This is a genomic window from Bacillus aerolatus (assembly GCF_009183655.1).
GTDB lineage: Bacteria > Bacillota > Bacilli > Bacillales > Domibacillaceae > Pseudobacillus > Pseudobacillus aerolatus.
The window spans coordinates 1-46704 of sequence record NZ_WEIO01000017.1; the positions used below are offsets into that span (position 1 = coordinate 1).

Below are 46704 nucleotides of genomic sequence, written 5' to 3' on the forward strand. Positions count from 1 at the left end.
GCCGGATAACTCACTCTTGTCCCCATAGAAAAAACACCTCCAAGTTGGTTTTAGGTATTCCATACCCGTTTTTCAACTTAAAGGTGTTTTTATTTGTCTCACTCTATGGGGTCAGTCCCCCCTGTGCTTAAAAGGCTTTTTTCTGTTTGTACTCAATGGTTAGTTGTTCATGAAACTGCCGCTTTTGTTCACGGAAGCCGACGGTTGATCATCGAAACGCCGTTTTTATTCACGAGCTAGTCAGTGCCGCCCCATACTTTGTTATGTAAAAAGCTACTGTAAAATAACGTTATTGTTATAGTGAAAAAGAACTAATTTATATTAAAAGCCTTTAAGTAAGCGATTTCTTTAAAAAAGAGCTTGTTTTTTAATTTTTCAGAATATAGAATGTTAATTAAATTATTTGATATATTCATCGAGGGGGAACTGACATGGTAACGTTTTTTGCTGCTTTGTTTTTGCTTGTAGCAGGATACGCGGTTTATTCAAAAGTAGTTGAGCGTGTATTTGTAATAGATGATCATCAAAAGACGCCGGCTTATACGCAGCATGACGGCATGGATTTTGTGCCGATGAGCTGGTGGAAAGGGTCGTTGATCCAATTATTGAATATTGCCGGTCTTGGGCCGATTTTCGGTGCGGTAGCGGGAGCTCTGTACGGGCCGGTCGCTTTCATTTGGATTGTTATCGGATGTATTTTTGCAGGAGCGGTGCATGATTACTTTTCAGGCATGTTGTCTTTAAGGCACGGCGGGGCCCAATATCCGACGCTCGTCGGACGCTATCTTGGCAAAGGAGTCAAAGGAGCTATTAACGTGATTTCCATCGTTTTAATGATTTTAGTTGCAGCTGCTTTCACGGCGGGGCCGGCGCAGCTGATTGCTCAAATTACACCGCTTAGCTTTATGGCGGCTTTAGTCCTTGTGTTTGTTTATTTTCTATTAGCGGCAATTTTGCCGGTGAATAAAGTGATCGGTAAAATTTATCCGATTTTCGGCGCGATTTTAATTTTTATGGCGGCAGCGATTGGAGCGGCTTTGCTGTTTGGGGACAAGCCAATCCCGAATTTGACATTTGAAAACCTTCACCCAGGAGAATTGCCGATCTGGCCGTTGTTGATGGTGACGATTTCCTGCGGAGCAATTTCAGGCTTCCATTGCACGCAAAGCCCAATCGTCGCCCGCACGATGAAAAAAGAATCAGAAGGACGCAAAATTTTCTACGGCGCCATGGTTGCAGAAGGAGTCATTGCTTTAATCTGGGCAGCAGCAGGGATGACATTTTTCGGCGGAACAGAAGGGCTGCAAGGAGCGCTTGCTGCTGGCGGACCGGCCGGTGTCGTAAATGAAATTTCCACATCGCTGCTCGGAACTCTTGGAGGCATACTTGCAGTGCTCGGCGTTATTATCTTGCCGATCACGACTGGCGATACGGCTCTTCGTTCTTCCCGAATGATGCTGACGGAAATGGCATCAAAATGGGTTAATCCCGAAAAGAAAGGTGTAGCCTTGGCGTTTACACTGGTGGTCGCGGCCCCGATGTTTTTCTTATCCACGATCGATTACACGTTTTTATGGCGATATGTTGGCTGGACGAATCAAGTCGTAGCTACAGTTATGTTGTGGACAGCTGTTTCTTATATGCTGAAAGAAGGAAAAGCACATTTGATCGCAGGCGTGCCGGCACTTTTCATGACCGGTGTCGTATGTACTTATATTTTCTATGCACCAGAAGGATTTGCAATGGATTACACAATATCAATGGCAATCGGTTCCGTGTTAACGGCCGCCGTTGCAGGTATTTACGTATGGCAAATCATTCGTCATAAACGGTCTGAAGTGAATGAAGTAACCGTTCGTTCTGCATAGAATACTCTTAAAAAGCTGCCGGTTGTCCGCCTGTAAAGGACAACCGGCAGCTTTTTCTGCGGAAAGAGGGCGAAATATGGCTTGCGGGAACGCTTAAATTCTGCCAACCTATTTATATAAGAGGTTTTTATGGAGGCCGTTGATGGACGAGAAGATAAAAGGAAAAATAACACTGCAGGCGCTGATCGTCATGCTCGTTGTGCTCGTCGTAGTTTCGTCGCTTGGTGTGACGAATATGCTGATTGCTAGTAAAGTTGCCGAGTCCACCCGAAGGTCATTGGCGGAAAAAGTGACAATCACTTCCCGTCTCGTTGCGGAATCAGCGGTTGTGCGTGACGGATTGTCGGGAAAAGGGCCGGAAAAAGCGATTCAGCCGTTCACAGAAAAGATCCGCAAGCAATCAGGTACCCATTATTATATTACTGTGTTTGATATGAAAGGAATTCGTAAGTCTCACCCTAATCCCGCTTTAATTGGAAAGCCGTTCCAGGGTGGAGATGAAGGACCCGTTTTAGCTGGAGAAGAGCACTTGTCAACAGCGGAAGGGTCATTAGGGGTGTCGATTCGCTACTTTACACCGGTGTTTGATGAAGAAGGACGCCAAACGGGGGCAGCAGCTGTGGGGATCACGCTTAAACAAGTAGAGACCGCTGTCGATCAAAGCCGGAGCATCATTTACGCAGGGCTCGCAGCCGGGCTCGTCATAGGCCTGTCCGGTGCACTTTACCTTGGCCGCAGAGTCCGGCGGGTTATGTTCGGTCTTGAACCGCATGAAATGGCCCGGCTGCTTGAAGAACGAAGCATCATGATTGAATCCACACATGAAGGAATGGTCGCCGTTGACCGGGCCGGGCGCATCACACTTATTAACGAAGCGGCCGCTCGCCTGCTTGAAAAGGCAGGCATCCACGGACCATTTACAGGGAAAGAGGCGGAATCGGTCATCCCGCGCTTTCATTTGCCGGCCATTTTAGAAAAGGGAGAGGCGGTTGTTGACGAAGAAGTGGATGTGAATGGCTTTGTCTTTTATGTGAACAGCTCGCCGCTGAAAGTGGAAGGACGCGTCATCGGGGCAATTTCCACCTTCCGCGATAAAACAGAGGTGAAAAAGCTGGCGGAGCGTTTAAGCGGCACAGAAATGTACGCCGAAGCACTAAGAGCGCAGACGCATGAATTTATGAACCGGCTCCACGTCATTTTAGGCATGGTACACATGAAAAATTACGATGCACTGGCTGCTTATATTGAAGAAATCAATATCCGCTATCAAGACAGCATCGGTTATTTATCGCGTCGCATTAAAGATCCGGTGATCGCCGGCTTTTTGCTGGCAAAAATGAGTTATTCCGTCGAACAAGGAAAAGAAGTCGTTTTGTCAGAAGACTCGTACTTGCCCGATAAAAAAGACAGCCGCTTTACTCATGAACTCATTACGATTCTTGGCAATTTAATCGATAATGCACTGGAAGCGACACCGATCGACGGCCGGCCGGTGACGGTGTTGATCGAATCGGAAGAAACGGGTCTTACGATTGAAGTGAAAGACCACGGCAAAGGTATGGACAGCCCAGATGAGGCATTTACGAAAGGTGTCTCTGAAAAAGGAAAAGGCCGTGGTTTTGGTCTGCACCTTGTTAATGAAAGTGTGGGGCTGCTCGGTGGTACTATTCAAGTGCTGACCGAAAAAGGGAAAGGGACGATTATTGAGGTGGTCATTCCGCTTCATGGAAAGGGGGAAAACAAATGATTACTGTACTGATTGCTGAAGATGATCCAATGGTGGCCGAGTTGAACAAGCAATACGTAGAAGCAGTGCCAGGGTTTCAGACGGCCGCTGCAGCGGCCACGCCGGAAGAAGTGCTGGCAGCGATTCAACAGACAAAGCCGGATTTATTGCTGCTCGATATTTATATGCCAGGTATGACCGGCCTTGAGCTGCTGGAAAAAATGCGGGCAGCAGGATCGGAAACAGATGTGATTGTCATTAGTGCAGCGAATGATACAGCGAGCATCCAAAAAGCGCTCCGATACGGGGCTGTCGATTATTTAATGAAGCCGTTTAATTTTGAGCGATTTCAAAAAGCCCTTTTATCTTACAGAGAACGGCGGCAGTTTTTCTTAGGGGCGGGCGAAGTGAAGCAGACGGAGATAGACGGAATGCTTTATCAAAGCGGAAAACAAGCCGCGCTGGTAGATTTGCCGAAAGGGTTGACGAAAGAAACGCTGGCGACTGTGTGGGAGTCGGTGGAAGGGGGCGGGGAAGCTGACTTTTCAGCGGAAGACATTGCTTTCAGCTCGGGGGTATCGCGCGTATCTGTGCGCAAGTATTTAACTTTTTTACAGGAAGCCGGCATTTTAACAGTTGCGGTTTCATACGGCTCCATTGGCCGCCCGCAAACCCGCTACCGAATAAATGCAGCAAATCGCGAACGAATCAAGCGGTTTTTTTGATGAAAGCGTTTGCTTTCTTTACTTTCAAAAAGATTTTTTTTGTTTTTTAATCACTTTTCTTTCATTTAATGAATTATCTTTATAAAAAGACAATTAAGATAAATTGAAGGAGGGGTATTATGCAGCAATTAGCAGTAAATATATGGGATGAATGCTGGAAAGCTCACGATAAAATTAAACAACTGTTGTTTTTCTCGGCGGCGAAGACGGCGAAAGCTGCAGCGGCCGGACAAAAAAACGGAGGAGCGGCAGCGGGCAGTCCGAATGACCCGGAAAAGAAACGTTATATGACGCCGGCACAATGGGTTGGCTTTTTCCTTGGACCTTTGCTCTTTTTTGCTATTTTATTCTTTTTCTCCCCTTCAGGATTGAATCCTGAAGCAAAGGCGGTATTGGCGGTAACAGTATGGGTGGCTGTCTGGTGGATTACAGAAGCGATTCCAATACCGGTTACGTCACTACTGCCGCTTATTTTAATGCCGATGACCGGCTCGCTTGACGGCGACGCAACAGCGGCGGCGTACGGCGATCCGATTATCTTCTTATTCCTCGGCGGGTTTATGATTGCAATGGCGATGGAAAGATGGGACTTGCACCGGCGGATTGCGATGAATATTGTTGCTTTCATGGGGACAGGCTCCAAGCGGATCGTGCTCGGTTTTATGATTGCGACCGGCTTTTTGTCCATGTGGGTGTCCAATACGGCAGCGGTTATGATGATGGTGCCGATCGGGACAGCGATTACGTTCCAGGCGGCTCAAATTGTGAAGCAGGCTGGCGATAAGACGATCGACATTCACGGGTTTGAAAAAGCGGTCATTTTCGGAATCGGCTTTGCCGGAACAATCGGCGGGCTCGGCACGCTGATCGGAACACCGCCGAATATTATTATGGCGGCCGCGGTGAAAAACTTGTATGGCGTGACAATCTCGTTTGCCGACTGGATGTTCTTGGCGGCACCGATTGTGTTTATTATGCTAATCGTATCTTGGCTTTATCTTGTTAATGTTGCGTTTCCGATTAAATTTAAAGAATTGCCGGGCGGAATGGAATTAATTCGTTCGGAAAAGCAAAAGCTAGGCAGAATGAGCTCAGAGGAAAAGCTAGTAATGGCTGTGTTTGTGTTCGCTGCTTTTATGTGGATTACGCGCACATTCCTTTGGCAGGACCGCATTCCCGGCATCAGTGACGCGATGATCGCGATGATTGCAGCTGTCTTGCTCTTTATTCTTCCTTCCCGCCAAAAAGGCGGTGCGCTTTTAGATTGGACAGTGTCGCGCGATTTGCCTTGGGGAGTACTGCTTCTATTCGGAGGCGGGCTTGCGATTGCGTCAGGCTTCGGAGAAACGGGACTTGCTATATGGATTGGCGAACAGCTTACCGTGCTTGAAGGTATGTCGCTTCTGCTTGTCGTTGTCTTCGTCACTGGGTTTGTCTTGTTCCTGACAGAAATTACATCGAATACAGCAACGGCCACGATGATCATGCCGGTGCTTGCCTCACTCGCGCTTGCGTTGAACGTTCACCCGTTCGTTTTAATGATGCCGGCAGCGATGGCTGCTAACTGTGCGTTCATGCTTCCGGTCGGCACACCGCCAAATGCGATCATTTTCGCAACCGGTAAAATCAAGATCAGCGAAATGGTGCGTGCTGGATTTTGGATCAATATGATTGCCATCATGCTAATTGTCGGAGCGATGTATATTATCATGCCGATGATCTTCGGTGTGGATATCACTTCGTTCCCTGAAAATTTTAAATAACCATGAGATTGAAAAACGTTCCGGCTTTCGGGACGTTTTTTCTCTCTTTAGGAAACTATAAAATAATAGTAATGTGTTTAACTTTACTTATGGAGCAGGGCTGCGTCCAGCACCTAGCCCCTCGAGGTCAAATAACCTCTCACAATGAAGTCAAAAGCGAACATTTTTGCCTAAGGCTGACCAAGGTGCTTGCGTATTTGTTACTCTTGACGAGAATTGTCAGAAACGTTAAACTACTTATAACTTCATCATGTTAGCACATTAGCGAACTAAAGCGTGTTGCATGAAATTTTTATATGATCGGGTGATAAATCATGTCGAAGCTGTTAATGTTTGAAAAACCTGTCGGGATGCGTGACACGCTGCCGCATATTTATGAAACGAAACGGAAGCTGAAAGAAGCCGCAGAAATGGAAATGAGAAGCTGGGGGTACCGCTTTATTGAAACGCCGGCACTTGAATATTATGAAACGGTCGGAGAAGCCTCAGCCATTTTAGATCAGCAGCTTTTTAAATTACTTGATCAGCAGGGGAACACACTCGTGCTTCGTCCAGACATGACAGCACCGATTGCGCGCGTAGCGGCGGCAAAACTGCTGAAAGAACGAGTACCGCTGCGGCTGGCTTACTCGGCGAGCGTGTACCGCGCCCAGCAGCGCGAAGGCGGACGGGCCGCGGAGTTTGAACAAATCGGCGTGGAAATGATCGGCGACCAGACGATCAGTGCCGATGCCGAACTCATCGCACTGCTCGTTTCCGTTTTGAAAAAAGCAGGACTGGAACGTTTTCAAGTGTCTCTCGGGCACATTCGCTTTACGGACGAACTGTTCCGGCAAATTCTCGGTACAGAAGAGCGGGCCGAGCATTTACGCCGCTTTTTATATGAAAAAAATTACGTCGGCTACCGTGAGCACGTGAAAAGTCTGCCGCTTTCTTCTATCGACAAGCAGCGGCTGCTCCGCTTTTTAGACTTATCCGGCGGACCTGATTGCCTGGAAGGGGCCGCGGACTTGATTGAAGATGGGGCGGGCAGTGAAGCGGTGGCAGAACTTCGTAATGTATATGAACGGCTGCAAGAGTATGGTGTGGCAGAAGCGGTAAAATTCGATTTGCCGCTCGTCAGCCATATGAGTTACTATACCGGCCTATTATTTGAAGTATATGTAGACGGAGTGGGGGCGCCTGTAGGCAATGGCGGCCGTTACGACCATTTACTTGAAAAATTTGGACGGCCGGCAAGCGCGACCGGCTTCGGCCTTCGTGTTGATGTTCTTATTGGGGCGCTCGAACAGCTAGTTGAAGAAGAAAAGACGCACTGCATTTTATTCAGCAACGAACGGCGCATCGAGGCCATTCAAGAAGCAGGAAGACGGCGGGAGGCAGGAGAAGCCGTGCTTTTACAGGACGTGGCCGGGGTGGAAGATGTGGACCGGTTTACGGAATCGTGTAAAAGTGTGTCATTTTTCGTCGGAAAAGCAGCGAGCGGGAGGGATTTTTAATGTCGATGTTAACGATTGCGATGCCGAAAGGGCGTATTTTTGAAGAAGCGGCTGCTCTGCTTCGTGAAGCAGGCTATCAACTGCCGCCCGAGCTTGATGAATCGCGCAAGCTCATTATTGAAGTGCCGGAAGAGAACATGCGCTTCTTTTTAGCTAAACCGATGGATGTTGCCACTTATGTAGAATATGGAGTAGCCGACCTCGGAATTGCAGGAAAAGACGTGCTGCTTGAAGAAGAAAGAGATGTATATGAATTAATTGATTTAAAAATTAGCCCGTGCTATCTGGCTGTTGCCGGCTTGCCGGATACATCTATAGATGAAGTGGCGCCGAAAATTGCGACGAAATATCCGAATGTGGCGTCAACGTATTTTCGCAGCCAAGGTGAGCAAGTGGAAATCGTTAAATTGAACGGTTCGATTGAGCTTGCTCCATTAATCGGTCTCGCTGACCGGATTGTAGATATTGTTTCAAGCGGACGGACGTTAAAAGAAAACGGTCTTGTCGAATATGAAACGATTGTCGGCATCACTTCCCGGTTAATTGTCAATCCGGTCAGCTACCGCATGAAAGACAAGGAAATCGGGCAGCTTGTCAGCCGGCTGTCAGATATTATCGCAGAAAAGGCAGTGTGAAATAGGATGAAAATTCAAAGCGTCACAAAAGAATTATCATTAAAGCGGTCTGTCGACAGCGGAACTGATGAGCAGCGTATCGTTGTTCAGCATATTATCCAGACCGTCCAGTCACAAGGAGACGACGCACTGCGAACGTATACGAAGCAATTTGACGGAGCGGAGCTGGAAAGTTTGCAAGTGACGCAAGAAGAAATAGATGAGGCATACAGTGAGTTTCCAGAGCAGATGATAAAAGTAATCAAAGAAGCAAGGGATAACATTTTTACTTTTCATCAAAAACAATTGCGGGAAACGTGGACGTATACGGACAGTAACGGTTCGGTTCTCGGCCAGAAAATGACGCCGCTCGATTCAGCAGGCGTGTATGTGCCGGGGGGAACGGCCGCGTATCCGTCTTCTGTCCTGATGAATGTCATGCCGGCTAAAGTGGCTGGCGTAGAACGCATCGTCATGGTGTCGCCTCCAGGGCCGGATGGCCGCTTGCCTGCCGGCGTGCTTGTAGCCGCTGAAATTGCTGGCGTCCAGGAAATCTACAAAGTCGGCGGTGCCCAGGCGATCGCTGCCCTCGCTTACGGAACTGAATCTATCAAGCCGGTAGATAAAATTACCGGACCAGGCAACATATATGTAGCGCTCGCGAAACGTGAAGTGTTTGGTGATGTCGATATCGATATGATTGCCGGACCGAGTGAAATTGCCGTACTGGCTGACGAGAGCGCTCGTCCGGCAGAAATTGCCGCTGATTTGCTCTCGCAGGCAGAGCATGACACGCGAGCGAGCAGTGTGCTCGTCACTCCTTCGCGAACGCTTGCAGAAGAAACAGCGGCAGAAGTAGAAAAACAGCTGGCCGGCTTGCCCAGGGAAGCGATTGCCCGCCAGGCGATTGACAGCTATGGTGCCATTTATGTCACGAAAAATATGAAAGAAGCCGTAGGCGTGATTAATCAGCTGGCACCGGAACATTTAGAAGTAATGACGGAAAACGCGATGGATATTGTCGAAGATATTCGCCATGCGGGCGCGATTTTTGTCGGTCGTTTCAGTTCAGAGCCGATCGGCGATTATTTTGCCGGGCCGAATCATGTGCTGCCGACGAACGGGACAGCACGCTTTTCCTCACCGCTGAATGTCGATGATTTTATGAAAAAATCGAGTTTAATCATGTACAGTGAACAAGCTTTTCGTGAAAATGCTGAAAAGGTAGCAGCCTTTGCCCGGCTGGAAGGATTGGAAGCTCACGCACGGGCTGTGGAAATAAGAAAAGAAAATGATCAATAACACATAATTAAATCAGCAAAAGAAGAAGGGGATGTCGAATTTGAGCAATCGGATGTCAGAGTTAAACCGCAACACGAATGAAACGAAAATACAGCTTGCATTTTCCATCGATGGTGAAGGAAAAGCAGACATTCAGACAGGTGTACCGTTCATGGATCATATGCTTGATGCATTCACAAAGCACGGTCACTTTGATTTAACTGTAAAAGCAGACGGTGATGTGGAAATAGATGACCACCACACGACAGAAGATATTGGCATTTGCCTTGGACTCGCGCTAAAAGAGGCCCTTGGCGATAAAAAAGGTATTAAACGCTATGGCAATTCATTCGTGCCAATGGATGAAACGCTGGCTCAAGTAGTCGTTGATTTAAGCAACCGGCCCCACTTTGAAATGCGCGGAGAGTTTCCGGCACAAAAAGTCGGCACGTTTGATACAGAACTCGTCCAGGAATTTTTATGGAAATTCGCTTTGGAAGCGCGGATGAATTTGCACGTTATCGTTCACTACGGAAGCAATACACACCATATGATCGAAGCGGTCTTTAAAGCACTGGCGCGGGCGCTTGACGAAGCGACAATCGTTGATCCACGTGTTAAAGGCGTGCCGTCAACGAAAGGTATGCTGTAATGATCGGCATCGTCGATTACGGAATGGGCAACTTGTTCAGCGTCAGCAAAGCGCTTGAACGGATCGGCATTCCGTATGTCATCAGTGAATCTCCAGAAGAACTCAGTCAAACGAAAGGGTTAATTTTGCCTGGTGTCGGTTCTTTTAAAGACGCCATGGCTTTATTGAAAGAAAAGAAGCTGGACGAATTCTTATATGACTATGTAGACAGCGGTCGGCCGCTTCTCGGGATTTGTCTCGGCATGCAGCTGCTGTTTCAGGAAAGCGAAGAAAATGGGCTGACGGAAGGGCTTAGTTTGCTAAAGGGGCGTGTGAAACGCATCCCGGCTGATGGCGGCGATAAAGTGAAAGTGCCGCATATGGGCTGGAATAATCTTGCATTCCACCAAGAATCACCTGTCCTGTACGGCACAGAAGAAGGATTCGTTTATTTTGTCCATTCTTATTATGTGGCGGAAATGGATAAAGAGGCTTTGCTCGCCAGCACTGTATACAGCGTCGAAATTCCCGCTGTCGTCGGCAGAGGAAATATATTCGGTATGCAGTTCCACCCAGAAAAAAGCGGCAGAGTAGGTATGCAGCTATTAACGAATTTTACAAAAGCAATGGAGCAATCGGAGGCGATTTGATGAGTTTTACTATTTATCCGGCGATTGACATGCTTGGAGGCAAGTGTGTCCGTTTGAAACAAGGCGATTATAATCAAGAAACTGTATACGGCGACTCTCCTTTCGAAATGGCGAAATCATTTGCTGATGAAGGAGCGGATTGGATTCACATGGTCGATTTAGACGGCGCGAAAGACGGGAAGCGAATTAATGACCGGTTCGTTATTGAAGCGGCGCAAAAGCTTGGGGCGAAAGTACAGATCGGCGGCGGCATCCGCACAGAAGAAGATGTCCGCCACTATTTGGATAACGGCGTTGACCGTGTCATTATCGGGAGCCTCGCTGTTTCAGAAACAGAGCTTGTGAAAGAGTGGCTCGGAAAATTTGGCAGCAAAATCGCAATTGGCCTAGATGCGAAAGATGGCTTTGTTGCCACGCACGGCTGGATTGAAACGTCTTCTTTAAAAGCTGTTGACCTTGGCCGGGAACTCGCAGCTGCTGGTGCGGAAACATTTATTTTTACCGATATCGCCACAGACGGTATGTTGTCCGGCCCGAACATCGAGGCGGTGGCAGAACTTGCCCGGGCGACAGGAAAAAGTGTGATTGCTTCCGGAGGCGTCAGCTCGCTCGCTGATTTAAAGGACGTTAAGCGCTATGAAGAAGAAGGAGTCAGCGGAGCAATCGTTGGCAAAGCCATTTATACCGGGCAGTTTACCGTCCGTGAAGCATTAGAAGAGGTGAGAAACCAATGATTACAAAGCGAATTATTCCGTGTCTTGACGTGAAAGACGGGCGTGTCGTCAAAGGCATTCAGTTTGTTGAATTACGCGATGCCGGCGACCCAGTTGAGCTGGCAAAAGTGTATGATGAGCAGGGAGCGGACGAACTCGTTTTCCTCGATATTTCAGCCTCACATGAAGGCCGGAAAACAATGGTGGAAGTAGTCCAGGATGTTGCATCTCAACTCGCTATTCCATTCACTGTTGGCGGCGGCATTAACTCACTTGAAGACATGAAGCGTATTTTACGCGCAGGCGCGGATAAAGTATCGTTAAATACCGCAGCGATCGTTAACCCGGAGTTGATTACAAAAGGCGCTGACTATTTCGGCACCCAATGCATCGTGATCGCGATCGATGCCAAGTGGGATGAAACACTCGGCTCATGGCGGGTGTACACACACGGCGGACGCCAAGCGACAGACTGGGAAGTCATTGAATGGGCACAGGAAGTAGTCAAGCGGGGAGCAGGAGAAATCTTGCTGACGAGCATGGATAGAGACGGAGAAAAGCGAGGCTTTGACCTTTCACTGACAAAAGCGGTCAGTGAAGCTGTAACCGTTCCGGTCATCGCTTCCGGCGGAGCGGGAGAGGCGAAGCACTTTTTTGAAGCGTTTGTAGAAGGGAAAGCGGATGCGGCACTGGCAGCGTCGATCTTTCATTATAAAGAAACGAGCGTCAGCGAAGTGAAGAATTCATTAAAAGCTCAGGGAGTGAATATGAGATGAGCGTAACAATAGAAGATATACAGTTTGACGAAAAAGGGCTTGTGCCTGCCGTCGTGCAAGATGCGGCTACATATGAAGTGCTTACGCTTGCTTACATGAATAAAGAGTCATTGCAGCGAACGATCGACAGCGGGGAAACATGGTTTTTCAGCCGGTCGCGCCAAGAACTTTGGCATAAAGGGGAAACGAGCGGCAATACGCAAAAAGTCATTAACATCAAATATGACTGCGACCAAGATGCTCTCGTTGTGCTCGTAAAGCCACAAGGAGCTGCCTGCCACCTTGGCACAACGAGCTGCTTTGAGAATAATTTGTACGGTGAACAGGCGGAAACATTGCCTTATACGATTCTTCACAAGCTGGAGGAAGTCATTGCTGACAGAGAACAGACCCGGCCTGAAGGCGCTTATACGACTTATTTATTTGAAAAAGGTATTGATAAAATTTTGAAAAAGGTCGGCGAGGAAGCCGCTGAAGTCATTATTGCGGCAAAAAACCGCGATAAAGATGAATTGCAGTGGGAAGCCGCCGATTTGCTTTACCATTTGCTCGTTCTGTTGCGCGAACAAAAAGTGGAGCTCGCTGACGTTCTCAGCGTGCTTGCCAAGCGCCACGAAGAAAAAGAAAAATAAGAAGAAGGAGCTGTCTCAAAAGTCGTTGAACAATCGGCTTTTAGACGGCTCCTTTTCTAATTCAATAATAGAAGGGTACCGCGATGTGTCCGGGCTTTTGAAGTCTATACAACCGTTTGGAAATCGTGAACAAAGCAGCCGAAACGATGAACAACGCCTAGAAATCGTAAACAACGCCTAGAATTGCCCGCTCCTAATATATAAAAAACTTTTGAGCCTGCGCTTTTTCGTTTACCTCTATTAACGAGCGTTGTCACCTGTGGTATACTCAATAAGTTAATTAACAATGCTCGGAGGACTTTCATGACAAAAAACTCAAAGCTACGGAAAGAAAAAGGGAATGTCGTCTCTTTTTTGCCGACAGGTGAGTATTACTATACAAAAGGATTAAAAGCACTGCGAAAAAGAGAACTGCAAAAAGCGAAAAAGTATTTGTCGCGTGCAATGGATTTAGAGCCGCTTGAAGCGATGATCGCCTGTCAGCTGGCAGTAGTCGAAACAGAGCTCGGCAATTTTGAACAGTCAAATGGCCTGCTGCATTTCGTGCTGGATGATTTAGATCCGCTCATCAGTGAATGCCATTATTTTTTAGCGAACAATTATGCCCATTTAGGCATGTTCAAAGAAGCGTTTAAGCATGCGCAAGAATATTTAGAGCAAGATGAAACAGGGGAGTTTAGAGAAGATGCGGAAGACTTGCTTGATTTAATTACGCTTGACAGCGAAGAAGATTTTGACGAGCTGTATGAACAAGATGAATTAATTATGATGCAAGAAGAAGCACGTTATTTACTTGAAGGCGGCAGCTTTGAAAAAGCGATTGAACGCCTCGAGGAAGTAATTGGAAAGCATCCGGAGTACTGGTCCGCCCATAACAATTTGGCGCTTGCTCATTTTTATCTCGGTCATGTCGAAGAAGCACACAAAGTACTAGAAAATGTATTGGAAAAGAGTCCTGGGAACTTGCATGCGCTGTGCAATTTGGCTGTTTTCTTGTTTTACGAAAAACAGTACGGCTTGCTGAAGGAATTAGTGGATTTGCTGCGTAAGATGTACCCGCTTTTGCCTGAACAGCAATTCAAGCTCGGTGCGACATTTGCTTTAATCGGTCAACATGAAGAGGCGTACCGTTGGCTGAAAAAACTGCATAAAAGCGGCTTTGAAGGCGAACCGTCCTTTTATTATTGGCTTTCTTATTCTGCTTATTTTTCCGGCCGCACAGAAGCAGCAGAAAATGCCTGGAAATATGTGCTGAGAATCAGCCCGGAGAAAGCCGGCCAGGAACCGTGGAGCAATGGGAAAGCGGAGCAGCTCGGACACGAGCACCAGCCTGCTTCCATTGTAAGACGGATGAACAGTCAATATGAAGAAGAGCGCCTATTCGGCATTTTTATTCTTTCAGTGACAGAAGACCATAAAAAAGTAATGAGCCACCCGGACTTTTGTGACATTGAATCACTCGCTTTCCGGGAAAAAATTTATTTGGCGGACGTGCTCGGCATGCCAGTGGATGAGAAGCTGAAAGAAGAAGCCTGCATTCGTCTCGCGCATGAAACGGCTTTTGCGCTTTACAAGGAGTTTCAGCCGATTGGCACAGAAGAAGCAGGTTTATTCATGCTCTGGTTTGCTGTTTTCAGTGAACTGGCCGAGGAACAAGTGCGCTTAAAAAACAGCAAGGCGTTTGCAGCAGCGACAGAATATGTTTGGCGGAAATTGCGTGGAGAAAAAGAATCACAAGCAAGCCTGGCAGAAAAATACGGCCTTTCGCTTTCCACGCTGCAAAAGTACATTAAGTACGTGCGCGAACGGCTCTAGTGAGCATAAAGATAGACGAAAAGTTCCCAATTGATTAGGATATGGTTAGAGAATAAAACATACGTTTTAGGGTATTTATATAACGACTTAAGAAAAAGGAGTGGCTTGCTGTGGCAGCAGAAGAAAAAATTTACGATGTCATTATTATCGGTGCAGGACCGGCCGGGATGACTGCGGCTGTTTATACATCACGCGCCAATCTTTCTACGTTAATGATTGAGCGCGGTGTGCCAGGTGGACAAATGGCAAACACGGAAGAAGTGGAGAACTACCCGGGCTATGATCATATCCTCGGCCCTGAATTATCAACAAAAATGTTTGATCATGCGAAGAAATTTGGAGCCGAGTATGCGTACGGCGACATTAAAGAAATTGTCGACGGCAAAGAATATAAAATCATTAAAGCAGGCGCAAAAGACTTTAAAGCCCGTTCCATTATTATCACAACAGGAGCAGAATGGAAAAAGCTTGGCGTGCCAGGAGAAAAAGAATTAACTGGCCGCGGCGTATCATATTGTGCAGTTTGTGACGGAGCTTTCTTTAAAGAAAGAGATCTAGTCGTTATCGGCGGCGGCGACTCGGCTGTTGAAGAGGGAACGTACTTAACCCGCTTCGCGAAAAACGTTACCGTTGTTCACCGCCGCGACGAGCTGCGCGCCCAAAAAATTCTGCAGGAGCGCGCGTTCAAAAATGAAAAAGTTGATTTTATCTGGAATTCTACGGTAAAGGAAATCAATGAAAAAGACGGAAAAGTCGGCAGTGTGACGCTCGTATCGACAGAAAATGGCGAAGAGCGAGAATTCCCGGCAGACGGTGTGTTCATTTATGTGGGCATGCTGCCACTGACAAAGCCGTTTTTAAATCTTGGCATTACGAATGACGCCGGCTACATCGTTACGAACGATCAAATGGAAACAAACGTCCCCGGCATTTTTGCAGCAGGTGACGTCCGTGAAAAAACACTTCGCCAAATTGTTACAGCGACAGGGGACGGAAGCATTGCTGCGCAGTCGGCTCAAGGCTTTGTCGAAGAATTAAAAGAAGAATTAGGGGTTAAAGCATAAGTTTAACAGACTGTTAATCGGCACGTAACGAAGCTGAAATAAAGTTGTGTTACATTTATATAGCAATCTGATACACCCCCTATGTTTAACTTATATCCCTTTTGACGAGGTTGTTCCGATGACCGGCACTGACTTCTGCGGCTAAAACGAGCCGTACGAATGACGGCCGCAGGAACAGCCTCTTTTTTTGTGCAGTTTCAGCACCTGTTCCCTCGAGGTCACAAGACACTCCTCCCAGCACCAGCAAGGCTAAGAGCACCTTTTCGCGGGGAGCGCCTTATGCTTGTCGGGGCTGAACAAGGCGCTTTCGCTTTTCTAATTGTCTAGCTCCAGCGCCTAGCCCCTCGAGGTCAAATAACCCTTCCCAAATGAAGTCAAAGAGCGACTTCTTTTGGGAAAGAACATTTGCTTGTCGGGGCTGATCAAGGCGCTTTTGCTTTTCTAATTGTCTAGCTCCAGCGCCTAGCCCCTCGAGGTCAAATAACCTTTCTCAAATGAAGTCAAAGAGCGACTTCTTTATAGAAAAGCGGAGCCGACTGCTCTGGGGCGACAAGCATATGACAGACTGATGAAATGGCGTTTTTCAGCCATGCAGTCAGACTGGCATATGACCTCGAGCCCCAAAGAGGCGCAGCTAGACATTGGGAAAGAACATTTGCTTGTCGGGGCTGAACAAGGCGCTTTTGCTTTTCTTAGTTAAACACGGCATTGAGATCAGTGGAAAGAACATAGTATAATAATAAGAATGAAAGAAAAAGGCGACACTCCGGTTTCTTTGAAAGATAGGAAAGTGTAAATTTTTCGAGTTAGATAACTGTCTAGCTGCAGGTGCTGGCGCGTATGGCGGTTTCAGAATTTCTGCCGCAGTCAAAGAGCGACTCCATCAGAAACCTTCCAACCTCTTATCGCGCTGAACGAGCGCCTTCCGCTTTCGCTTTTCTTAATGCCGGAATCTGCCCGGAGGTGAAAAATTATGCAGCGTGTAACAAACTGTTTATTGTTAAAAGACGATGAAGTTCTGCTTCTGCAAAAGCCCCGGCGCAATTGGTGGGTCGCTCCGGGTGGGAAAATGGAGCCGGGAGAATCGATCCGCGATGCAGTCATCCGCGAATACCGGGAGGAAACTGGCATCTATTTGCGCCGTCCTGCTGTTAAAGGCATTTTCACATTCATTATTAAAGACGGGGATGACATTATTTCTGAGTGGATGATGTTCACTTTTTTCGCTAAGGAAAGTGATGGTGTGTCCATCAAAGAATGCGAAGAAGGCCAGCTGGAATGGCATCCTGTCGAAAAAATAAAAGAACTGCCGATGGCGGAAGGTGACCGCCACATTTTAGAATACATGGTGCATGGAACAGGTGTGATTTATGGTGCTTTTACGTATACACCTGATTTTAAGCTGCTTTCCTATCGGCTTGACCCGAATTAACAAAAAGTACTTGTTCAAAAAGGGGGACATGGACTTTTTGAACAATCGCAGATAGAGAAAGGGGAATGGGAATGAGCAACAACACGGGGAATGATATGCAGCTAGTCATTATCACTGGCATGTCTGGAGCTGGAAAAACGGTGGCGATTCAAAGTTTTGAAGATCTTGGTTTTTATTGTGTCGATAATTTGCCGCCGACTTTGCTTCCGAAGTTTTTAGAGCTGATGAAGGATTCTGGCAATCAAATGAACAAAGTGGCGGTCGTGATGGATATGCGTGGCCGTGAATTTTTTGATCATCTGTTTAAGTCGCTTGACGAAGCAGCTGAAATGTCTGCTGTCACACCTAAATTATTATTTTTGGATGCGGAAGACTCTGTGCTCGTCCGCCGCTACAAAGAAACGCGGCGTTCCCATCCGCTTTCGCCGACAGGGCTTCCGCTTGACGGCATTCAGCAGGAAAGAGAATTGTTAGAAGATTTAAAAGGACGCGCCCACATCATTTACAATACATCCGCAATGAAGCCAAAAAACTTGCGCGAGAAAATTTTAAGTGAGTTTTCTTTAAATAAAAAAGCGGTATTCACAGTCAATGTGATGTCTTTTGGCTTTAAACACGGTTTGCCGATTGATGCGGATCTCGTGTTCGATGTCCGCTTTTTGCCTAACCCTCATTATATCGATCATTTGCGGCCGCGCACTGGGCTTGAGGATGATGTATCAAGCTACGTGTTAAAGTGGAATGACACGCAAAAATTCCTTGAAAAGGTGACTGATTTGCTTTCATTTATGCTGCCGCACTATAAAATGGAAGGTAAGTCACAGCTTGTTATCGCCATCGGCTGTACCGGGGGCCAGCATCGATCTGTCGCTTTGGCAGAATATATCGGTAATTATTATGCCGGCGATTATCAAACGCGCATAACACACAGAGATATTACCAAAAGAAAGGTCCAGGCGACATGACGGAAAGACGAGAGCAGAAAGTCGTCATTATTGGCGGTGGTACCGGGCTGTCGGTCCTTCTACGTGGATTAAAAAAGCATCCGATCGACTTAACGGCCATTGTCACTGTTGCTGATGATGGCGGCAGCTCGGGACGTTTGCGGGATGAATTAAATATTCCTCCACCGGGGGATATCCGCAATGTGCTGGCCGCCCTGTCAGATGTTGAGCCGCTTGTAGAAACGTTGTTTCAACATCGGTTCAGCACGAAGAACGAACTCTCCGGCCATTCGCTCGGCAACTTAATGATCGCCGCTTTAACGTCTATTACCGGAGATTTCGTTCATGCCGTCCAGGAAATGAGCAAAGTGTTAAATGTGCGCGGAAAAGTTTTGCCGGCAGCCAATCAAAGTGTTGTACTCCATGCGGAAATGGAAGACGGCACGATTGTGTCAGGTGAATCGAAAATACCTTATTCCGGCAAGCGGATTAAGCGGGTGTTTTTATCCCCTGACAAAATTCAGCCTCTTCCGGAAACAATTCGGGCGATCCGGGAAGCTGACTTAATTATCGTTGGTCCTGGCAGCTTGTACACGAGTATTTTACCTAATTTACTCGTCCCGCAAATCGGAGAAGAAGTGTGCTTGTCAAATGCGAAGAAAGTATATATTTGCAATTTAATGACGCAAGCCGGTGAAACGCTCGATTTCACAGCGAGCGATCACGTGAAAGCCATCTATGATCATATGTCGTGCGCGTTTATGGATACGATTTTAGTGAACAATGAACCGATTCCGGAACATATTCAAGAAAAGTACAAAGAAGAAATGGCCAAGCCGGTCTTTTACGATGTCGATTTACTGAAGTCACTCGGGCTGAACGTGATTTTTGATGAAATCGTCATTCGAGAAGATGGCGTGGTCCGTCACGATACGAATAAAGTGGCTGATATCCTTTTTCAGCTCATTCAAGATAAAAAATAAATGGAAGAAGGTGGCATGATTGTCATTTGCTTCTGAAACAAAAAAAGAATTGACGACGCTCGAGGTGAAAGATTGCTGCGCTAAAGCTGAACTTTCAGCGCTCATTCGTATGAATGGCTCTCTTTCTTTTTCCAATCGACTTCTCGTCGTCAACATTCAGACAGAAAATGCAGCTATTGCGAGAAGAATATATGTGCTGCTGAAGAAGAATTACCAGGTAGAAGTGGAACTGCTCGTCCGCAAGAAAATGAGATTGAAAAAGAATAATGTGTATATCGTTCGCTTAAAAGAAAAAGCGCGCGATATCCTAGAGGACTTGGCTATTATTGAAACCTCTTTTTCTTTTGTTCATAATATATCGCCAGGGCTGATCGAGAAAAAGTGCTGCCGCCGTTCGTATTTGCGTGGAGCTTTTCTGGCGGGAGGATCTGTTAATAACCCGGAAACTTCTTCTTATCACTTGGAGATTTTTTCGCTTTATAAAGAGCACAACGACGCTTTATGCGAATTAATGAACCTTTTTGATTTGAACAGCAAAACGCTGGAGCGGAAAAAAGGGTTTATTACGTACTTAAAGGAAGCGGAAAAAATTACTGAGTTTTTAAATATCGTCGGAGCGCACAATGCCTTGCTTCGCTTTGAAGATATCCGCATTGTCCGGGATATGCGCAATTCTGTTAACCGGCTCGTCAATTGTGAAACAGCTAACTTAAACAAAACAATCGGCGCTGCCCTGCGCCAAGTGGAAAATATTCGCTTTATTGAATCGTCCGTCGGCTTGGAAGTACTGCCCGGAAAATTACGGGAAATTGCCGAGCTGCGCGTTGCTCACCAAGATGTCACGCTGAAAGAGCTCGGGGAAATGGTTTCGGGCGCAACCATTAGCAAATCTGGTATTAATCACCGCCTTCGCAAAATCGATGAAATTGCTGAAAAAATTAGAGCAAATGAACCGATTAATAAATAAGGAAAGAGGAGAGTCACATGATTGAAAAAACAACAGAAGTACAATTAAAGACGGGGTTGCAAGCACGCCCCGCTGCGTTGTTTGTCCAGGAGGCAAATCGCTTTGCTTCAGACATTCACCTTGAAAAAGAAGGGAAAAGAGTCAATGCCAAAAGCATCATGGGCATTATGAGCCTGGCAATTAACCGTGGATGCACGGTGACGTTATCTACAGAAGGCCGCGATGAAGAAGAAGCAATGCAGGCGCTCGTGGATTTTATCGAAAAAGAAGAAAATTACTAAAAAAGACACCTGATTGACGGGGATTTCAACCGTTATCAGGTGTTTTTTTGTTTAAAATAGTGACATATTGTTCCCGCGGTCATCATTATTTGGTGTATCGTTCTTGCCGTCAAAACCGGACAAGGGGGCAGCCGCATTAAAGTGGAGGAGGGAAAAACGGCAGAATGGATCGACCAGGAAGATGACCAGCACTGAAAGCTCGGACAAATCTATTTTAACCCGAAAGATCCGGCGCTTTTCATTGAAAAGCGGTTCGGCATCGGCTGGACGGTGAACTTCGCACGGCCAATGGCTTGGCTCGCCGTCTTACTTCCTTTAGTTGCAGCAGGGATCATCATTTGGGCCACGAAAGGATAAATAAAGAGAGACTGATAAATAGTTAACCCGGCTCAATCATCAACGATAAAAAAAGCAGCCCGGGAGTTCTGGGCTGCTTTCATTACCGCTCTTATTTTTCAGGCAGTTCGTTGCGTGTCAAAATTTTATCGATTAAGCCGTATTCGAGAGCACGTTCAGCTGTCATGAAGTTATCGCGATCTGTATCTTTAGAGATGATTTCAAGCGATTGACCTGTGCGATCGGCTAAGATTTGGTTTAATTTCTCGCGCAAGAAAAGGATACGCTTGGCGGCAATTTCAATTTCCGTTGCCTGGCCTTGTGCTCCTCCGAGCGGCTGGTGAATCATTACTTCACTGTTTGGCAGGGCATAGCGCTTGCCTTTCTTTCCAGCGGCAAGCAGGAAAGCTCCCATAGATGCCGCCATACCGATACAAATCGTTTGCACGTCCGGCTTAATAAATTGAATAGTATCATAGATGGCCATTCCGGCTGTGATGCTGCCGCCTGGGCTGTTAATATAAATGGAAATATCTTTTTCAGGATTTTCCGCTTCCAGGAATAACAACTGGGACACGATTGAGTTCGCCACGTTGTCATCAATTCCGCTTCCAAGCATAATGATGCGGTCTTTTAATAAACGGGAATAAATATCGTATGCACGTTCTCCGCGGTTTGTCTGTTCAATAACTGTAGGAATTAAATTCATTTTCTTTCCTCCTTAAAAAATGAAATAGTTGCTAATGCAGAAAATCTTATGTAATAGTATCATACAGTGATGGTCAATGAAGGTCAAACAATACGGCTTAGCTGGAAAATGATTCTTCTACATAGTTTTCTATTATACCCACAAGAATTCCTGCTAAACAAAAAAAGAAAAGCAGAACAAATTTGTTTTTATTTATAATATTTGAAAATAGTGATTGCATTTTAGCTGCTCTTCCGCTATAATTTTGTATTGTACTGATTAAGCCCTCGTGGTGCAACGGATAGCACGTGAGATTCCGGTTCTTAAGATGTGGGTTCGATTCCTGCCGAGGGCGTACAAAGATGTCATACTTCAATGTATGGCATCTTTTTTGTTTTTAATGTTGTGGATTAGACTATTTAAACAAGGAAAGACAGCCGCTTTTCTTTTCTATTTGCTTGTTATATGAAATAGCAGAGGAAAAATTCTAAATTTTCATTCTCAATTTTCTTTCCTGTTGTATAATAGAATAGGAAGGGGGAGGGGAATTTGAATATGCATTTGAAGCCTGGTCTTTGGCAACAGCAGACGATGAAGCTTGCGATGACGCAGGAATTGACGCAGGCGATTGCTTTGCTGCAGTACTCTGCCCAGGAGTTAACGGAGTTTTTGGAAGCGAAAACGATGGAAAACCCGTTTATTCAATTAGAAGTGCCTGAAATGAAAGCGCTTCATAGAAAGGAAAAGGCGGGAACACGCAAAGGGGTATCTGAAAAGAAAGACGACAAAAACTGGGTCGAGCACCTGGCCGATCAATCTCAGACGTTGATGGATTATTTAAGAATGCAGCTGTCGCTTATTCCACTGGACCTTAAACAAAGACGAATACTTGATTTTTTATTATATAATATGGATGGGAACGGCTATATGTCGATCACTGTGCAAGAAACAGCCGAAATGTGCCGCTGCCAAGAGGAAGAAGCAGAAAGAGTGCTCGGTATGATCCGCGATTTGGAGCCAGCTGGAGTTGGTGCTATGCATTTACAGGATTGCCTGTTGCTGCAACTCCACCGGATGGAAGGCGTGCCGCCGCTCGTTCTGGGCATTATTCAAGACCACTTCGTTGAATTTGCCGAGAAAAACTGGCGTCCGCTTGCCAAAAGGCTAAATATTGATGTAAAAGAAATTCAGGAAGCGGCTGACTTTATCCAAAAGCTGAATCCGAAGCCTGGTGCGCGTTTTCATTATGAACAGCCGACGTATGTCCGCCCGGATTTGACGGTCGTCTTAAAAAATGATTCGATTGAAGTGCACTTGCTGGAAGATGAAATGCCGAAAATTGTGTTTCAAAAAGAATATTTTAACGAGCTGGCAGACCACAAAGATGAGCATTTAAAAGAGTTCATGAAAGATAAACAAAAAGATTATCTTTGGCTGTTGAAAAGCCTCGAGCAGCGAAAAAGAACGATTCAGCGTGTCGGCTTGAAGATCGTAGAAAAACAAAAAGACTTTTTCTTCTGCGGGCCGAGCCGCCTGCAGCCGCTCACAATGAAGGAAATCGCCGATGAACTGGACATTCACGAGTCAACTGTCAGCCGGGCCGTGCGGGGGAAATATATGCAGACACCATACGGCACGTATGAATTGAAAACATTTTTCCCGGCTGGCCTGTCTGGAGGGACAGAAGAAACTGCCTCCGCCGCACAAGTGAAATCGAAAATGACCGAGCTGGTTACCGGAGAAGATAAGAAAAAGCCGCTTTCCGACCAGGAAATCAGCAACCGGTTGAAAGAAGAAGGCTGGCAAGTGTCAAGAAGAACCGTTGCCAAATATCGTGACCAGCTTTCGATTCCTTCTTCATCGAAAAGAAAAAGATACGACTGAAAGAAGAGGACTATACATGAAAGAAGTTTACTTTTATACACGGGCGCAATGTCCGCTTTGCGTAGAGGCGAAAACGGTTTTAGGACTTGTCCAGGAAGACGTGCCGTTTCAACTCCATGAAATAAATATTGACGAAAGCGATGAACTGACCGAAAAGTACGGGCTGATGATTCCCGTCATTGAATGCAATGGCGAAGTCATCCAGTTCGGAAATGTAGACTATCCAACCGTTAAATTAAAGTTAGAGTCTTAGGCTCGTTGAAACATTCAGTCAAATAAAAATCATATTCATTGCTTTCTGTTTTCCTCCCTGTTAAAATAATCATTGAAGCAGGGATTATTTTTTTTGGATAGAGTGGGACGCTGATTTTATAATAGGGACAATTTTTGACCCGATAAAGTGAGGAGCGGTTTATGCAAACAATCATTGATATTCAAAAAAAAATCGTACCGGACTTGCTGGATATTTTACAAAAAAGATATGAAATTTTGCAGTCGATCCGCTTGTCTCAGCCGGTAGGCAGAAGATTGCTGGCGCAGTCTCTCGGGTTCACGGAACGAACACTCCGGACAGAAGTAGAATTTTTAAAAAAACAGCATTTAATCGACTATCTTACATCCGGCATGGTGCTGACAGAAGACGGCGTCTCGGTTCTTGAAGAACTAGAGGAGTTGATCAGCAGCATTAAGGGTATACACAAGGTGGAAGAAAAACTGAAACAGCAGTTCGGGCTGGATGAAGTAAAAATCGTTCACGGGGACAGCGATCAGTCTTCCTGGGTGAAAAAAGAACTTGGCAAAGCTTGCGCAGGCAGTATAAAAAAACGTCTGTTAGAGAAGAATATCATCGCGGTGACAGGCGGGACAACGATGCTCGAGGCAGCAGAAGCGATGACAACTGATTTCGCCGGCGGGAAAGACATTATGTTTGTACCGGCCAGAGGAGGACTCGGGGAAGATATTTTAAACCAGGCGAACTCCATCGTGGCAAAAATGGCGGCGAACACTGGCAGCAAACATAAGTTGTTATACGCACCTGACCAGATCAGCCGTGAAACCCATGAGTCGATTTTGAAAGAACCGGCGATTAAAGAAGTGCTTCAGCTTATTAAGTCATCTGCGATTGTCCTTCACGGAATTGGAGAAGCTATGACAATGGCGAAGCGCCGGAATACCCCGGAAAAAGAGTTTCGCAAAATAGAAGCCGGGCACGCGACGGCCGAAGCGTTCGGCTATTACTTTAATGAAGAAGGGCACGTTGTTCATAAAGTGTCCACGATCGGCTTGCAGCTCGATGATCTGTCCGCAGCTCATGACGTCATTGCTGTTGCTGGAGGAGCATCGAAAGGCAAAGCGATCCGTTCTTATTTGCGAGGAGCACCAAAGGCTACTGTATTGATTACAGATGAAGCAGCCGCCGAGCAATTGTTAAACAAAGCTTGATTATACTTAGAATGAATTAGTAGCTGATGATTGTTTTGTCAGCTGTTAACTATAAAATATCCTTAAATTTTGAAGGAGGAATTATTCATATGGCAGTAAAAGTTGGAATTAACGGATTTGGGCGTATTGGACGTGTTGTGTTCCGTGCAGCTCTGAAAAACCCTAACATAGAAGTAGTGGCAGTAAATGATTTAACAGATGCGAATATGCTCGCTCATCTTTTAAAATATGATACTGTACACGGCACATTAGAAGAAGAAGTGACAGTGGACGGCGAATACATTGTCGTTAACGACAAAAAAATAAAAGTAGTAGCAGAACGTGACCCGGCACTTCTTCCATGGGGCGAACTCGGCGTGGAAGTCGTTGTTGAATCAACAGGCCGCTTCACTAAGCGCGAAGATGCAGCGAAGCACTTGGAAGCAGGAGCGAAAAAAGTGGTCATCTCTGCTCCGGCTAAAGATGAAGACATTACCGTCGTTATGGGTGTGAACCATGACAAATATGATCCAGCGAACCATCACGTCATTTCTAATGCTTCTTGTACAACAAACTGCCTGGCGCCGTTTGCGAAAGTATTGAATGATAAATTCGGCATTGTACGCGGCATGATGACGACTGTTCACTCTTACACGAACGACCAGCAAATTCTAGACTTGCCTCATAAAGATTACCGCCGTGCCCGTGCTGCGGCAGAAAACATGATCCCAACAACGACGGGGGCCGCGAAAGCTGTTTCACTCGTATTGCCTGAACTGGCGGGCAAATTAAACGGCATGGCGATGCGCGTGCCTACGCCAAACGTATCTGTCGTTGATTTAGTTGCTGAATTGAAAACGAACACGACTGCTGAAGAAATAAATGCAGTGTTAAAAGAAGCGGCTGAAGGTGACTTGAAAGGTATTCTCGCTTACACAGAAGAACCGCTCGTCTCAAGCGACTACAACGGCAGCACCGTTTCTTCCACGATCGATGCGTTGTCAACAATGGTTCTTGAAGACAACATGGTAAAAGTATTGTCCTGGTACGATAACGAATCCGGCTACTCTAACCGTGTCGTGGATCTCGTTGATTACATCGCTCAAAAAGGTTTTTAATTGTAAATAGTGTGATACTAATATGAAAATGTGTTATATTTTTTAACATCTTTGTTGGAAAATAATAACCCACCATCTATAATGTAAATGGGATGAAAGGGGAGCGGGGAAAGAAGATCCCCCTCCCTTTTGTTTATTTTTCTTTTTAATGAGGGAGGCCTTTTTTAAATGAACAAAAAGACGATTAAAGACTTGGATGTGAAAGGGAAGCGCGTGTTTTGCCGCGTTGACTTCAACGTCCCGATGAAAGATGGCAAAGTAACGGATGACACACGCATCCGGGCCGCGCTCCCGACCATTCAATATTTATCTGATCAAGGGGCGAAGGTGATTTTAGCGAGCCACCTTGGCCGTCCGAAAGGCGAAGTGAAAGAAGAGCTTCGCTTAACACCTGTAGCAGCCCGTCTGTCCGAGCTTTTCGGCAAAGAAGTGAAAAAAACGGATGAAGCATTCGGTGAAAAGGTTCAGACAGAAGTGGCCGCCATGAATAACGGCGATGTGCTTCTGCTTGAGAATGTTCGTTTTTATCCTGGTGAAGAAAAAAATGACGAAGAGCTGGCCAAGCAATTTGCTGCGCTTGCAGATACTTACGTCAACGATGCGTTCGGTGCTGCTCATCGTGCTCATGCATCCACTGAAGGCATTGCCCACTTTTTGCCGGCGGCAGCTGGTTTCTTAATGGAAAAAGAGCTGGATGTGCTCGGCAAAGCACTGTCTGATCCGGAGCGGCCATTTACAGCTATTATTGGCGGCGCGAAAGTAAAAGATAAAATCGGCGTCATTGACCACTTGCTTGATAAAGTGGACAATTTGATCATTGGCGGCGGGCTCGCGTATACGTTCATTAAAGCAAAAGGCTATGAAATTGGGCAGTCGCTGCTCGAAGAAGACAAAATCGACTTAGCGAAGCAATTTATGAAAAAAGCGGAAGAAAAAGGCGTCAACTTTTTAATGCCGGTCGATGGAGTTATTGCGAATGAGTTTTCCGAAGATGCCGAAGCGAAAATTGTCGACATTGATGACATTCCAGCTGACTGGCAGGCACTTGATATCGGGCCGAAAACGAGCGAGCTGTATAAAGAAACGATTCAAAATTCAAAGCTTGTAATTTGGAACGGACCGATGGGTGTGTTTGAGATGGATAAGTTCGCCGAAGGAACGAAAGCAGTTGCTGCAGCGCTTGCTGAAGCAGAAGGTACATATTCTGTCATTGGCGGTGGTGATTCCGCGGCGGCAGTGGAGAAATTCCAGCTGGCAGATAAAATGAGCCATATCTCAACAGGCGGCGGCGCTTCTCTTGAATTTATGGAAGGCAAACAGCTTCCAGGCGTTGTCGCGTTGAGTGATAAGTAAAAACAATTAAAACGTGGGAAAGGATGAAGCAATATGCGTAAGCCTATTATCGCGGGCAACTGGAAAATGCACAAAACATTGGTGGAGGCAAAAAGCTTCGCTGAAGAAGTGAAAAATCTTGTGCCTGATGCCGGAATAGTGGACAGTGTCATTTGTTCACCTGCTTTATTTTTAGAGCAGCTCGTTCAAACGGTAAAGGAGTCCGATGTGAAAATCGGAGCACAAACGATGCACTTTGAAGAAAGCGGAGCGTTTACCGGTGAAATCAGTCCGAAAGCATTGCAGGACATCGGGGCTGAATACGTTATTATCGGCCACTCTGAACGGCGCGAAATGTTTAATGAAAAGGATGAAACGGTGAATAAAAAAGCGCTCGCTGCTTTTAAATACGGCTTAACACCGATCGTGTGCTGCGGAGAAACGCTTGAACAGCGCGAAAATGGCGAGACGAACAGCTTCGTCGCCGGCCAGATTGAACAGGCACTCGCAGGTATGACAGAAGAACAGGCAGGACAAACAGTGATTGCCTATGAACCGATTTGGGCGATCGGCACAGGAAAATCTTCTACAGCCGCAGATGCGAATGAAGTGTGCGCTCATATTCGTCAAATTGTTGCGAAGCAATTTTCACAGGAAACAGCTGACAATGTGCGCATCCAATATGGCGGCAGCGTCAAGCCGAACAACATCGGTGAATATATGTCCCAGCCTGACATTGACGGGGCGCTTGTCGGCGGTGCCAGCCTTGAGCCCGCTTCTTTCCTGCAGTTATTGGAGGCAGTAAATAATGGCTAAAGCACCTGTTGCACTGATTATTCTGGACGGCTTTGCCTGCCGTGCCGAACAAGAAGGCAATGCAGTGGCGCAGGCGAAGAAGCCTCATTTTGACCGTTATTGGGAACAGTTTCCCCACTCGACTTTAATCGCAAGCGGAGAAGCAGTCGGCCTGCCGGAAGGCCAAATGGGAAACTCTGAAGTCGGTCACTTAAACATCGGTGCCGGCCGGATTGTGTACCAAAACTTAACGCGGATCAATATAGCTATTCGCGAAGGAGAATTTTTCAAAAATGAAGCGTTCCTGAAAGCCATTCATCATGCCAAGCAGAAAAGGACCGCTCTTCATTTATTCGGCCTGTTGTCAGATGGCGGTGTCCATAGCCACATTGAGCATTTGTTCGCACTTTTAAAGCTCGCTGCACAGGAAGGGCTTGAAAAAGTATATGTTCATGCTTTTTTGGATGGCCGTGACGTCGGACCGCAAACAGCAAAAGGCTACATTGAAGAAACGCTCGAGAAAATGAAAGAGTACGGTGTCGGCCAATTTGCGACGATTTCTGGCCGCTATTATGCGATGGACAGAGATAACCGATGGGAGCGTGTTGAAAAAACGTACCGCGCGATGGTTTGCAACGAAGCACCGTTTTTTGAAGACCCGCTTGAAGTCGTCGATGAATCATACGCAAACGGCATTAACGATGAATTTGTCGTGCCGGCCGTAATGACGGACGACTCTGGCCAGCCGGTGGCGAAAGTGAAAGATGAAGACGCGATCATTTTCTTCAATTTCCGTCCGGACCGGGCCATTCAGCTGTCGAATGTGTTTACAAACGTAGAATTTGAAGGATTCGACCGCAGTGACCAGCTGCCGAAACATATTCACTTTGTCTGCATGACTCCCTACAGCGTGACAGTAAAGGGGGATATTGCTTATCATAAAGTGGATTTGAGCAATACTGTAGGAGAAGTTTTATCGACTCACGGTTTAAATCAGCTGCGAATCGCAGAAACGGAAAAGTATCCTCACGTTACTTTTTTTATGAGCGGCGGGCGAGAAAGAGAGTTTCCGGGTGAAAAAAGAATTTTAATTAATTCTCCGAAAGTAGCGACATATGATTTGCAGCCGGAAATGAGCGCCTATGAAGTAACAGACGCGCTGATTGATGAAATTACTAACGACAGGCAGGACGCGATTATTTTAAACTTTGCGAATCCTGATATGGTCGGGCATTCAGGCCTTCTGCAGCCGACGATCAAAGCGGTGGAGACGGTGGATGAATGCCTTGGACGAATTGTGGATTTAATCGTTTCGAAAGGCGGGACGGCGATCATTACTGCGGACCATGGAAACGCCGATGAAGTCGTCACGCCAGAAGGTAATCCGATGACGGCCCATACGACGAACCCGGTGCCTGTGATCGTGACAAAACCCGGTGTCCAATTGCGTGAAGGCGGCATTCTTGGCGACTTAGCGCCGACGATGCTGGATTTGCTTCAAGTAGATAGGCCGGCAGAAATGACCGGAACAACTTTGATTAAAAAATAATTTTTTCAGGAAAAAGGAGAGATTTTACATGCCAATTATTACTGATATTTATGCACGCGAAGTACTAGATTCCCGCGGTAACCCAACTGTTGAAGTAGAAGTTTACACACAATCCGGCGCATTTGGACGGGCACTCGTGCCATCAGGTGCATCTACAGGGGAATATGAAGCAGTGGAGCTTCGCGATGGCGACAAAAGCCGTTATCTTGGTAAAGGTGTTCTAAAAGCGGTGGAAAACGTAAACGATGTGATTGCTCCTGAACTTGTCGGCAGCTTTGAAGTGCTCGATCAAATCGGCATCGACCGTGCGATGATTGAGCTTGATGGAACAGAGAATAAAGGCAAGCTCGGTGCAAACGCGATTCTCGGTGTTTCCATGGCCGCTGCCCACGCAGCCGCTGACTTCCACGGCATTCATTTGTATGAATACCTTGGCGGCATCAACTCGAAACAACTGCCTGTGCCGATGATGAACATCGTCAATGGCGGAGAGCATGCTGATAATAACGTCGATATTCAAGAATTCATGATCATGCCGGTCGGCGCGGAAAACTTCAAAGAAGCGCTTCGTATGGGAACGGAAATTTTCCACAGCTTGAAAGCAGTATTGAAAGAAAAAGGATTGAATACAGCAGTCGGAGATGAAGGCGGATTTGCTCCGAATTTGAAATCAAACGAAGAAGCATTGCAAACAATTATTGAAGCGATTGAAAAAGCAGGTTATACACCTGGCGACCAAATTAAATTGGCGATGGATGCCGCTTCTTCCGAATTCTACAACAAAGAAGATGGCAAATATCATTTAAGCGGTGAAGGCGTCGTGAAAACGGCTGCGGAAATGGTGGATTGGTATGAAGAGCTTGTCTCTAAATATCCGATCATCTCGATTGAAGACGGCTTAGATGAAAACGACTGGGAAGGCCATAAATTGCTCACTGAGCGCATCGGCAAAAAAGTACAGCTCGTTGGTGACGACTTGTTCGTAACGAATACAGCGAAGCTTGCCGAAGGAATCGAGCAAGGTGTCGGCAACTCGATCTTAATTAAAGTGAACCAAATCGGTACACTGACAGAGACGTTCGACGCGATTGAAATGGCGAAACGCGCAGGCTACACAGCTGTCATCTCCCACCGTTCCGGTGAAACAGAAGATGCAACAATCGCTGACATCGCTGTCGCAACAAACGCCGGCCAAATCAAAACAGGCGCACCGTCAAGAACAGACCGCGTCGCTAAATACAACCAGCTCCTTCGCATCGAAGACCAGCTCGGCGAACTCGCCCAATACCTTGGCGACAACACATTCTACAACCTGAAAAAATAACTTTAGCACTTTAAAGTGCCGGGGGTCAGTCCCCCATCGCGTTAACGCGATGAAGGGACTGACCCCTTTTTCATTGTTTAGTAAAATGTAATTTTTTTCTACTTAGTTTTGTTGTCTAGCACAAGCCGACTACCCTCTGGAGGTCACAAGCCAACCCACTCAGAAAGGTAAAGAATACCTTTCTGTGAGGTTCGTCTTGTGCTTGTCGGGGGTGAACAAGGCGCTTGTGCTTTTCTTCAATTGTTCACTTTTTTGCTTTTTTATGTTAAACTGGTTTCATTCTTACGTTCGTTTGTGGAGGTAGCGTTATGCATACTTTGTTAGTGACATTACTCGTAATTGTATCGATTGCGCTGATCGTTGTTGTGTTGCTGCAGTCAGGAAAGAGTGCCGGTTTGTCCGGAGCGATTTCCGGCGGAGCGGAACAGCTTTTTGGCAAGCAGAAAGCGCGCGGTATTGATTTAGTGCTGCACCGTTTGACTGTTGTATTAGCTGTGTTATTTTTTGTTTTGACGATTGCTGTATCATACTTTCAGCTATAATGAAAGAGGGCGTCTCAAAAGCCGAGCTTTTGAGACGCCCTCTTTTTTCAATATGCGGAAACAGTGAACAAAGCCATCGAAACGACGAACACCGCGCGGAAGTGGTGAACAAAGTCATCGGAGTGTCGAACAAAGCTCTTCTCCATTTCTCTAGATCAAGGCGGCTGTTCCCTAGATGCCTCACTCTTTACTTTTGAGACAGCTCCTTTTGCTAAAAACAATTCCACTGCCGGGACCTTCTGCTAGTTTCGGAAGGGAATTTTTCGTAAAATGATGATGAGAGTTTATTGAACGGTTCATACTAAGAAAAAGGAGTATTAAGCATTATGAGATTAAGTTTGCCAAAACCATTTACGTTTGAAGCTGGAAAGCGGGCGGTGCTGCTGCTTCACGGCTTCACTGGAAATTCAGCGGACGTCCGGATGCTCGGCCGCTTCCTTGAGAAGAAGGGGTATACATCCCATGCACCGCACTATAAAGGCCATGGCGTACCTCCGGAAGAGCTCGTCCATACGGGTCCTGAAGACTGGTGGCAAGATGTCATGGGTGGTTATGAGCATTTGAAAAGCCTCGGATATGATGAAATTGCTGTAGCCGGCTTGTCCCTTGGCGGGGTATTTTCCTTAAAGCTTGGCTATACTGTACCTGTAAAAGGTATTGTGACAATGTGTGCCCCGATGTACATTAAAAGTGAAGAAGTAATGTACAACGGCATCGTTGATTATGCCCGCGAATTTAAAAAGTTTGAAGGGAAATCAAATGAGGTAATTGAAGAAGAAATAGAAGAGTTTAAAAAAACGCCTATGAATACGTTAAAATCACTGCAAGGATTAATTTCTGATGTCCGCAGCAACGTAGATATGATTTATGCACCAACTTTTGTTGTTCAGGCACGTCATGACGCCATGATCAATCCGGAGAGTGCCAATATTATTTATGATGAAATTGAATCAACGATGAAAGAAATAAAATGGTATGAAAAGTCCGGCCATGTGATTACTCTTGATAAAGAAAAAGAGCAGTTGCATGAAGATATTTACGCCTTTTTAGAGCGGCTGGACTGGTCGGATTAAACTGCGTCTCCTCGGGCTCGAGATCAGATGCCAAATAGTTGCGGCGGCTGAGAAACTGCCCCTCGCTATTCGTCATATGCTTGTCGCGGCTGATCAGGCGCTTCCGCTTTTAAAGATATCCAGCTGCAGCGCCTAGCCGTCCGAGGTCATAAGTCGATTCGGCTGCATGGCTGAAAAGCGCCATTTCGCCAACTCGCCTTATGCTTGTCGCGGCTGATCGGGCGCTTCCGCTTTTAATAATATCCAGCTGCAGGCGCTAGCGCGTACGCTGATTTCGCTCCCTCTGTCGGAGTCACAGAACGCCTCCTTGTCGAGAGCTATAAATCCGCTGTCGCGCCGAACGGGCGCCTTCCGCTTTTAAAGAGAGATAGGAGGGATTAGTATGGACCAGCAATCAAACGATCTAGTTGATCGGCTGTTGACCTACATGAAAGAAGAATCTTACAAGCCGCTCACGGTAAAAGAGTTGGAAGAAACACTTCAAATTGAAGATTCCGCTGAATTTAAAGATTTTGTTAAAGCGCTTGTATATATGGAAGAAAAAGGGTTTGTTGTTCGCACGCGAGCGAATCGCTACGGCCTTCCGGAAAAAATGAATTTAATTCGCGGCAAAATTTCCGGTCATTCAAAAGGCTTTGCTTTTTTAATGCCGGAAGAGCAAGGAATGGACGATATTTTTATTCCGCCCCACGAAACGAATGGCGCCTTGAACGGTGACATTGCTCTTGTTCGGGTAACGACAGAAACGAGCGGGTCGCGCCGTGAAGGGACAGTCGTGCGCATCCTTGAGCGCGGAAAAACAGAAATTGTCGGCACGTACACAGACAGCAGGCATTTCGGGTTTGTTATACCTGATGACAAGAAGTTTGCCAGCGATATTTTTATTCCGAAAGAAGCGGCCCATGGTGCGATCGAAGGCCATAAAGTAGTTGTGAAAATTACTTCATATCCGGACGGACGCAAAAATGCCGAAGGAGAAGTTATTCAAATTCTCGGCCATAAAAACGATCCGGGTGTCGACATTATCTCGATCATTTATAAGCACGGTCTGCCGCAGGAATTTCCGGAAGAAGTGATGGCGCAGGCTAATGCAACGCCGGAAACGATCAGCGAAAAAGACAGAGAAGGCCGCCGGGATTTGCGCGATGAAACCATTGTGACGATTGACGGCGCAGATGCGAAAGATCTCGATGATGCTGTCACTGTTACGAAGCTCGACAACGGAAATTACAAGCTCGGTGTTCATATTGCTGATGTCAGTTATTACGTGACAGAAGGCTCAGCTATTGACAGTGAAGCGTATGAACGTGGAACGAGTGTCTACTTAGTTGATCGGGTCATCCCGATGATTCCGCACCGCCTCTCCAACGGCATTTGCTCGCTCAATCCACAAGTGGATCGGCTAGTACTGTCGTGTGAAATGGAAATCAATGCGTCCGGCGAAGTCGTCAAACAGGAAATCTTCCAAAGTGTGATAAAGACGACGGAGCGGATGACATACAGCGACGTTAACAGCATTCTCGTTGATAAAGATGAAGAGCTGCGGGCAAAATATGAGCCGCTCGTGCCATTATTTGAAAGCATGGAACAGCTGGCGGCTATTTTACGAAAAAAACGGCAAAAACGCGGCGCGATTGATTTTGACTTTAAAGAATCAAAAGTGATCGTTGATGAAGATGGAAAGCCGGTTGACGTTGTGCTGCGCGAACGTTCGGTCGCAGAACGGTTAATCGAAGAATTTATGCTTGTAGCCAATGAAACGGTGGCAGAACATTTCCATTGGATGGATGTACCGTTCATCTACCGGATTCACGAAGATCCAAAAGAAGATAAGCTGCAGCGGTTTTTTGAGTTTATCACGAATTTTGGACTGAACGTGAAAGGAACAGCGAATGCCGTTCATCCGCGCGCACTTCAGGAAGTGATTGAAGCCATCCAAGGTAAGCCGGAGGAAGTCGTTATCTCTACAGTAATGCTTCGCTCGATGCAGCAGGCAAAATACCATGAGGAAAGCTTAGGCCACTTCGGGTTGTCGACAGAGTTTTATACTCATTTCACTTCGCCGATCCGCCGCTACCCGGATTTAATCGTACACCGGCTCATCCGCACGTATTTAATTGAAGGGCGCATTGATCCGGCGACTCAGGCGAAATGGGATGCGCGTCTTGGAGAAATCGCTGAACATACGTCGAACATGGAGCGCCGGGCAGTAGATGCCGAGCGTGACACGGATGAACTGAAAAAAGCGGAATTCATGCTCGATAAAATTGGCGAAGAGTTTGATGGGATCATTAGTTCAGTCACGAACTTCGGCATGTTTGTGGAATTGGAAAATACGATCGAAGGTCTCGTTCATGTCTCTTACATGACGGATGACTATTATCGCTATGATGAACGCCACTTTGCTATGATCGGCGAACGAACAGGGAACGTCTTCCGAATCGGCGATGAAATTACCGTCCGGGTGACGAATGTGAACAAAGAAGAACAATCGATCGACTTTGAAATTGTTGGCATGAAGAAAACGAATAAGCGTCCTCAGGAACAGGCGAAAGTCATTAAAATGAACCAGTCGGATCGGAAAGAGCGCGGCCAGAAAGGCAACAATGAGAAAGAAGCGGGCGGTGAATGGTCCAATCAATCGCCGAACAAAAAGAAAAAACGCGGCAAATATTATGAAGGTGTGCCGAAAAAACAAGCAAAGAAAAGACGTCAGAATAAAGGCTGACACGAAGCCTGGCAGTCCCGAGACTGCCGGGCTTGACTGAAGAACGGAAGGTGAGAGGGAATGCCAAAGGGAGAAGGAAAAGTGCTGGCGCAAAATAAAAAAGCGCGCCACGATTTTTTTATTGAAGAAACATTTGAAGCGGGGATCGTGCTGCAAGGAACAGAAATAAAATCGATTCGCGCCGGCCGAGTAAATTTGAAAGATGCGTTTGCCCGCATTCAAAAAGGGGAACTATTTTTGTATAATATGCACGTCAGCCCTTATGAACAGGGAAACCGTTATAACCATGATCCACTTAGAACGAGAAAGCTGCTTTTGCACCGCAAGCAAATCGACAAGCTGATCGGGGAAACGAAAGAAGCGGGGTACTCGATCGTGCCGCTGAAAATGTATTTGAAAAACGGCTATGCTAAAGTGCTGATTGGTCTTGCCAAAGGGAAAAAGAAATACGACAAGCGGGAAGATCTTAAACAAAAAGAAGCGAAGCGCGACATCGAAAGAGCATTTAGAGATCGCCAAAAAATGTAAAAATTCAGCACCCCTATTGATTTTTACCGAACGTGTGTTATAATAACTTATGTAACATACGAAGTGCTCAAACATTCCGAGTACCCGTAATGATAACCCTAAGATGGGATATCCTTTTATCATGGGGACGCTACGGATTCGACAGGGATAGTTCGAGCTCAGGCTGCGAGTCGAGGGGATCGGCCTCGTAAAAACGTCAAAGCCAATAATAACTGGCAAACAAAACAACAACCTCGCTTTCGCTGCTTAATAACAGTCGATAGCGGTTCCTCCCTCCATCGCCCATGTGGTAGGGTAAGGGACTCACTCTTAGTGGGCTACGCCGGAAGTCCTCCGCCTGAGGATCAAGGAAGAGATTAACCAGGCTAGCGCTTCGGATGCCTGTTGATAGGCGGAAGAAGACGCGAAATACGAATATATCGACTACGCTCGTAGACGCTTGAGTGCCGTTATCTTTGGACGTGGGTTCGATTAGTAAATAGTCGCCTTGTATGGCAACATGCAAGTGAAAATTCGGCTTTATCGGTGAAACCTAAGTCGCGTTAACCGCGATAAGGCAATGCCGAGCGGTATGTGGAGCAATCTAACAGCCGTGTATCGACTTATAGGCTGCCACCGAGTGGTAGTACTAGGATGCGGAAAACTGCCTGATAAGTTCAGGTAAATCTACTTTTCGTATAATACGCCGAAGGACCTGTGTAGTACAGGTTCAAGATATAGTCAGTGCCATGACGAAAGCATGGAAAAGCACGTCCCACCGTCTCCACCAAATACATATTTGGTGGTTTTTTATTTGCCCTTTTTATATTTGAAAAAATGATTCCTCAAACAACAACTTCATTTTTAGCATCTCAGGAGTGTACTTTCCGTTTCGTGGTGTAACCCTTTCGTAATTTTCCAGTATCCATTTGGCGCGGTTTCTTTTTTTATTTATTCTTAGATAAGGGGAAATTTGCTGTAAAATTATTAAAACACTTTCTTTTTTCTAGGATCAAGGATAGATTAATCGCCCATCGCCATACGATTTTCCTGTCTTAAAAAATAAGAAAAAATAGATAAAAAACCATTGACACGTTAATTTTGGTTATGATATATTATAATATTTGCTTAAAATGAAAAGGTGTGATACGATAGAATATGTAAGTAAATTCGGAGGTGGATGTTTTGTTTCAAATAGGTGATAAAGTGTTTTATCCGATGTATGGGGCAGGTATTATTGAAGCCATCGAAGAAAAAGAAATTCTCGGGAAAAAACAGGAGTATTGTGTCATCACCATTCCGCTCAGTAAAATGGACGTGATGATCCCGACGAAGGCAGTAAAAAAATCACGGGTTCGACTCATTGTCGACAGAAAAGAAGCGACTGATATATTATTTGATTTTCACAACAATGAAGAGTCAGTTTGCTCACTCCCGTGGAAAGAAAGACTCAACAAGAACACGGAGAAAATGAAGACAGGCGAAATGCACGATACGGCTGAGGTCGTCCGTGATCTTCTCCATCATAAAAAAGTAAAGGCGCTTAATTCAAGTGAAAAACAAATGCTGGACCATGCTATGAAGTTTTTAATCAGTGAATTAATTTTGATCAAAGACATTACCGAAAATGAAGCAGCCGATTTGTTGAAACTATCCAGCTAAGTGAATCAAGTGCTGATGCCCTTCTCTTTTTATCCATCCAAAAAGAGAAAGGCGACGGCTATGATTTTTATTTCAATAAAACGTTAGCACTTATTAAGCAGTTGAAGCGCGGAATTCAAAGAAGGTGTAATTTCTTTATGTCCCGTTGCCTCAACAAGTCTGAAAATAGGCATATTTCCGTCTGCGTATTCGCACTCCCCTTAAGTTTCATGATAAATCTCCATAGCCCTACAATTCTTTTCGTTTCCTTTTCGTCTCTACACACCATACTAGTCATCCGTTTTAATCCAATGTAATGAGCCAAAACTGGGCATCTGCTTAGTCTAATAAGTTTCGTTCATCACTATTGAGAAGAAAGAAAATAATGAATGTTAAAAAGTAATTTAAATAATCAATTTCTCTTGTTAAAATTAGGGAGTAAGCCAATAGCTTTGAACTTTTTTACGGAGAGGGAGATTACATGTTTAAAAAGATTGCGTCTGATGCGCTCGGTTTATCTGATATTGGGACGATTATTTCGCCTGCTGATTATGATAAAACGGATGCGGACGATTATGTCATGCATGAAGATGATGAGAAAATTTATTTCCTAATTAAAACAAAAGCGGATGAGTATTGCTTTACGAATTTGGCGGTTATTCATGTGGACGGAGAAAGTGCCATTTCTTCTAAGAGAACATTGAAGCGCTACCCGTATTCCCAGCATAAAATTTCCGGAGTTGTGCTTGAAACGGCTGGGAAAATCGACATGGATGTGGAAATTAAATTTCAATTAGGCGGCCAGAAGTTTGATATCGACGTCAGAAAAGACCAAATCGAACAGCTGAAAGACTTGTATAAATCATTGCTGCGCATTTCTGAAATTACCCATGAAAACAATATTTACATCGATATGGCTTCACAAAGCCTTGATAAAGCCGTAAATATTTTGCAAAACTCCCGAACAGACGATCAAAAATTGGGCGATACATACCGGGAGCTCACAGACTTCGGATTTACGTGGATGACATCTGTCCGTGAGCAGTACCATGTAAAAGATTTTGGCGAAGTATTTGAGAAGTATATTAATAATTAATTGCTGCGTAAATGAACTCATCTGACAGATGGGTTCATTTTTTTTGAATTGGCTGTTAAAAAATTAATCGTAAGTTGCACAAAATCGGCGATGTGAGCATGAAAACTGCTGGAACATGAACGCCGCCCGCTAGTAAAAGAAATCATAAAAAAATATTTGAAACAATTCTGAAATTTTTGTTGACGTTTTATATGAAAGGCAATAGAATAAGGATTAGCAAAATGATAATAATTCTCATTATCAAATAATAAATGAAAAGGCAGGAATACATAATGAATGTGAAAAAATTATTCAAGCCAATGCTTGCAAGTGCAGTGCTTGCGATTGGCCTAGCCGGCTGTGGAGCCAATGAGAAAGAAGCGGAACCGGAAAAAGCAACACCGGCACCGGAGAAAAAAGAAGAGCAAGTAGTCAATGTTTACACAGCGAGACATTATGAAGCAGATGATGAAGTATTTAAGAAGTTCACAGAGGAAACAGATATTAAAGTAAATGTCGTAAAAGGAGAAGCGGAAGAGCTGATCGAGCGCTTGAAGCGTGAAGGAAAAAGCACAGAAGCTGACTTATTCATCACAGTGGATGGCGGAGTTCTCGCCAATGCGAAGAATAATGATATTCTGCAGCCGGTAAAATCAGAAACAATTGACAAAAATGTCCCTGAGAAATTCCGTGATAAGGATAACAACTGGATCGGCATGTCCACAAGAGCACGCGTTATTGTGTATGCGAAGGATAGAGTAAAGCCGGAAGATTTATCTACTTATGAAGACTTAACTAGCGACAAGTGGAAAGGGAAAGTATTAGCCCGTTCGTCCACGAATATGTACAACCAGTCACTGCTTGCTTCTTTCATTGAGTTAAATGGAGAAAAGGAAGCGGAGAAATGGTCTGAAGGCATCGTGAAAAACTTTGCGCGCCAGCCGGATGGCGGCGACCGTGATCAGGCGAAAGCTATTGCAGCCGGCACAGGTGATGTAGCAATTATGAACACGTATTATGTAGGGTTGATGGCGAATTCGGCAGAACCCGAAGAGGTAAAAGTAGCGGAAGGGCTCGGCGTTTTCTTCCCGAACCAAGAAACGAACGGAACGCACGTGAACATTAGTGGAATTGGTTTAACGAAGCACAGCAAACATCCTCAAAACGCAACAAAGTTGATTGAATACATTACTGGCAAAGAAGCACAAGAATTTTTATCAGCGAACAACTACGAGTTCCCAGTGAACGCGGAAGCGGAAATGCCTGAATTGCTTAAGTCATGGGGCGAATTTAAAATGCAGGAGTTAAACTTTGATACGTTAGGCGAGCACAATCAAAAAGCAATTGAAATCTTTAATAAAACAGGCTGGAAGTAAAATTGAAGAAAAAACTGATAAGACGTTCGATTCGAAAAGAATTTAACGGCTGGTGGGCAATCAGTCTAATTGGGGCGACAGTGATACTGTTGCCCATTCTCTTTGTTTTCTCATCTTTGTTTTTTAAGCCTAATGAAAACTGGTTTCACATTCGCGAATATTTGTTGGGGACGTATGTAAAAGAAACGCTGCTGCTTGTCTTTTCGACAGGGGTGTTGACAGCCGTTTTAGGAGTGACGCTCGCGTGGCTTGTGACAGCGTACGACTTTCCACTTAAACGTTTTTTTCGCTGGGGTTTGATTTTGCCACTGGCGATCCCGCCTTATATTGCTGCATATACATACCGGACGATGCTCAGTTACACGGGGATTGTGCAGGCAACGCTGCGGAATGAATTTGATTACCAAATGAATCCCGAATGGTTAAATATTTCATCGCTGCGCGGCGCCATATTTATTTTCACATTATTTTTGTATCCGTATGTTTTTCTGATTACGAGAGCGTTTTTGGAGCACCAAAGTGCATCATTTTTTGAAAATGCGAGGCTGCTCGGAAGAAAGCCGTTTTCTATCTTTATAAAAGTTGTGCTTCCACTCTCGCGGCCTGCTATTGTGGGCGGCGTTGTACTCGTTATATACGAAGTGCTGAGTGACTACGGGGTAACGAGTTATTTCGGTATTCATACGATTACAACGGCTATTTTTCAAACATGGTTTGGCATGTATGACGTCAATACAGCGATGCGGCTTGCCGCCTGGCTCATGCTCATCGTTGTCGGCATGTTTATTATTGAAAGACTGCTCAGAAGCCGGCAGCGGTATCATTTGCCGGCTAAGTCAAGGCCGCTGGCGGCAATGAAGCTGAAACGCTTTAGCGCAGCAGCTGCCTTTACTTATTGCTTTGCTGTGTTTTCAGTTGGCTTTCTTATCCCGTTCGTTCAGCTGATCGCCTGGACAGCCTTAACGTTTGATGAGGTGTGGAACGACACCTTTTTCACGTTAGTTTATCAAACACTTTATGTGGCTTTCATCTCTACTTTGCTCATCATGATTCTGGCGGTGATCGTGGCGAATGTATGCCGGAAGCAATCGGCTTTTTCCTATTTTTTAGCGAAATGGGTGACGACGGGCTATTCGATCCCGGGCGCCATCGTTGCGATCGGCGTGCTTGCGCTATTTATTGGGCTGGATGAACGGCTCGCACCGCTGTATGCGATGATGGGGATGGAAGATGCCCCGCTCATTTTAAGTTTATCCATTGTCATGTTAATTGTCGGTTACGTCATTCGTTTTATGGCAACTGGATATAATGCCATTGAAGTCGGATTTGAGAAAATCGGAACGAAATATACAGAAGCGTCGCGAGTGCTTGGACAGGGCGTAACGAAAACGTTTTTTAAAGTGGATCTGCCATTGGTTAAAGGAGCGATCTTCAGCGGTTTTATTTTAACGTTCGTTGAAATATGTAAAGAGCTGCCGCTTGCTCTATTGCTGCGGCCGTTTAACTTTGAAACGTTATCGACAAAAACGTACCAATTTGCGAAAGATGAACGAATTCATGAAGCATCTGTTTCATCGCTCATCATTATTGCTATTAGTATGCTGTCTATTATCGTTCTGCAAATGATCAATAAGAAGGTGAAGGAATGAAAATTGTAGACATTCAAAATCTTGTTTTTTCGTTTTCTTCTACAAGTGAACCAGTCATTAACGGCGTTTCGTTATCCATTATGAAAGATGAAATCGTTGGGATTCTCGGACCGAGCGGCAGCGGAAAAAGCACCTTGCTCCGCTTAATCGCCGGATTGGAAATGCCGTGGCAAGGCTCGATCCACGTTGCAGAAAAACCTGTCGTGAGCGAAAAACTGTTTATCCAGCCGGAAGACAGGGGAGTGGGCATGGTGTTTCAAGATTACGCACTTTTCCCGCACATGACGGTGAATGAGAATATTATGTTCGGTTTATCACGTTTGCCAAGAAAAGAGCGCAAACCGCGGGTGATGGAAATGTTAGAACTTGTGAAAATGGAAGAGTTTTCCGAACGCTATCCCCACGAGTTGAGCGGCGGCCAGCAGCAACGGGTGTCTTTAGCTAGAGCGCTTGCGCCAAAACCAAACGTCTTGTTAATGGACGAGCCGTTCAGCAACTTGGACGCTGATTTAAAAGCAGAAATTAGAGAAGACTTGCGCGTCATTTTGAAAAAGGCGAATATTACTTGCATCATCGTCACGCACGATCGTCAAGACGTAGAGTCTATTTGTGACCGCAGCATTGTTTTTGGCCAGAGAGAAGAAGTTATGAACTAAGAAAGAAAAAAGCTGTCCCGAAGCTGATGAATACCAGCTTTTGAGACAGCTTTTTTTGTATTTAGCGAAGCGGCGCTGCATTGTGCACCGTTTTTCGATATTTATACGCGGACCGCCGGGCATTGTGCGCAGCTAACCATCGTTTATGCGCGAAAATAATCGAAATGTGCGCGCCGCTTCATAATATTATTTCTCGACTTCTATTTGATGTTCCTCATGTTCATGCAGCCCATCCTTATTTTCAACATGAATTTGCACGTTGAATGTACCGGCTTCTGTGAATGTATAGGCAGCCGTATATTCTCCAGGGCTGGATTCTTCCGCATCGATCCATTCGTGCTTGTCAGAAATATCATCGTTCCAAATTTCATAGCGGACTTGTGCTTTCTCTAAAGGTGCCTCATCCATTTGTAACTGTACGGTCATCGTAGTGTCTGTTCCGGCCTTCGCATTGTCTGGTTTCACGAAATGCATGCCAAACCCTTGAGCATGTTCTCCGTGGCCATGATCGTGATGCTCTTCTCCGTGTTCATGCTCCGTTTCTTTTTGAGCAGCACCTGCTCCAACAGTCACTGACTTTTTCGGCATAGTGTGCAGTCCTCTGGCTGTTACATGTACTTGCACAGTAAAAACGCCATCATGGTCAAAGGTGGTTTCCGCTTCGTACGTGCCATCTTTATTATTTTTCGCTTTAATCATTTTGCTTTCAGCTTCTTTTCCTTCTTCCCACACTTCAAATTCCACTTTATCCGCATCTGCCACATTTTCGTCGCCTTGTGTAACAGTCGCTTTCATTTCTACTTTTCCATTCACGTCAGCCGTTTCGGGAACCTCAAGCTGTGCTTCAAGCATCTGAGGCACTTTTGGCTCTTCTACTTTCTTTTCCGCTTTCTCCGTTTCTCCATTGCACGCAGACAACGCAGCAAACAAGAAGACGAATAGAACCATCCACCCTATTTTTTTCATATGTATTCCTCCACTCTCATTTATATTTATGAATCCACACATTCTATTAATTTGAGGCTAACTGCTTCACATCTTTAATGATTTCGTCGTTATGAGCTCCAAGAGTGAAACTATATTCCTTCACAATTTCTCCATTCTGATTAATTAAATAAAAATTAGTGCTGTGGATGACTTGATCCGAAGAGGTTGGTTTTTGAATAAGCGTTTGGAATTCTTCTCTCGCAAACACCTCGATTTCTTCCTGAGAATAACCTGTGAGCATATTCCAGTTTGATTCATCTTCAGTGAATTTCCCGATGTACGCTTTTAACTTTTCAGGAGTATCCACAGTGGGATCGACGCTGATCGATACAAGCTCGATGTGAATGTCCTCTTCTTTAAATTTTCTCTGCAGTGCAGCCATATTCGCTGTCATCGGGGGACAGACGGTATCACAGCTCGTGAAGATAAAATCAGCCATCCATACTTTTCCTTTGAGGTTTTCGATCTCAAACGCCTTGCCATTTTGGTTAGTAAACGTGAACGATGCCATTTCATATGGTTTTGTTTCGTTTAAACTGCAAGCCGAAAGAATGGCAAATGAAACAGAAAGTAAAAGCAGCCATATTTTTTTCACCTTGCACCTCTTTTCTATATTACTTTCGCCATCGGGAGAAAAAGAATGTGTACTACAAGAATAACCGACGAATGTGAAGTTTCTGTGAGTAATCTTTAGCAACTTTTAAACAAAAAAGCTGGTTTGTCAAACGAGAAGAGGCAATTGAATGGTGACTGTGGTACCTTCAACCGCACGGCTCTTTAAAGAGAACGTTCCGCCATGCAGCCTGACAATTTCTTTTACGATGGATAAGCCTAGACCCGTCCCGCCTGTCGACCGGCTTCTCGCTTTGTCTGTTCGAAAAAAACGCTCCCCGATGCGGTAAATATCTTCTTCACTTATTCCGATGCCTTTGTTCGTCACTTGCAAGAGCAGGTTTTTGTTATCTTGCATTAAGTTGATATTAATCACGCTATTAGCAGAAGAATACTTAATGGCATTATCTAACACGTTGTAAATGACTTGCTGAATCCGCTTCGGATCGCCATTAACAATCAAGTCTTCTTGAAAATTCAAGTCAGTTGTTACCTTTTTTTCGCTTAAATGAATGTGAAAAAGATCGAGTGTATCTAGCAGCAGCTGGGCGATAGCGATCGGTTCTTTATCGAGTACGTACAATTCTGTTTGAAGGTGATCCAGGTCGACTAAATCGTGGATGAGTTTTTTCATGCGCTCCGTTTCATTTTCAATGGTCTGCAAGTAATGCTGCGCTTCTTCTGGAGACGTATACAGTTGTTGTTTCAAGGCTTGCGTATAGCCGCCAATATACGTCAGAGGTGTTCTTAGCTCATGGACAACATTCGATAAAAATTCTTTTTTCCGAATATCTTGTTTCTCTAGCGATGAACTCATCGAATTAAATGCTTGGGCCAAATGACCAATCTCATCGTTCGTCTGGAGCTGTAAGCGGTTCGAATAATTGCCTTTAGACACCTCTTTAGAAAATTGCTCAATATGTGTAAGCGGCTGAAACATGGAACGTCGGATTCGATTGACGACAAGAAAGAGAATAAGAAAAAACAGTGTACCCGTCACAATTAAGATCGGAAAACTTCCTTGGAACACTTCTTGAAGAGCCGCTAGAGGCACGTAAATGTAAATAAATCCGATGAGTCCTGTTTCACTCATAATAGGGAAGACGGCACCAACAATTTCTCGATTAAATTCCTTTACATAGCCGTCTTTCATTACATAATTTCCTTTTTCTAATTGTTTGCGGTCATGTTCATTCACTAGAGCTTCATAATTAATTTCATATGGAAAGTATGTGGACAGTTCTTCTAAATTATCGACAACAATAATTTCATATTCAGAAACGACATTATACCAATGAATTTTTTCAATGATCTCATCACTCAACGAGCCGTAATGGTAATGAGAAGCTGTTCTTTCTCCTTGATAAATGACTGATTCTCTAATGCTGTTCAAATATAAATCTTTATATAAAAAGTGAAGAAAAAAGAAAGCGAAAGCAATAGTAAATACGATGCTGATTAAAATAAGAAACAACACTTTTTGACTTAACGTAAGGTTCTTCTTTTTCAATATTACACCTCAAATTTGTATCCGATTCCCCAAACGGTTTTGATGAGCGGGGCATGCTCCTTTAATTTTAACCTTAACGTTTTAATATGTGTGTCAACCGTTCTTTCACTGCCGTTATAATCTTCTCCCCAAACGGATTGCAGGAGCTGTTCTCTGGAAAAAACCTTTCCTGTATTTCGGGCCAGCAGAGAAAGCAGCTCGTACTCTTTTAATGTTAATGAGAGAGAGACTCCGTCCACCACAGCTTTATAAGAATGAATATCGAGAGTAAGCGGGCCGATCGTATAGCGCTCTGCCCGCTGTGAAACATGATTCGCCCTCCTTAAGACCGATTCAATTCTCGCTAATAATTCACCTGGATGAAAAGGTTTAACAATATAATCATCGCCCCCAAGCTTCAACCCGTGAATCTTATCCCATTCTTCTCCTTTCGCTGATAAAAATATGAGAGGAAGATCATATTTGCTTTTCACCTTTTTCGTAAACGAAAATCCATCCATATACGGCATCATCACATCAACAATTAAAAGGTCGGGCACCTTTTTATCAATCATGAAAAGAGCATCCATTCCGTTAGAAGCTTCGACGACAGTATACCCTTCTTTCTCTAAAAATGTTTTCACTAATTCCCGCATCGTTTTCTCATCATCAATGACCATCACTGTTAATCCATTCATAATTAACCCTCACTTTAGCAGAAGTTCCTTAGTAAAGTATAATTCTTATTTTAGCCATCATTTGTGAAGTTTTTGTGAGCTTAGCATCACAGGACGCCCTCCTTTTTTTGAAAAGATCAGCCGAGAAAAGGAAGGGTTTTATATTTCCAAGACTACGCGGAGTATGAATAATGGGTTTTGAAACCCAATATACTGTGTGAAAATAATTATAAAAAGGCTGCCGAGACTTTTTTTGCTTTTCTTATCAAGCAGGTGAACCCTACCCTCAATCAAATTGACCGACTGCCCTGTATAGAAAACTATCTGTTGTTTAAAGAGTCGCACGACAGAGAAATTTGTGAAAGGAGAGAATTTATTGTAGGAACCTAAACGAAGAAATATATGAATGGGATGGATAATCATAATGAAGTAGCGAGTTCACCTGTCTTGCAGGCTGTTTTTTTGTAGAAAAATCACAAAAAGTAATAATGAATCCAAATAAAAGGGCGTTTCAATTTTGGTGAATAATTTTCTTTTGAAATTTTGTTGACTTTATATTTTAGAACATGTTATATTGTTATTCGGCCGTTAAAACAGCGGTTTTGAAAAAAAGATATTAAAAAGTTATTGACTTTTTATCTTTTTAAATGTTATTATTGATTCCTGTCATTAAAGATGACGGATGCAATTGATCTTTGAAAACTGAACAAAATACATGCCAGTAAGTTAATTCTTATTTTTAAACATGAGCTATGCAAACAATCTTTTTGGAGAGTTTGATCCTGGCTCAGGACGAACGCTGGCGGCGTGCCTAATACATGCAAGTCGAGCGGACTTGACTGGAGCTTGCTCCAGTTCAAGTTAGCGGCGGACGGGTGAG

At 45.1% G+C, this 46704-nt stretch carries 42 protein-coding genes, 1 tRNA gene, 1 rRNA gene and 1 other RNA gene; 40 read left to right on the forward strand and 5 right to left on the reverse strand.

Annotated elements, in window-relative coordinates; genetic code table 11:
• Positions 1-431 precede the first annotated feature (431 nt).
• The 20 genes from F9802_RS18380 to F9802_RS20305 all read left to right on the forward strand — a co-directional run bounded on the left by F9802_RS18380 (position 432) and on the right by F9802_RS20305 (position 20721).
• A complete protein-coding gene (locus tag F9802_RS18380) occupies positions 432-1868 on the forward strand; it encodes a carbon starvation CstA family protein (protein ID WP_152154565.1) in 1437 nt (478 codons plus the stop codon).
• 142 nt (positions 1869-2010) lie between these two features.
• Positions 2011-3615, forward strand: a complete 1605-nt coding sequence (gene dcuS, locus F9802_RS18385) for a DcuS/MalK family sensor histidine kinase (protein ID WP_152154566.1) — start codon at positions 2011-2013, stop codon at positions 3613-3615.
• Positions 3612-4319: a response regulator gene (locus tag F9802_RS18390; RefSeq protein ID WP_152154567.1), complete on the forward strand. Its 708-nt coding sequence runs from the start codon at positions 3612-3614 to the stop codon at positions 4317-4319. Before dcuS ends, F9802_RS18390 begins: the two co-directional genes overlap by 4 nt.
• Positions 4320-4438: 119 nt before the next feature.
• The gene (locus F9802_RS18395; protein ID WP_152154568.1) at positions 4439-6082 is read left to right on the forward strand and encodes an SLC13 family permease; all 1644 of its coding nucleotides are present in this window, start codon (positions 4439-4441) and stop codon (positions 6080-6082) included.
• 314 nt (positions 6083-6396) lie between these two features.
• Positions 6397-7581 (forward strand): ATP phosphoribosyltransferase regulatory subunit, encoded by a 1185-nt coding sequence (locus F9802_RS18400; RefSeq protein ID WP_152154569.1) that lies wholly within the window; start codon positions 6397-6399, stop codon positions 7579-7581.
• Positions 7581-8216, forward strand: coding sequence for an ATP phosphoribosyltransferase (gene hisG / locus F9802_RS18405; RefSeq protein WP_152154570.1), 636 nt, complete (start codon positions 7581-7583; stop codon positions 8214-8216). Before F9802_RS18400 ends, hisG begins: the two co-directional genes overlap by 1 nt.
• 6 nt (positions 8217-8222) lie before the next feature.
• Positions 8223-9497, forward strand: a complete 1275-nt coding sequence (gene hisD, locus F9802_RS18410; RefSeq protein WP_152154571.1) for a histidinol dehydrogenase — start codon at positions 8223-8225, stop codon at positions 9495-9497.
• A gap of 52 nt (positions 9498-9549) precedes the next feature.
• The gene (gene hisB, locus F9802_RS18415) at positions 9550-10128 is read left to right on the forward strand and encodes an imidazoleglycerol-phosphate dehydratase HisB (protein WP_404799196.1); all 579 of its coding nucleotides are present in this window, start codon (positions 9550-9552) and stop codon (positions 10126-10128) included.
• A complete protein-coding gene (gene hisH, locus F9802_RS18420) occupies positions 10128-10757 on the forward strand; it encodes an imidazole glycerol phosphate synthase subunit HisH (RefSeq protein ID WP_152154573.1) in 630 nt (209 codons plus the stop codon). The genes hisB and hisH overlap by 1 nt, the downstream gene beginning before the upstream one ends.
• The gene (hisA, locus tag F9802_RS18425; RefSeq protein WP_152154574.1) at positions 10757-11491 is read left to right on the forward strand and encodes a 1-(5-phosphoribosyl)-5-[(5-phosphoribosylamino)methylideneamino]imidazole-4-carboxamide isomerase; all 735 of its coding nucleotides are present in this window, start codon (positions 10757-10759) and stop codon (positions 11489-11491) included. The genes hisH and hisA overlap by 1 nt, the downstream gene beginning before the upstream one ends.
• Positions 11488-12246 (forward strand): imidazole glycerol phosphate synthase subunit HisF, encoded by a 759-nt coding sequence (gene hisF / locus F9802_RS18430; protein ID WP_152154575.1) that lies wholly within the window; start codon positions 11488-11490, stop codon positions 12244-12246. Before hisA ends, hisF begins: the two co-directional genes overlap by 4 nt.
• Positions 12243-12878, forward strand: a complete 636-nt coding sequence (gene hisIE / locus F9802_RS18435) for a bifunctional phosphoribosyl-AMP cyclohydrolase/phosphoribosyl-ATP diphosphatase HisIE (protein WP_152154576.1) — start codon at positions 12243-12245, stop codon at positions 12876-12878. Before hisF ends, hisIE begins: the two co-directional genes overlap by 4 nt.
• Positions 12879-13181: 303 nt before the next feature.
• Entirely contained in the window at positions 13182-14693 is a 1512-nt protein-coding gene (locus F9802_RS18440) for a tetratricopeptide repeat protein (RefSeq protein ID WP_152154577.1), read from the forward strand.
• 110 nt (positions 14694-14803) lie between these two features.
• Complete coding sequence (trxB, locus tag F9802_RS18445) at positions 14804-15757, forward strand: thioredoxin-disulfide reductase (RefSeq protein WP_225435405.1); 954 nt, start codon at positions 14804-14806, stop codon at positions 15755-15757.
• Between the two features lie 973 nt (positions 15758-16730).
• Entirely contained in the window at positions 16731-17189 is a 459-nt protein-coding gene (locus F9802_RS18450; protein ID WP_152154578.1) for an NUDIX hydrolase, read from the forward strand.
• Between the two features lie 71 nt (positions 17190-17260).
• The gene (gene rapZ / locus F9802_RS18455) at positions 17261-18154 is read left to right on the forward strand and encodes an RNase adapter RapZ (RefSeq protein ID WP_152154579.1); all 894 of its coding nucleotides are present in this window, start codon (positions 17261-17263) and stop codon (positions 18152-18154) included.
• Complete coding sequence (locus F9802_RS18460) at positions 18151-19116, forward strand: gluconeogenesis factor YvcK family protein (RefSeq protein ID WP_152154580.1); 966 nt, start codon at positions 18151-18153, stop codon at positions 19114-19116. Before rapZ ends, F9802_RS18460 begins: the two co-directional genes overlap by 4 nt.
• A 19-nt stretch (positions 19117-19135) precedes the next feature.
• The gene (whiA, locus tag F9802_RS18465; protein WP_152154581.1) at positions 19136-20083 is read left to right on the forward strand and encodes a DNA-binding protein WhiA; all 948 of its coding nucleotides are present in this window, start codon (positions 19136-19138) and stop codon (positions 20081-20083) included.
• Positions 20084-20100: 17 nt separating this feature from the next.
• Entirely contained in the window at positions 20101-20364 is a 264-nt protein-coding gene (locus tag F9802_RS18470; protein ID WP_152154582.1) for an HPr family phosphocarrier protein, read from the forward strand.
• 240 nt (positions 20365-20604) lie between these two features.
• The gene (locus tag F9802_RS20305; RefSeq protein WP_404799199.1) at positions 20605-20721 is read left to right on the forward strand and encodes a DUF5808 domain-containing protein; all 117 of its coding nucleotides are present in this window, start codon (positions 20605-20607) and stop codon (positions 20719-20721) included.
• 91 nt (positions 20722-20812) lie between these two features.
• On the opposite strand, the gene clpP is transcribed toward F9802_RS20305, so the two are convergent.
• Positions 20813-21409: an ATP-dependent Clp endopeptidase proteolytic subunit ClpP gene (clpP, locus tag F9802_RS18475; RefSeq protein WP_152154583.1), complete on the reverse strand. Its 597-nt coding sequence runs from the start codon at positions 21407-21409 to the stop codon at positions 20813-20815.
• Positions 21410-21671: 262 nt separating this feature from the next.
• On the opposite strand from clpP, the gene F9802_RS18480 reads away from it, so the two are divergent.
• The 19 genes from F9802_RS18480 (at position 21672) to F9802_RS18570 (ending at position 42059) form a co-directional block, all read left to right on the forward strand.
• A tRNA-Arg gene (locus F9802_RS18480) sits at positions 21672-21743 on the forward strand.
• A gap of 200 nt (positions 21744-21943) precedes the next feature.
• On the forward strand, positions 21944-23272 hold the full coding sequence (rpoN, locus tag F9802_RS18485; protein WP_225435408.1) for an RNA polymerase factor sigma-54: 1329 nt from the start codon (positions 21944-21946) through the stop codon (positions 23270-23272).
• 16 nt (positions 23273-23288) lie between these two features.
• On the forward strand, positions 23289-23525 hold the full coding sequence (locus F9802_RS18490; RefSeq protein WP_152154584.1) for a glutaredoxin family protein: 237 nt from the start codon (positions 23289-23291) through the stop codon (positions 23523-23525).
• A 161-nt stretch (positions 23526-23686) separates the two neighbouring features.
• A complete protein-coding gene (locus F9802_RS18495) occupies positions 23687-24715 on the forward strand; it encodes a sugar-binding transcriptional regulator (RefSeq protein ID WP_152154585.1) in 1029 nt (342 codons plus the stop codon).
• An 89-nt stretch (positions 24716-24804) separates the two neighbouring features.
• Positions 24805-25812: a type I glyceraldehyde-3-phosphate dehydrogenase gene (gap, locus tag F9802_RS18500; protein ID WP_152154586.1), complete on the forward strand. Its 1008-nt coding sequence runs from the start codon at positions 24805-24807 to the stop codon at positions 25810-25812.
• Positions 25813-25980: 168 nt separating this feature from the next.
• A complete protein-coding gene (locus F9802_RS18505; RefSeq protein ID WP_152154587.1) occupies positions 25981-27165 on the forward strand; it encodes a phosphoglycerate kinase in 1185 nt (394 codons plus the stop codon).
• 33 nt (positions 27166-27198) lie between these two features.
• Positions 27199-27960 carry a triose-phosphate isomerase gene (tpiA, locus tag F9802_RS18510; RefSeq protein WP_152154588.1) on the forward strand — a complete coding sequence of 254 codons (762 nt, stop codon included), beginning with the start codon at positions 27199-27201 and terminating at the stop codon, positions 27958-27960.
• Positions 27953-29488 (forward strand): 2,3-bisphosphoglycerate-independent phosphoglycerate mutase, encoded by a 1536-nt coding sequence (gene gpmI / locus F9802_RS18515; protein ID WP_152154589.1) that lies wholly within the window; start codon positions 27953-27955, stop codon positions 29486-29488. Before tpiA ends, gpmI begins: the two co-directional genes overlap by 8 nt.
• 28 nt (positions 29489-29516) lie before the next feature.
• Complete coding sequence (eno, locus tag F9802_RS18520) at positions 29517-30812, forward strand: phosphopyruvate hydratase (protein ID WP_152154590.1); 1296 nt, start codon at positions 29517-29519, stop codon at positions 30810-30812.
• Positions 30813-31120: 308 nt separating this feature from the next.
• The gene (secG, locus tag F9802_RS18525; RefSeq protein ID WP_152154591.1) at positions 31121-31354 is read left to right on the forward strand and encodes a preprotein translocase subunit SecG; all 234 of its coding nucleotides are present in this window, start codon (positions 31121-31123) and stop codon (positions 31352-31354) included.
• Positions 31355-31680: 326 nt separating this feature from the next.
• Positions 31681-32427 (forward strand): alpha/beta hydrolase, encoded by a 747-nt coding sequence (locus F9802_RS18530; protein WP_152154592.1) that lies wholly within the window; start codon positions 31681-31683, stop codon positions 32425-32427.
• A gap of 382 nt (positions 32428-32809) precedes the next feature.
• Positions 32810-35155: a ribonuclease R gene (gene rnr, locus F9802_RS18535; protein WP_152154593.1), complete on the forward strand. Its 2346-nt coding sequence runs from the start codon at positions 32810-32812 to the stop codon at positions 35153-35155.
• A gap of 60 nt (positions 35156-35215) precedes the next feature.
• The gene (gene smpB, locus F9802_RS18540; protein WP_152154594.1) at positions 35216-35683 is read left to right on the forward strand and encodes an SsrA-binding protein SmpB; all 468 of its coding nucleotides are present in this window, start codon (positions 35216-35218) and stop codon (positions 35681-35683) included.
• Positions 35684-35814: 131 nt separating this feature from the next.
• Positions 35815-36157, forward strand: a transfer-messenger RNA (tmRNA) gene (ssrA, locus tag F9802_RS18545).
• A 690-nt stretch (positions 36158-36847) separates the two neighbouring features.
• Positions 36848-37324 carry a CarD family transcriptional regulator gene (locus F9802_RS18550; protein WP_152154595.1) on the forward strand — a complete coding sequence of 159 codons (477 nt, stop codon included), beginning with the start codon at positions 36848-36850 and terminating at the stop codon, positions 37322-37324.
• Between the two features lie 460 nt (positions 37325-37784).
• Positions 37785-38399, forward strand: a complete 615-nt coding sequence (locus F9802_RS18555) for a PH domain-containing protein (protein WP_152154596.1) — start codon at positions 37785-37787, stop codon at positions 38397-38399.
• A gap of 272 nt (positions 38400-38671) precedes the next feature.
• Positions 38672-39754: a Fe(3+) ABC transporter substrate-binding protein gene (locus F9802_RS18560; RefSeq protein WP_152154597.1), complete on the forward strand. Its 1083-nt coding sequence runs from the start codon at positions 38672-38674 to the stop codon at positions 39752-39754.
• 2 nt (positions 39755-39756) lie between these two features.
• Positions 39757-41403 carry an ABC transporter permease gene (locus F9802_RS18565; RefSeq protein WP_225435406.1) on the forward strand — a complete coding sequence of 549 codons (1647 nt, stop codon included), beginning with the start codon at positions 39757-39759 and terminating at the stop codon, positions 41401-41403.
• Positions 41400-42059, forward strand: coding sequence for an ABC transporter ATP-binding protein (locus tag F9802_RS18570; protein WP_152154599.1), 660 nt, complete (start codon positions 41400-41402; stop codon positions 42057-42059). Before F9802_RS18565 ends, F9802_RS18570 begins: the two co-directional genes overlap by 4 nt.
• Positions 42060-42245: 186 nt before the next feature.
• Here the strand turns inward: F9802_RS18570 and F9802_RS18575 are convergent, their stop codons facing one another.
• From F9802_RS18575 to F9802_RS18590, 4 genes are all read right to left on the reverse strand, one after another.
• Positions 42246-43025 (reverse strand): FixH family protein, encoded by a 780-nt coding sequence (locus F9802_RS18575; RefSeq protein WP_152154600.1) that lies wholly within the window; start codon positions 43023-43025, stop codon positions 42246-42248.
• A 46-nt stretch (positions 43026-43071) separates the two neighbouring features.
• Complete coding sequence (locus F9802_RS18580) at positions 43072-43641, reverse strand: SCO family protein (RefSeq protein ID WP_152154601.1); 570 nt, start codon at positions 43639-43641, stop codon at positions 43072-43074.
• A gap of 126 nt (positions 43642-43767) precedes the next feature.
• Positions 43768-45168 (reverse strand): sensor histidine kinase, encoded by a 1401-nt coding sequence (locus F9802_RS18585; RefSeq protein ID WP_152154602.1) that lies wholly within the window; start codon positions 45166-45168, stop codon positions 43768-43770.
• A gap of 2 nt (positions 45169-45170) precedes the next feature.
• Positions 45171-45845 (reverse strand): response regulator transcription factor, encoded by a 675-nt coding sequence (locus F9802_RS18590; protein ID WP_152154603.1) that lies wholly within the window; start codon positions 45843-45845, stop codon positions 45171-45173.
• A 743-nt stretch (positions 45846-46588) separates the two neighbouring features.
• On the opposite strand from F9802_RS18590, the gene F9802_RS18595 reads away from it, so the two are divergent.
• Positions 46589-46704 (forward strand): 16S ribosomal RNA (locus F9802_RS18595); the annotation flags it as partial.

Coding starts and splice junctions, on each gene's coding strand:
- F9802_RS18380 (WP_152154565.1), top strand. CDS start 432: ATGGTAACGTTTTTTGCTGCTTTGTTTTTGCTTGTAGCAGGATACGCG.
- dcuS (WP_152154566.1), top strand. CDS start 2,011: ATGGACGAGAAGATAAAAGGAAAAATAACACTGCAGGCGCTGATCGTC.
- F9802_RS18390 (WP_152154567.1), top strand. CDS start 3,612: ATGATTACTGTACTGATTGCTGAAGATGATCCAATGGTGGCCGAGTTG.
- F9802_RS18395 (WP_152154568.1), top strand. CDS start 4,439: ATGCAGCAATTAGCAGTAAATATATGGGATGAATGCTGGAAAGCTCAC.
- F9802_RS18400 (WP_152154569.1), top strand. CDS start 6,397: ATGTCGAAGCTGTTAATGTTTGAAAAACCTGTCGGGATGCGTGACACG.
- hisG (WP_152154570.1), top strand. CDS start 7,581: ATGTCGATGTTAACGATTGCGATGCCGAAAGGGCGTATTTTTGAAGAA.
- hisD (WP_152154571.1), top strand. CDS start 8,223: ATGAAAATTCAAAGCGTCACAAAAGAATTATCATTAAAGCGGTCTGTC.
- hisB (WP_404799196.1), top strand. CDS start 9,550: ATGTCAGAGTTAAACCGCAACACGAATGAAACGAAAATACAGCTTGCA.
- hisH (WP_152154573.1), top strand. CDS start 10,128: ATGATCGGCATCGTCGATTACGGAATGGGCAACTTGTTCAGCGTCAGC.
- hisA (WP_152154574.1), top strand. CDS start 10,757: ATGAGTTTTACTATTTATCCGGCGATTGACATGCTTGGAGGCAAGTGT.
- hisF (WP_152154575.1), top strand. CDS start 11,488: ATGATTACAAAGCGAATTATTCCGTGTCTTGACGTGAAAGACGGGCGT.
- hisIE (WP_152154576.1), top strand. CDS start 12,243: ATGAGCGTAACAATAGAAGATATACAGTTTGACGAAAAAGGGCTTGTG.
- F9802_RS18440 (WP_152154577.1), top strand. CDS start 13,182: ATGACAAAAAACTCAAAGCTACGGAAAGAAAAAGGGAATGTCGTCTCT.
- F9802_RS18450 (WP_152154578.1), top strand. CDS start 16,731: ATGCAGCGTGTAACAAACTGTTTATTGTTAAAAGACGATGAAGTTCTG.
- rapZ (WP_152154579.1), top strand. CDS start 17,261: ATGAGCAACAACACGGGGAATGATATGCAGCTAGTCATTATCACTGGC.
- F9802_RS18460 (WP_152154580.1), top strand. CDS start 18,151: ATGACGGAAAGACGAGAGCAGAAAGTCGTCATTATTGGCGGTGGTACC.
- F9802_RS18470 (WP_152154582.1), top strand. CDS start 20,101: ATGATTGAAAAAACAACAGAAGTACAATTAAAGACGGGGTTGCAAGCA.
- clpP (WP_152154583.1), bottom strand. CDS start 21,409: ATGAATTTAATTCCTACAGTTATTGAACAGACAAACCGCGGAGAACGT.
- rpoN (WP_225435408.1), top strand. CDS start 21,944: ATGCATTTGAAGCCTGGTCTTTGGCAACAGCAGACGATGAAGCTTGCG.
- F9802_RS18490 (WP_152154584.1), top strand. CDS start 23,289: ATGAAAGAAGTTTACTTTTATACACGGGCGCAATGTCCGCTTTGCGTA.
- F9802_RS18495 (WP_152154585.1), top strand. CDS start 23,687: ATGCAAACAATCATTGATATTCAAAAAAAAATCGTACCGGACTTGCTG.
- gap (WP_152154586.1), top strand. CDS start 24,805: ATGGCAGTAAAAGTTGGAATTAACGGATTTGGGCGTATTGGACGTGTT.
- F9802_RS18505 (WP_152154587.1), top strand. CDS start 25,981: ATGAACAAAAAGACGATTAAAGACTTGGATGTGAAAGGGAAGCGCGTG.
- tpiA (WP_152154588.1), top strand. CDS start 27,199: ATGCGTAAGCCTATTATCGCGGGCAACTGGAAAATGCACAAAACATTG.
- gpmI (WP_152154589.1), top strand. CDS start 27,953: ATGGCTAAAGCACCTGTTGCACTGATTATTCTGGACGGCTTTGCCTGC.
- eno (WP_152154590.1), top strand. CDS start 29,517: ATGCCAATTATTACTGATATTTATGCACGCGAAGTACTAGATTCCCGC.
- secG (WP_152154591.1), top strand. CDS start 31,121: ATGCATACTTTGTTAGTGACATTACTCGTAATTGTATCGATTGCGCTG.
- F9802_RS18530 (WP_152154592.1), top strand. CDS start 31,681: ATGAGATTAAGTTTGCCAAAACCATTTACGTTTGAAGCTGGAAAGCGG.
- rnr (WP_152154593.1), top strand. CDS start 32,810: ATGGACCAGCAATCAAACGATCTAGTTGATCGGCTGTTGACCTACATG.
- smpB (WP_152154594.1), top strand. CDS start 35,216: ATGCCAAAGGGAGAAGGAAAAGTGCTGGCGCAAAATAAAAAAGCGCGC.
- F9802_RS18555 (WP_152154596.1), top strand. CDS start 37,785: ATGTTTAAAAAGATTGCGTCTGATGCGCTCGGTTTATCTGATATTGGG.
- F9802_RS18560 (WP_152154597.1), top strand. CDS start 38,672: ATGAATGTGAAAAAATTATTCAAGCCAATGCTTGCAAGTGCAGTGCTT.
- F9802_RS18570 (WP_152154599.1), top strand. CDS start 41,400: ATGAAAATTGTAGACATTCAAAATCTTGTTTTTTCGTTTTCTTCTACA.
- F9802_RS18575 (WP_152154600.1), bottom strand. CDS start 43,025: ATGAAAAAAATAGGGTGGATGGTTCTATTCGTCTTCTTGTTTGCTGCG.
- F9802_RS18590 (WP_152154603.1), bottom strand. CDS start 45,845: ATGAATGGATTAACAGTGATGGTCATTGATGATGAGAAAACGATGCGG.